Below are 57,671 nucleotides of genomic sequence, written 5' to 3'. Positions count from 1 at the left end.
GATTGGTTGTGTGTTAGCGCTAGTTATTTATTTACTTTGGATGATTGGTACTATGGGGAATCTACCCCGTGAACAATTTATTACCATTATTCAAAAAGGCGGTAACTTAGATGCCTTTATTGATTCGTTATATACCGTCTTGAATAGTAAATATATTGAAGGTTTTTTATTATGGTTCTCAATTAGTGCCGTATTCTGTTCATTCTTAGGGGTAGCGATTGGTTTGTTTGACTATATTTTAGCATCACTGAAATTTAAAGATAACAAAACAGGGCGCTTAAAATCAGGTGTTTTATGTTTCACACCACCTTTATTGCTCTGCTTGCTTTTCCCTAATGGTTTCTTAATTGCAATTGCGTATGCAGGTACGGCGGCTTGTATCTGGGCAATTATTTGTCCTGCAGTTATGGCACTGAAAGCACGAGAAAAATTTCCTAACTCAGGTTTTAAAGTATGGGGTGGTAAAGGGTTAATTTATTCTGTTATTGCTTTTGGTGCTGTAGGTATTATTTGCCAAACATTAGCACAGTTTGGTTTCTTGCCTATTTATCGTTAATTAATCGATATAATCAGGGAAAGAAAACCAGAGTAGCGCCATTGGATATACGTTATAATAACGTTAAGTTGTTATAATAACTGGACTATTCAATAGGTTGCCTATAATGGATAAAAAAAAGCTACATATTGCTGCGGGTATTATTTGTGATCAAAACAATAATGTCTTTATCACCCAACGCCCTCTAAAATCGCATATGGGGGGATTTTGGGAATTTCCGGGGGGAAAGTTAGAAGATAAAGAAACTCCTGAGCAGGCGTTATTGCGTGAGTTACAAGAGGAAATTGGTATTGATGTAACACAGTGCTCGCTTTTTGAAACGGTAGAGCATGATTTTCCAGATAGGCACATCACATTATCTTTTTTCTTAGTGACTCAATGGGATAATGAGCCATACGGTAAAGAAGGGCAAGATTCAAAATGGACTTCTATCGCATCATTAAATGCTGATGATTTTCCACCGGCTAACCGCACAATTGTGGCGTTGTTACAAAAATAAAAATATATAAATGATGTAGTAATAAATAAAATAGCCACTCCAATGAGTGGCTATTTTTTATATTCTTAATCGGATCATTAAAAATCTTTAGGCTCAGATTGTGGCACTTCACTCCAGTCGTCACTGTCATTGATATCGCTTTGGCTTGGAATGCGTTTTGATTCGTCAGCCCATTCACCTAAATCAATAAGTTGGCAACGTTTACTACAAAAAGGACGATAAGGGCTACTTTCATTCCAAATAACTTCTGTTTGACAGGTTGGACATTTCACAATTAATTCTTCGCTCATCATCTCTCCTAGATTTCATTGGCGCGATAGGTGTTCATGGTAATCAACACAATGTTAGCAACAAGCAATCTCAAAGGGTAGTTCTAGCGGTATTGTTCCATTTTCACTATTAAGTGGTAAGAAGCGGATTGCATAACGATTTTTATGACCAGATACTTGAGGGTAGATCTGGTGGTCAATGGCAATTTTAAGACGTAGCAATTCACCTTCTTCAGCACTATCTTGGTAAAAACCACGATGGCTTAACGCTGGTTTAAAAGTATCTGATTGGCGAATAAGCGTTAGTAAGCTATTTAATGCATTTTGTAATGGTAACAAGCCTGTCATCCAGTTTTGTAATCTTTCATCACGGATGGTTTGAGGTAAACTTAACCACAAATGCAATGCTGGCACATCAAAGTTACAGCATCCACCAGGAATGCTTAGGCGCTGTTTGACTAAACTAATCACTTTATCTTGTTTTAAGTGCTGACCAATTCGCGGAGCTTGACTTAATACCGCTGCATTTTCGGCCAGTTCATTAATAATTTGAGTGACAATTTCTTTATCAACATTAGGAAATGAAAGCCATTGTTGTAATTTTTTTTGTCTTTTTTCTAATTCTTTAAGTAGTTCAGCACGAATTTCACCACGATCAAGCACTTCAATAAATTCTGATATCGCGCGGAAAAAAGAGAGTGCGGTAGGTAATGAATCAATTGTCCGAAAACTGTTAATTTGAATTAATGAGTTTTCAATTCTAAGCCATGAACGCATTTTTTCATTTAAGGGATGTTCGAAGATGATAGTTGTGATGTCATCACTCATGGCTGTTGTCCTGTAACGCTTGTTGAGCTAATTCTAAGTAATGCTGATGGAGTTGCTTAACTTTGCCAATTATATTTTGGCTATTATCGTGATTTTCAATAATATCATCAGCAGCGGCTAATCGTTCTTGTCTTTGAGCTTGTGCCTTTAAAATATTGAGCACTTGCTCTCGGCTTACGCCATCCCGTTTCATTGTTCTTGCTATTTGTTCTTCTTGGGTGACATCAACGACAAGAACACGAGAGGCTAAGTGAGTTAATTTATTTTCAATTAATAAAGGAACAACCCAAATAAAATAAGGGGTTTTAATTTGTTGTATTTGTCTTTGAGTCTCTTGCTGTATCAAAGGGTGAAGAAGATTATTGACCCAAGTTTTTTCTTCATCATTTTGAAAAATAATCTGGCGTAGCTGAGCTCGATTTAATGAACCATCAGGCAATAAAATGTTGTCACCAAAATGTTGATGTAGCGCATTTAGCCCAAAGGAGTGAGGTTCTACCACTAATCGAGCAATAACATCAGCATCAACAAGAGGCACACCTAATGAGGCAAAAGCATTAGCAATAGTGGTTTTACCACTACCTATTCCGCCTGTAAGAGCAACCGTATAAGCCATTGTGTTTATCTATTTTTAATGAATTAAAATTTGCTATTAGTATGGATATTCTAAAGCCTAATTTTGTTTTTATCACAAGATAATAACCGCAATATTTAGGTTTTATTCGGTTATTATGATAGATGATTTTCTGCTACCCTGACATCCTACCTCATAATCAGTAATAGAATTATCATCAATCAATCACTTAGCAAGAAAGATCACAATAGCATATTACTCATAAAATTTGTGATTCACTGTATAGTATCACCTAACTGTAATATAGGAAGATACATAGCCATGATTAATGTACCAATAATCAATGCAATTATCGCCATTAACATCGGCTCTAACCATGTACTGATAGTATTTAATTGTTCTTCAAGCTGATGATAAAACCAATCACTTAATTGTTGACAAAAATAGAGTAACTGTCCTGAATTTTCTGCACAAATGATAAATTGATGACAAATGGGAGGAAAATAAGACGCATTTTTCATAAATAAACTTAATGATTTTCCTTGCGTAATGTGTTCACTCATTTGTAATAGCTGACGTTTATAAATGGGATGTGCAAGTTGTTCTATAATAATCGTTAAGCCTTGTAATAATGGTAAACCAGCTTGTTGTGTAATACTTATTATCTGAAAAATAAGATAGAGTTGATGGTGTTTTAATAGCGTACCGAAATAAGGTAGATGAAGAAAAATAGCTTGTTCATAATAATAAAAGAGTGGTGAATAATGCCGGATAAAATGATAAAGCAATATTAGGCCAATAAAGGAAACGAGCATTATAAAAATATAGTTAGAAAACCATTTTGAGAAAGCAATTAATGCTAATGTTAAATCAGGAAGCTCAGTATTAAAGGCACTGTATAAGGATTGATATTCTGGTAAAACATATAACAACATAATACTGGTAATAGAAAATAAAATAACCAATAAAAAAAGTGGATATTTAAAAGATTTTTTGATTTTTTTAACTATTTCTTGTTGTTTTTTTAATTGTGTTATTTGAAGTGTTATGACTTCATTTAACTTTCCGCTTTCTTCGCCAATAAAAATAAAGCGTACTAATGAAAGTGGAAAATAAACGGGATAACGGCTTAACTGTTTTGATAATGTACCGCCTTGCATTAAGTTAAAAATAATATCATCTAATACACATTGCCAATGAACATAACGACACTCATTTTTTAATAGTGTTAAAGCAGGTAAAAGTGCTAAACCTGAGTGAAGTAATAATGCGAGTTGTTCAAGTAATTGAATACGATATTTTTTATCACTTTCTTGGAATATCACGATTTTGTATAAATGTATTTTTATGGGAATTTTTTGTTGCTGTGTTAATTTAATAAAAACATCATTATTTGATGATGCGAGAATGTTTCCTGAACACCATTCGCCTTGATAGCTCAATGCATCGTAATGATAAATTTGCTGTAATCTCATTCAATATCCCCCAGTGTTTGATAAACCTCCTCAAGTGTTGTTATCCCTTGTTTAATTAATAGAAAACCTGAATGGAGTAAATTATAGGGAGATGCATGTGCTTGTTTTGTTGGTTCAAAACAGTCATAGATTGCTGTTCTTCCTTTATAGCCAGAACTGCATTGCTGGCAACCTATTGCTTGCCAATTCGGTAATTCAATGATTTCTTCATTGATATTAATCTGTTTTTTATTGGGTAAGCAGGTTTTACAATGTGAGCATAAACAGCGCACTAATCGCTGTGAAATAATCAAACTAATACAAGAGTGAATAAGATCTTTTGCAATGCCTAAATTATGTAGGCGCATTAAGGTGGCATCTGTGGAGTTAGTGTGTAATGTGGATAAAACAAGATGTCCTGTTTGTGCTGTTTTTATTGCCATTTCAGCAGTGGGGGGATCGCGAATTTCACCCACCATTATAATATCGGGATCTTGACGTAATAATGCGCGTAGTATTGTCGTAAATGTGATCCCCATTTTTTCACAAATCTGAATTTGATTAATACCATCTAGTGGTAATTCGATGGGATCTTCAACACTATTTATATTACGGTTATCTTTGTTTAAATAATGTAAGCAACTATATAAAGTTAGTGTTTTTCCACTACCTGTTGGGCCTGTGACTAAAATCATACCTTGCGGTAAATTTAAATATTTTTTTAATAGTGTTAAATGAGATGGTTGAAATCCTAAATGGTTTAATTCAGGTTGTTGGAGGTTATTAATAAGGCGCAAAACGATTTTTTCACCATAAAGAGTGGGAAGTGTAGCTATTCGTATTGAATAGTTTTTATCATGATAAGACCAAGTAAATTGACCATCCTGAGGTAATCGTTTTTCTGTAATATTTAAGTTAGCCAATATTTTTAAACGCGTTACTATTTCTTCTGAGAATTCATCCGGAGGTGGAGAAAATAAATATAAATGGTTATCTATTCTGGCTCTAATTCTAAAATTGAATTGTTGAGGTTCAATATGTAAATCAGAAACACGCATTAAAATGCTATGGCGTAATAGATGTTCAATAAATTCTGTTGCTGAGTATGTGATATCCATTATTCACCTTTTTATATTTACTTTATTTGCGTTGTTTTAATACAGGAACATTCGATACGAATGTTCCCCAATATCCATAATGTATTAATATGATTTGAATATTTCAGTGCATTGCTTTTGTAACCTAGTATTAGTGGCGGAGCATTGTGTCCTCCATATAGGAAGATAATCTCCCGCATTTTTTTCTAAAGACATAACAATCGTTAGGCCTTCAAGTTGTGCTTTCCCGGTTGCATTAATGACACCATTTAATACAGATACTTCAGAAAGATATCGACTGCGAAATTGTGGTGGCATAAATGTTGAGTCAGAATCGCAATGGTGAAGTTCATTTTCATAACGACATAATTCAACGGCTGAGCGATAAGGGGAGAGCGTTTGTAAAATATCGGTTAAAGCCGCTTTTTGGATATAGCCTTGATAAGCGGGAATAGCGACAGAGCTTAGAATAGAAATAATGGCAATGACAATCATGAGTTCCATAAGGGTAAAGCCATTTTCAGATGAGTGATAATTAAGTGCGTTCATCTAGCGTCCTCCTTGATTAATAGACACTAGAAGTATGAAAAAAAAGGACTTTATTGGCGAATAGATAAAATAAAATTTGAGTAAAATATCGAAAAGAAAACAGAGTTATACAAAATTAACCTTTATTATTAAGAGAAAGTTCGCATTTATTGATGAATATGAGTTAATAAAATTATTGATAATAGCTAAAACATAGTAGAAGAGGGTTGATGTGGAAATTAAACAAGGTTGGCTTATTGATGCAAGAAAAGTACCTTCACCAAATCATGATAAAAGGCCTGAAGGCGAAGCCCCCTCTTTACTGATTGTTCACAATATCAGTTTGCCACCAGGTCAATTTGGTGGGCCTTATATTGATAGGTTATTTACCAATACGTTATCAGAGGAAGATCATCCTTTTTTTAGTGAAATAATCGGCTTAAGAGTATCTGCTCATTGTCTTATTCGGCGTGATGGTGAAATTGTGCAATATGTGCCTTTTACAGATAGAGCGTGGCATGCGGGCGTTTCTTTATATAAAGGTAGAGAAAAGTGCAATGATTTCTCTATTGGTATAGAGCTTGAAGGCACTGATAATTGTGATTTTACACCAAACCAATATCAGCAATTAGCCAAGATAACTCAATCACTTATTACGCTTTATCCTGCCATTAAAGAGAACATTACAGGGCATAGTGATGTTGCACCAAATAGAAAAACAGATCCAGGGCCTCACTTTGATTGGGACTATTTTCATAGTTTGTTAACGAAATAACAGAGATGGATGAATTAAAAACTGATTATAATGATTGTTTATTCAGTTAATTATTGCTGTCACGCTTCAGTTTGACTGTTTATGTGTTTAAAAAACGTTAAAAAATTTATTTTTAACGTTTCAGTATAATGCGATCTAGTTATCACTTTTGATGAATTTTTAAAATAATTTGTTAAAATTTGCAGGTTTTTATGATTTCGCTCAACAACTGTATGGACAGTTAGTGAATACTTTGTTACTTTATTATCCGTTATATTAAATTGGTATTACCAATTGACAACTCAATCACAAAGGTAATAGTTATCCAATAATGGCTTCCAGCAATATGGCTTATACAAAAATCCGTCAACCTAAGCTTTCTGATGTCATTGAGCAACAGCTTGAGCATCTGATTTTAGAAGGCACTCTGCGTCCAGGAGAAAAACTCTTACCTGAGCGTGAGCTGGCGAAGCAATTTGATGTATCCCGCCCTTCATTGCGTGAAGCTATCCAAAAATTAGAAGCTAAAGGTTTTTTACTTCGTCGCCAAGGCGGTGGAACATTTGTTCAGCATAATCTCTGGCAAAGTTTTAGTGATCCTTTAGCTCAACTGCTTAGCGGACATCCCGAATCTCAATTTGATCTCTTAGAAACGCGCCATGCCCTTGAAGGCATTGCTGCTTATTATGCAGCGTTACGCGGTACTGATGAAGATCTTGCTCGTATCAAAGCAAGCCATGATTGTATTTTGAAGGCCCACGAAAAGGGTGATTTGGTCGCTGAGTCTGAAGCTGTATTGCAATATCAATTAATTGTCACGGAAGCTGCTCATAATGTTGTTCTATTACATTTATTAAGATGCATGGTACCTATGCTTGAGCAGAATATCCGCCAGAATTTTGAGTTTCTTTACACTCGTAAAGAGATGTTAACTGCCGTAAGTGAGCATCGTAGTCAGATTTATCAGGCTATTATTAATAGAGAGCCAGAGGTAGCGCGTGAAGCTTCACATCGCCATTTAGCCTTTATTGAAGATGTTTTGTTGGATATGAGTCGTGAACATACTCGCCGTGAGCGCTCTTTGCGCCGGCTCCAACAACACCCTGATTTATTTTAGTAGCACAGATCCTGACCGCTGAGTCTGTACTACCTATCTCCCTGTGATTTTCAGGGATAGCGGTAATAACAGCAGGGTCTATCTTCCCGTCATATCAAATGGGTATAACGGGAAGATAGACTCCCATAACCATTAAAAACAGATAACAGATAAGGAATACACCATGTCAGATATGCTGAAAAATGACGTGGATCCGATCGAAACTCGCGACTGGTTACAAGCGATCGACTCGGTCATCCGTGAAGAAGGTGTTGAGCGTGCACAGTTCCTGATTGATCAGGTATTAAAACAAGCCCGTAATGGCGGTCTTAATATTGCTTTAGGCGGCTCTGTACACAGTGATTATATCAATACCATTCCTGCTGAAGATGAACCCGCTTACCCTGGCAATCTGGAATTAGAGCGTCGTATTCGTTCTGCTATTCGCTGGAACGCAGTAATGATGGTTCTGCGTGCATCCAAAAAAGATTTGGAACTCGGCGGACACATGGCGTCATTCCAATCTTCTGCAACGTTATATGAAGTGTGTTTTAACCACTTCTTCCGTGCTCAAAATGAAACTGATGGCGGCGACTTAGTTTACTTCCAAGGACATATCTCCCCAGGTATCTATGCACGCGCATTCTTAGAAGGTCGTTTAACAGAAGAACAATTAAACAACTTCCGTCAAGAAATTGGTGGTAAAGGTTTATCTTCTTATCCACACCCTAAATTAATGCCTGAATTCTGGCAGTTCCCAACTGTTTCTATGGGTCTGGGGCCTCTATCTGCAATTTATCAAGCTAAATTCCTGAAATATTTAAATCACCGTGGCTTAAAAGATACGACTAAACAAACTGTTTATGCGTTCTTAGGCGATGGCGAAATGGACGAACCAGAATCTAAAGGTGCAATCACCATCGCAGTTCGCGAAAAATTAGATAACCTGTGCTTCGTTGTTAACTGTAACTTACAACGTCTTGATGGCCCAGTTACAGGTAACGGCAAAATTGTTAACGAATTAGAAGGTATCTTTGCTGGTGCTGGCTGGAACGTTATCAAAGTAATGTGGGGCGATCGTTGGGATGAGCTTCTGCGTAAAGACACCTCTGGTAAACTCATTCAATTAATGAATGAAACGCTGGATGGTGATTACCAGACATTTAAATCTCGTGATGGCGCTTATGTTCGTGAGCATTTCTTCAATCGTTACCCAGAAACTGCTGCATTAGTTAAAGATATGACTGATGATGAAATCTGGGCATTAAACCGTGGTGGTCACGATCCGAAGAAAGTTTTTGCTGCATTCCAAAAAGCAAAAGACACTCAAAACAAACCAACTGTTATTTTAGCTCAAACCATTAAAGGTTATGGTATGGGTGAAACAGCAGAAGGTAAAAACATTGCTCACCAAGTTAAAAAAATGAACATGGATGGCGTTCACCATTTCCGTGATCGTTTCAATATTCCAGTTGCTGATGAGCAAATCAAAGACCTGCCTTATATTACTTTTGACAAAGAGTCAGAAGAATACAAATACCTACACGCACGTCGTCAGGATTTAGGCGGTTACTTGCCAGCACGTCGTCCTCGTTTTGAAGAAAAACTGGATATTCCGACACTGGAAGATTTCAGCCAATTACTGGAAGAACAATCTAAAGAGATTTCTACAACTATCGCATTCGTTCGTGCACTGAACGTAATGTTGAAAAATAAATCTATCAAAGATCGTTTAGTTCCAATTATTGCTGACGAAGCACGTACTTTCGGTATGGAAGGCCTGTTCCGTCAAATCGGTATTTATAGCCCGAATGGCCAGCAATATACGCCTCAAGATCGTGAGCAAGTTGCTTACTATAAAGAAGACGTTAAAGGTCAAATTCTGCAAGAAGGTATCAACGAACTGGGTGCTGGCGCATCTTGGTTAGCAGCTGCAACATCTTACAGCACTAACAACCTGCCAATGATCCCATTCTATATCTACTACTCAATGTTTGGTTTCCAACGTATTGGCGACCTATGCTGGGCAGCAGGTGACCAACAAGCTCGTGGCTTCTTAGTGGGTGGTACTTCAGGCCGTACAACACTTAACGGTGAAGGTTTACAACACGAAGATGGTCATAGTCATATTCAATCGCTGACTATCCCTAACTGTATCTCTTATGATCCAGCATTTGCTTATGAAGTTGCTGTTATCATGCAAGATGGTTTAGAGCGTATGTATGGTGATAAACAAGAAAACGTTTATTACTACATCACTACACTCAATGAAAACTACCATATGCCAGCAATGCCAGCCGGTGTTGAAGAAGGTATCCGTAAAGGTATCTACAAACTGGAATCACTGGAAGGCGCGAAAGGTAAAGTTCAGTTACTGGGTTCAGGTTCTATTCTGCGTCACGTTCGTGAAGCAGCACAAATCCTGTCTACTGAATACGGTATTGGTTCTGATGTTTATAGCGTAACTTCATTCACTGAACTGGCTCGTGATGGTCAAGACTGTGAGCGTTGGAACATGCTACACCCATCTGAAGCACCGCGTGTACCTTACATCGCTCAAATTATGAATGATGCACCAGCTGTAGCCTCTACTGACTATATGAAACTGTTCGCTGAACAAGTTCGTACTTATGTACCAGCAGATGATTACCGCGTATTAGGTACAGATGGTTTCGGTCGTTCTGATAGCCGTGAAAACCTGCGTCACCACTTCGAAGTTGATACTTCTTATGTGATTGTTGCTGCATTAGGTGAATTAGCTAAACGTGGTGAGATTGATGTGAAGGTTGTTGAAGAAGCAATCAATAAATACAACATCAACCCTGAAAAAGTAAACCCACGTCTGGCGTAAGAGGTAAAGTGAATGTCTATTGAAATTAAAGTCCCAGATATCGGTGCTGATGAAGTTGAAGTCACCGAAGTGATGGTGAAAGTGGGCGACCGTATTGAGGAAGAACAATCCTTAATTACTGTAGAAGGCGACAAAGCTTCTATGGAAGTCCCATCACCACAAGCGGGTGTAGTGAAAGAGATCAAAATTGCTGTGGGCGATAAAGTCCAAACTGGTTCTCTTATCATGATTTTTGAAGCAGAAGGTGCCGCGCAAGCTGCACCAGCTCAAGCAGCTGCTCCTGCGCCAGCAGCAGCGCCTGCAACGGCAGAATTAAAAGAAGTTCATGTACCAGATATCGGCGGTGACGAAGTTGAAGTTACCGAAGTGATGGTAAAAGTGGGCGATAGCGTTGCTGAAGAACAATCGCTGATCACTGTAGAAGGTGATAAAGCTTCTATGGAAGTTCCAGCTCCATTTGCTGGCGTTGTGAAAGAAATTAAAATCGCAACTGGTGATAAAGTGAGCACAGGCTCTCTTATCATGGTATTTGAAGTTGCAGGTAGCGCACCTGTTGCTCAAGTAGCACCAGCTCCAGCAGCATCTGCACCAGCAACATCTGCTGTGAAAGAAGTGAATGTACCAGATATCGGTGGTGACGAAGTTGAAGTTACTGAAGTGATGGTTAAAGTAGGTGATTCCATCTCTGAAGAACAATCACTGATCACCGTTGAAGGTGATAAAGCTTCTATGGAAGTTCCAGCACCATTTGCAGGTGTGGTTAAAGAGATCAAAATTGCAGTGGGCGACAAAGTGAAAACTGGCTCACTGATCATGACGTTTGAAGTTGCCGGTGCAGCACCTGTTGCTCAAGCAGCACCAGCGGCAGCCGCACCAGCACCAGCAAGTTCTGCACCAGCAGCACCTGCTAAAGCACAAGCAACTGCACCAGCAGCAAAAGAAGAATTCGTTGAAAATGATGCTTACGTTCATGCAACACCTGTTATTCGTCGCTTAGCGCGTGAATTTGGTGTGAATTTAGCGAAAGTGAAAGGTACTGGTCGTAAAGGCCGTATCTTACGTGAAGACGTTCAGTCTTACGTGAAAGAGTTAATTAAACGTGCTGAATCAGCGCCAGAAAATGCAGGTGGCGGATTACCAGGCATGTTACCTTGGCCGAAAGTTGACTTCAGCAAGTTTGGTGAAATTGAAGAAGTTGAATTAAGCCGTATCCAGAAAATCTCTGGTGCTAACTTAAGCCGTAACTGGGTGATGATCCCTCACGTAAATCTGTTCGATGAAGCAGATATCACTGAGGTTGAAGAATTCCGTAAACAGCAAAATAAAGAAGCAGAGAAGAAAAAACTGGATGTTAAGATCACTCCGTTAGTCTTCGTGATGAAAGCAGCAGCAAAAGCACTGGCAGATATGCCACGCTTTAACAGCTCTATCTCTGAAGATGGACAGAAACTGATCCTGAAAAAATACATCAATATCGGTATTGCTGTAGATACACCTAACGGTTTAGTTGTTCCTGTTTTCAAAGATGTTAACAAAAAAGGCATTATCGAACTGTCTTATGAGTTAGCTGAAGTTTCTAAGAAAGCACGTGCAGGTAAACTGACAGCTGCGGATATGCAAGGCGGATGTTTCACAATTTCTAGCCTTGGTGGTATCGGTACTACCGGTTTTGCACCAATCGTTAACGCACCAGAAGTTGCGATTATGGGACTTTCCCGTTCTTCTATGAAACCTGTATGGAATGGTAAAGAGTTCGTACCACGCTTGATTCTACCAATGTCATTATCTTTCGATCACCGTGTGATCGATGGTGCTGATGGTGCTCGATTTATCACTCTGATTAATCAGTACATGAGCGATTTACGTCGTTTGGTAATGTAATTATTTAAACCGGTGCTTAGCGCCGGTTTCTCTGATTACGATGATGGATTTTACAGTCATACATCTTAGGTTGTGAGATCCGTCATGTTAGAGCGCTTTTCAGTTTATTAACATTTCTGTAAACTGCATGCGGTATGTAAGTCTCGGTGTTAAATATGGATTTTCGTCTGACTCGCCGGACAAATAAATAATGAGGTCACGATGAGTACTGAAATTAAAGCACAGGTAGTGGTTCTCGGTGCAGGCCCTGCGGGTTATTCCGCGGCGTTCCGTTGCGCTGACTTAGGTTTAGAAACAGTTTTAGTTGAACGTCACTCTACTTTAGGTGGTGTTTGTCTGAACGTGGGTTGTATCCCTTCTAAAGCGTTACTCCACGTTGCTAAAGTTATCGAAGAAGCGAAAGCATTATCTGAACACGGTGTTGTTTTTGATGCACCAAAAACAGATATCGACAAAATTCGCATCTGGAAAGACAAAGTTATTTCTCAATTAACCGGTGGCTTAGCGGGCATGGCTAAAGGCCGTAAAGTGACTGTTGTTAATGGCGAAGCACGATTCACTGGTTCTCACACATTGTCTGTTGAAGGTGGTGAGGGTACAACTACCATCACTTTTGAAAATGCAATCGTTGCTGCCGGCTCACGTCCAATCGAATTACCATTTATTCCACATGAAGACCCACGAGTATGGGATTCAACAGATGCGCTGCAACTGAAAACCGTACCAGAGCGTTTACTGGTTATGGGTGGCGGTATCATCGGTCTGGAAATGGGAACTGTTTATCACTCTCTGGGTTCTCAGATTGACGTGGTTGAAATGTTTGATCAGGTTATTCCTGCTGCTGATAAAGACGTGGTTAAAGTATTTACCAAACGTATCAGCAAGAAATTTAACCTGATGCTAGAAACCAAAGTAACTGCGGTTGAAGCAAAAGAAGATGGCATCTACGTAACGATGGAAGGCAAAAAAGCCCCAGCAGAACCACAACGTTACGATGCAGTATTGGTTGCTATCGGTCGTGTACCTAACGGTAAATTATTAGACGCAGGTAAAGCAGGCATCGAAGTTGATGATCGTGGCTTTATCCATGTTGACAAACAAATGCGTACTAATGTACCTCACATCTTTGCTATCGGAGACATTGTTGGTCAACCAATGCTGGCTCACAAAGGTGTTCATGAAGGTCACGTTGCAGCAGAAGTTATTTCTGGTAAAAAACATTACTTCGATCCTAAAGTTATTCCATCAATCGCTTATACTGAACCAGAAGTTGCATGGGTTGGTATGACAGAAAAAGAAGCGAAAGAGAAAGGCGTTAGCTATGAAGTGGCTTCTTTCCCATGGGCTGCATCAGGCCGTGCAATCGCATCAGATTGTGCTGATGGTATGACTAAACTGATTTTCGACAAAGAAACTAACCGTGTTATCGGTGGTGCAATTGTTGGTTCTAACGGTGGTGAACTGTTAGGTGAAATTGGTCTGGCAATCGAAATGGGTTGTGATGCTGAAGATATCGCATTAACTATCCACGCTCACCCAACGTTATACGAATCAATTGGTATGGCTGCGGAAGTATTTGAAGGTAGCATCACTGACCTGCCAAATCCAAAAGCGAAAAAGAAAAAATAAGCGACTTTTTACTGGAAACAGTTTTGCTGAAAATAGCTTTACTGAAAACAGTTTACTAAAGTAGTTTAAATGATAAGGGCTAAGTTCTTTATGGAACTTGGCTCTTTTTTTATATTTTTTATTGAAATGCTGATCGCCTTCTACTGTGTGATGCTGGTTATTTTGTGTGATTGATGTTTATTTGGCCGTAAATTTTACTTTAGTGCTAATTTGGGTATGAAAAAAACTATAAAAAGTGTGGTTATTAACCAAAATCTTGGTTAAAAGTCTCTGTTATATATTTTGTTTAAGTGTTTTAATCTGAATAAGTGGATATTTGAATCTGATTAATGTTACTTTTATGTGAACGAATTAACATCGTGTTGAAGATTTGCTATGCTGATAGCCCTTAGCTGGGCATAATTTCACAACCTCTTATGTTTTATGCGAGCAAAAGATCCTCTGACCTGGCACCTTATTAACAAGGTGCAGACAGCCGGGTTATACAAAATGACAAAGAAGCGAGGAGACAGTCGTGCTAGAAGAATACCGTAAGCACGTAGCAGAGCGTGCAGCTGAAGGTGTCGTTCCAAAACCTCTCGATGCCACACAAACAGCCGCACTTGTTGAGCTATTAAAAAATCCCCCTAAAGGTGAAGAAGAATTTCTTCTTGATTTAATTGTTAACCGTGTTCCACCCGGAGTTGATGAAGCTGCCTATGTTAAGGCGGGTTTTTTAACTGCCCTCGCGAAAGGCGAAACCACATCACCTCTTATCTCGCCAGAAAAAGCCGTTGAATTATTAGGTACCATGCAAGGTGGCTATAATATTCATGCTTTAATTGAATCTCTGGATAACGACAAATTAGCCCCAATTGCAGCCAAAGCGCTTTCTCACACATTACTAATGTTCGATAACTTCTATGATGTTGAAGAAAAAGCCAAAGCAGGCAATGTGTATGCTAAACAGATTATGCAATCTTGGGCTGATGCAACGTGGTTTACTGAACGTCCAGAATTAGCAGAAAAAATTACTGTTACCGTATTTAAAGTCACTGGTGAAACCAATACCGATGACTTATCTCCAGCTCCAGATGCTTGGTCTCGCCCAGATATCCCATTACATGCTTTAGCCATGTTAAAAAATGCGCGTGAAGGGATTGAACCTGACCAACCGGGTAGTGTTGGTCCTATCAAACAAATCGAAGCATTAAATAAAAAAGGCTTCCCTCTAGCTTATGTTGGTGACGTTGTAGGGACTGGTTCTTCTCGTAAATCAGCGACAAACTCCGTGCTTTGGTTTATGGGGGATGATATTCCATTCGTTCCTAATAAACGCGGTGGTGGGGTTGTTCTCGGTGGTAAAATTGCACCTATCTTCTTTAACACAATGGAAGACGCAGGTGCATTGCCTATCGAAGTTGATGTTTCTAAATTAAATATGGGTGATGTTATTGATATTTACCCATATAAAGGTGAAATTCGTAACCATGAAACGAATGAGTTACTAGAAACCTTTGAACTGAAAACAGAAGTATTAATTGATGAAGTTCGTGCTGGTGGTCGTATTCCATTGATCATTGGTCGTGGATTAACTTCAAAAGCACGTGAATCACTAGGCTTACCCGTTAGCACACTATTCCGACATGCTAAACCTGTTGAAGAAAGCAACCGTGGTTTCTCATTAGCTCAGAAAATGGTAGGTCGTGCTTGTGGTCGTACAGGTATTCGTCCTGGCGAATATTGTGAGCCAAAAATGACTTCAGTAGGTTCACAAGACACAACGGGTCCAATGACTCGTGATGAGCTAAAAGACTTAGCTTGCCTTGGTTTCTCTGCTGATTTAGTAATGCAATCATTCTGTCATACTGCTGCTTATCCAAAACCGGTAGACGTTACAACGCATCACACTTTGCCTGACTTTATTATGAACCGTGGTGGTGTTTCACTGCGTCCGGGCGATGGTATTATCCACTCATGGTTAAACCGTATGTTATTACCTGATACTGTTGGTACGGGTGGTGACTCGCATACTCGTTTCCCTATTGGTATCTCATTCCCTGCAGGCTCTGGCCTAGTCGCTTTTGCTGCAGCAACAGGGGTTATGCCATTAGATATGCCAGAATCTGTTCTGGTACGTTTTAAAGGCGAAATGCAACCAGGTGTGACACTGCGTGATTTAGTTCATGCTATTCCTTATTACGCGATCCAAGATGGTTTACTGACAGTTGAGAAAAAAGGTAAGAAAAATATTTTCTCTGGTCGTATTCTTGAGATTGAAGGCTTACCAGAGCTGAAAGTAGAACAAGCATTTGAGCTTGCTGATGCATCAGCAGAACGTTCAGCTGCGGGTTGTACCATTAAACTGGATAAAGCGCCTATCATTGAGTACCTCCAGTCTAACATTATCTTATTGAAATGGATGATATCTGAAGGTTATGGCGATCGTCGTACTATTGAACGTCGTATTACTTCAATGGAAAACTGGTTGAAAGATCCGCAATTACTTGAAGCGGATGCTGATGCAGAATATGCCGCAGTGATCGAAATTGATTTAAATGAGATCAAAGAGCCAATTCTATGTGCGCCTAACGATCCAGATGATGCTCGCTTACTATCTGAAGTGGCAAACAGCAAAATTGATGAAGTGTTTATTGGTTCTTGTATGACTAACATTGGTCACTTCCGTGCTGCGGGTAAACTGCTTGATCAACACAAAGGTCAATTACCAACACGTTTATGGGTTGCTCCACCAACAAAAATGGATGCGGCACAATTAACGGAAGAGGGCTATTATAGCGTCTTTGGTAAGAGTGGAGCACGTATCGAAGTACCTGGTTGTTCACTGTGTATGGGGAACCAAGCGCGTGTTGCTGATGGTGCAACTGTTGTTTCAACCTCGACACGAAACTTCCCTAACCGCTTAGGTACAGGTGCAAATGTGTATCTTGCTTCAGCAGAACTTGCGGCAGTTGCGTCATTATTAGGTCGTTTGCCTGAGCCACAAGAGTATCTCGACTTTATGAATAAAGTTGATGAAACCGCAGAAGATACTTATCGCTATCTGAACTTTGATCAACTTGCTCAATATACAGATAAAGCAGACCAAGTTATTTTCCAAACAACGGTATAACGATTAATTTATTGCTTTAAACGTATTTAATATGAACAAACGGGAGGCTAATACCTCCCGTTTTTTGTTATTTTTGTCATAATAAGAATAAGGTATTTTTTTATTAAAAAAGCGGTAGCTTAATAAGGGGCGTACACCATGGACTATGAATTTCAGCGAGACCTCACTGGCGGTATACTAGCCCGTTTTTCGATGGATCATGAAGCGATAGGCTATTGGCTGAATGATGAAATTCAGGGCGATATTAGTCTGATAGATCAAATTCTTGAAGAGATGGATGGTATTAAAGGCAGTGAAAGACAGTGGGAGCTAATTGGTAAAGAATATAGCCTTTCGATTGATGATGAAGAAGTAATGATAAGAGCCAATACTTTGCATTTTGAAACAGATGAAATGGAAGAGGGCATGAGCTATTACGATAACGAAAGTATCTCTTTTTGTGGTTTAGATGATTTTGCTACCATGCTACAGAAATATCGGTTATTTATTCTGGAAAATAAAGAAAATTAACAAATACTATATATTTTTTGAATAAATCTGCCACAATATATTACTGAATTGCTATTCTTCTATTATATTTTTAAGATTTAAAAGGTGGTCTAATGAATGAATTACCTGTTAGTTTAGATGAAGCATCAGGTTGGTTTGCCGCAAATCAGGATCTCTTTATTCAATATGCTGTGAATATTGTAGCCGCATTTTTGATCTTATTTATTGGTCTTTTTGTCGCAAAAATGATCGGTAAAGGTGTCGCAAGAGTTCTTACATTGCGTCATATTGATGCTACTGTTGTGACATTTTTATCTGTTTTAGTTCGTTATACTGTTGTTGCTTTTACCTTAATTGCCGTACTAGGACGATTAGGTGTTCAAACTGCGTCGGTTATCGCGGTATTAGGTGCTGCTGGTTTGGCGGTTGGTTTAGCCTTACAAGGATCACTATCTAACTTTGCAGCGGGCGTATTAATTGTTATCTTCCGTCCGATCCGCACAGATGAATATGTCATGATTGGCTCTGTAGAAGGTACGGTAAGAGATGTACAAATTTTCTCTACCACATTACGCTCAGCCGATGACAGAATTATCGTTATTCCAAATAGCAAAATTATCAGTAGTGAAGTGATTAACTTAAGCCGTGAGCCTAATCGTCGTACACAAATTATTGTTGGTGTGGCTTATGATGCTGATATTGATAAAGTAAAACAAGTATTGGGTGATGTCGTTGCGAAAGACAAACGTATTCAACACGATAAAGGCGTAACTATCCGTTTGCATGAAATGGCACCGTCTTCATTAAACTTTGTGGTACGTGTTTGGACAACCAATGGAGATGCATGGCCTGTTTATTGGGATCTAATGGAAGATTTTAAACGAGCATTAGATGCAAACAATATTGGAATTCCATTCCCACAAATGGATGTTTATATGCATCAAACACAAAGTGCGACAGCGAAAGCAGAATAGTCTCACAGGAATAGATGACACAGAGCCACGTTAATAACGTGGCTTTTTTGTATGATAAGAAATAAGAAAGGAAGAATAATGAGATAACACAGACTATAAAAGGGATTAAGTATTAAAAATGGAGATAATCTTAAGGAGTTTCTTTTTTGTTTTTCATTATGCTGATGGCTATCTTGTTTTTTCTTTGGCGCTATTATTATTGTGGTATTCACATAAAGTAGCTAAAAAGCGAACACGTATTATCTTATTTATTACTGCATTAATTGTGGTAACACCTCATATTACTATCTGGTCTAATTTTATTTTTATTCTATTAATGAATATGGTTATTTCATCTTATTAACCTTACTGAGATTATTATTTTTATCTATTTTATGGTCATTAGTTTTTCTTATTATCAATAAGAATGATTCATTTCCTCTAATATCAAAATCCCTCTATTATTCAGCTAATATCTAACGAATAATTATTAAGGTATTTTGCATGTTTACAACTTTTTTTCAGGGTTTTTTATTGAGTGCGGCCATGATTTTACCTATAGGTGCTCAGAATGCTTTTGTTTTACAGCAAGGGAGTAAAAAACAATTTCATTTAATGAGTGCATTTTTATGCGCTTTAAGTGATGTTGTATTAATAACAGCAGGTGTTTTTGGTGGCAGTGCATTGCTTAGTCAATCAGAAACACTTTTATTATTGATCACATGGGGAGGAGTGGTATTTTTACTTTGGTATGGTTGGAATGCATTTAAAACAGCTCTTTCAAAAGATATCGAATTATCACAAAGTGAAAATCAGGTAAAAAGCCGTTGGCGTGTGATTGTGACATTAATTGCCGTAACTTGGCTTAATCCTCATGTTTATTTAGATACTTTTGTTGTGATAGGCAGTATAGGTGGACAATTAACCACAGAGCTTCGCCCTTGGTTTACAATTGGTGCGGTATTTGCCTCTATAAGTTGGTTTTTCGCATTATCACTACTTGCGGCTTGGTTTTCTCCAATATTAAGCAAAACACGCTCTCAACGCATTATTAATTTGTTTGTAGGATGTGTGATGTGGTTTATTGCTGTTCAATTAGCAGCACAAGGATGGAAAACTCTCTTTTAATCTTAAAGAACTTTACATCATATATGCTAATGTTCTTCTTAGTCCTAAAAACAGGACATTAAAATTAATTTTGTCAGGGGGTTTTTTGTGAAATTAAGAGCGATTGTATTAGCATCCGTGTTTACGCTGGGATTACCTTCCATTGCGCTAGCCGCTTCGGAGCCAGAAGGACCACATATTACAACATCGGGTAATGCGACAATTAAAGCAGCTCCTGATATGGCGACATTAAATATTCAGGTTAATGAAAGAGCAAAAGATGCGGCTCAGGCTAAGAAACAAGTCGATGAGCGTGTTGCAAAATATTTTGCCTTCTTAAAAGAAAATGGTGTTGTGAAGGAAGATATCGACGCTGCTAATATCCGTACTCAACCAAACTATGAGTATGATAAAAAAGCAGAGCGTTCGGTGATTAATGGTTATACAGCAACACGTACTGTGAATGTCAAAATTAAGAAATTAGAACAGCTTAATACGTTACTTGATGGCGCATTAGCGGCTGGTTTAAATGAAATTAATAACGTTGAGTTTGGCGTAAATAATCCAGAACAATACAAAGTAAAAGCACGAGAAGTAGCCATTAAAAATGCCATTGATCAAGCAACCTCTGTTGCAAAAGGTTTTGGTGCTGATTTAGGTGCAGTCTATAGTGTAAGCTATCGTGCGCCAGAAGCGACACCTTATCCAATCGCACAAGTACGTATGGATGCAATGGCATTAAAAGCCCAAGCACCAGCGGCAGTGCAAGAAACTTATGAACAACAAAGTATCGAATTTAAAGATTATGTAGATGTTGTTTTTGAACTAAAACGCACTAAATAATTATGTTACGGTAAAAATAAAATAGGCTTCTTAGAGAAGCCTATTTTTTGTGTTAAAAGATGAAATAACCGTGTTACTCTTCACCTTGTTTTAAAACCTTACGGCCAAAATCAATCAGTGCATCTGTCACTTTTCTCATCGTTCTACTTTCTGGTGCAAAGCGATGCCAATAAAGCATACGCCGCTGGCAAAGTCCCGGAGTTAAATCAACCAGCTCTCCACTCTTTAACTCATTAGCAATTTGTAGATGAGGGATCATGCAACATGTCGAACCTTGTTTTGCTAATTGCACAAATGCTTCAGAAGAATTAACGATATGGCAAGGTACGCTACCCGGAGATAAACCAAAGTTTTGCTGTAAAAATGCTTGATGCATATCATCAAGATGGTCAAATGCGACTGCAGGGGCTTTTAATAACGATGACTTAGTTACGCCATTTGCAAAATAACGCTGAGCAAAATCAGGAGAGGCCACAAATAGATAATCAAGAGCGCCTAATTGATCAACAAGGCAACTTGGTAATGCTTGTGGTTGAATACTGATTGCACCAACTACTTCGCCTCTTCTTAAGCGCTCTTGTGTTCGCGTTTCATCTTCAACTTGTATATTAAGCCGAATAGGCAGTTGTGTTAAAACTGGGTGCAAAGCGGGTAATAACCACGTTGCCAAACTATCAGCATTCACCGCCAAAGAGAGTAAAAGCGGTGTGGAGCCACTATTTTCATCACCCAACCATTGTTCTTCAAGTAATTCTACTTGATGCAATAATGCCAATAGTTTTTGCCCTTGCTCTGTGGGTTGAGGGGGAACAGTTCGCACTAATAATGGTTGGCCGAATAAGTTTTCTAATTGTTTAATACGCTGTGAAACGGCAGATTGTGTAATACATAACTTTTGTGCAGCTCTTTCAAAACCACGTTCGCGAATGACGGCATCAAGGGCTTGTAATGCTCGATAATCAGGGCGTTTCATTAACAGACTCTCTTTGATTTTATATTCTGTTGCTTACTATGCCATATTTTTTGTTGTAATGAGTTAAAATGTTGCTTCTCAGTTTTTGATGTGTCTCGTGCTAGTTTTGAATGCAATATGCTATTCTTAGTCCATTAACGTGATAAATAAGGTTTTTTTAAATGACTCAGGATGAATTGAAAAAAGCAGTGGGTTGGGCGGCGCTTGAATATGTAAAACCCGGTACTATCGTGGGAGTAGGAACAGGCTCCACAGCTTCTCATTTTATTGACGCATTAGCGACAATGAAAGGTCAAATTGAAGGTACGGTTTCAAGTTCAGAAGCATCAACAGCAAAACTAAAAAGTTACGGCATTCCTGTTTTTGACTGTAATGAAGTCGATTCTTTAGATATCTATGTTGATGGTGCTGATGAAATCAACCACCATATGCAAATGATCAAAGGTGGCGGTGCGGCATTAACGAGAGAAAAAATTATTGCAGGTGTAGCAAAAACATTTATCTGTATCGTTGATGAATCTAAACAAGTGGATGTATTAGGTAAATTTCCTCTACCTGTTGAAGTTATTCCAATGGCGCGCTCTTATGTAGCTCGTGAATTGGTTAAATTGGGTGGTTTGCCTGAATATCGTGAAAACGTGGTAACAGATAATGGAAACGTTATTTTAGACGTTCATAACTTAACAATTCTTAACCCTATTGAACTGGAAAATAAAATTAACAGTATTCCAGGCGTGGTTACAGTAGGATTATTTGCTAATCGTGGTGCAAATGTCGTTTTAATGGGAACATCTGAAGGCGTTAAAACTATTAAGTAAGATGACTAAAAAGAGGTGGCGATGGCGACCTCTTTTTAAAATTATTTTAGAAACTGCAAATTCAGTGATATATATCACACCATAGTTATATCTCTCTTTAAAATCCTGCCTTTTTCAAAGTCAAAATCATTTTACTCGGTAGAAAATCGCTTTCTTTATCGCTTATTCTGTCATCACTGCAATCGGTTGTATTGCCACAAACTCTATTTTTGTTATGTTGTTGAGACAGGATTTTGTTTTTCATTAAATGTAACAACGATAGGGCAGGGTAAATGGTCAAAGTATCTTTGGAAAAAGAAAAGATAAAGTTTCTACTCCTTGAAGGTGTGCACCAAAGTGCAGTAGAAAATTTAAGAGCTGCGGGTTATACCAACATTGAATATCACAAAGGTGCGTTATCGGACGAAGAATTAAAAGAAGCTATCCGTGATGCACGTTTTGTTGGTCTTCGTTCCCGCACTCATTTAACAGAAGAAATTTTTGCAGCCGCTGAAAAATTAGTTGCTGTAGGATGCTTCTGTATTGGGACCAATCAAGTTGATTTAGATGCGGCAGCTCGTCGCGGTATCCCTGTTTTCAATGCGCCTTTCTCAAACACTCGTTCCGTGGCTGAGATGGTGCTAGGTGAATTACTGTTATTACTGCGCCGTATTCCGGAAGCCAACGCGAAAGCACATCGTGGTGTTTGGGATAAGCAAGCCAAAGGCTGTTTTGAAGCGCGTGGTAAAAAACTAGGTATTATTGGTTATGGCCATATTGGTACACAGTTAGGTATTTTGGCTGAAAGTGTCGGTTTAGATGTTTATTTTTATGACATTGAAAATAAACTGCCACTGGGTAATGCAACACAAATTCGTCATCTGTCTGAACTATTGAATATGTGTGACATTGTCAGCTTGCATGTACCAGAAACACCATCAACAAAGAATATGATTGGTCATGAAGAAATTCAGCGCATGAAACCAGGTTCAATTCTTATCAATGCTTCTCGTGGTACAGTGGTTGATATTCCTGCATTAGCACAAGCGTTAGAATCAAAACATTTATCTGGTGCTGCCGTTGATGTGTTCCCATCTGAGCCAGGTGCAAATAACGATCCTAACGATCCGTTTGTCTCTGAACTTATTAAATTCGATAACGTGATATTAACGCCACATATCGGTGGTTCAACACAAGAAGCGCAAGAAAATATTGGTTATGAAGTTGCAGGTAAATTAGCTAAATATTCAGATAATGGTTCTACGCTATCTGCGGTTAACTTCCCTGAAGTTTCATTACCAAGCCACGGCGATGATGTAAACCGTTTACTGCATATTCATGAAAACCGCCCAGGTATGATGAATAGCATCAATAATGTGTTTACTGAACAAAACATCAACGTGGCAGCACAATTCCTGCGAACTTCAGGCAATGTCGGTTATGTTGTGATTGATATTACAACGCAAACCAAGGCTCAAGCAGAGTTAGTGTTGCAAAAAATTAAAGCATTACCTGGTACTATTCGTGCTCGTATGCTGTACTAATTATTGATGTAATCATCAGTAAAATATTGAAGGCTCGGTATTTCGAGCCTTTTTTGTTTTTTAAACATTATTATTGAATTTGCTGTTTCCATAATTGGTAATAAAGCGCTCTATTTTCAAGCAAATTCGAATGTGTTCCTTCTTCTAATATCCGTCCTTTATCCATGACATAAATATAATTTGAATGTGCTAAGGTATTGAGGCGATGTGCAATACTAATCACGGTTCTGTTTTTACAAATCTGAGGTAAATTTGCCAAAACTTGCGCTTCAGAGATGTAATCTAATGCTGATGTGGCTTCATCTAAAATAAGAATACGTGGGTTTGTTAATAAAGCTCTTGCCAGTGCAATACGTTGACGTTGCCCTCCTGATAAATTAGCTCCTCGCTCTCCGACTTGAGTGTTAAATCCTAAAGGAAGTTGCTCAATAAACTCTAGAGCGCCTGCAAGTTGGCATGCTTCTATTAATTCTCTTTCATTTGCATTGGGTTTTGATAAACGAATATTTTCGATAATAGATCCACTAAATAAAAAACTTTCTTGTAGAACAATACTAATACTTTGGCGTAATGAGAGAGGATCAGCGATAGCCAAATCCATGCCATCAATATAAATTTGTCCTTGTTGAGGCGTATAGAGACGTTGAATTAAACGTGTAACGGTACTTTTTCCTGAGCCAGAGCGACCTGTAATACCAATAAATTGTCCAGCAGGAATAGAAAACGAGAGAGATTCAATAACATCTGGCGTATGAGCGGTATAACGAAAATAGACATTTGAAAAATCAATACACCCTATGATTTTGGGTACTGTTGCTAATCCATAATATTGATGTTCTGTCGGCGTATTTAAAATTTCACCGATACGACGTAGAGAAATCGTTGCTTGTTGAAAATCCTGCCAGCATTGTGCTAAACGTAAAATAGGTTGTGTGATATGCGCAGTAAAGAGATTAAAGGCAATAAGTTCACCCACGGTCATTTGTGCATTAATAATTAAATTAACACCTTGCCACAAAATAATCGCTATTGTGATTTTATGAATGATAAATATAAGCTGCTGAGCTAATAAAGTTTTTTTAGTAGCTGAAAACCGTTTGTTAATATGGTCGGTGAGTTTATATTGCCATTTGTCGATAAAGAGATTTTCTGTTGCTGTAATTTTGATAGTTTCTATACCGTTCATTGTTTCGGTTAATAGGCTGGTATTATCAGCATTAGCTTGATATTCCTGCTCAACCCAATAACGAATAAGAGGGCCAAGGATCAGCCAAAGTGTAAAATAAACAATTAATGCCCCTAACGTTACCCAAGTTAATGGTGCGGAATAAGTAAACATTACAGAAATAAACACAATAATAAAAATCAGATCGAGCACTAACATTAATGCGGAACCAGTAATAAATTGACGAATATGTGAAAGCTCTTGAATACGAGCAATTATTTGGCCTGACTGTCTCTGATTAAAAAAAGAACTCGGTAAGCGAATAAGATGCTGATAAATTTTTCCTGAAAAATCGGCACTAAATTGGCAAGAAATAAATACATACAATTTGTCTCTTAGAAAAAGATAAACAGGTTCGGTAATTGCTATTAAGAGTAATAAATAACCCAATAGATGTAAGTTTGATAAATTTCTTCCAGTTAATACCTTATCAATTAATGTTTCAAAAATTAAAGGGTTAACTAATGCGAAGAGTTGGCTACAACATGATAAAATAAAAATCAGTAAGAGTGATTTTTTTTGTTTTAAAATAGTAGAAATAAACCAATTAATATTAAATTTATTACGCAATGACGTGTGTTGTTGGTTGCTTATTAATACTATACTTAATTTTTGTTTTTTATCTATTCTATATTCAATAGTACTATTTCTTTCGAGATCGAATATTATCAAAAAATTTTCATTTTTTTCTTTTAAAACATACCATTTGTTATTTATTTCAATAAGGATATCAATAAGATGATGTTTTTTACTCTCATAATCAATAATATCGAATTTACATTTTAAATTAAGTAATTGAGCTGCTTCTAAAATATTCCATTCATTAAATGAAGTGTCATTTCCAAGAAAATGAAAAATGTTCTCCCTTTTTATATTTCTATTATTTTTTTTAGAAAAGTAAATTAATCCATCAATAATAGAGCAAGGGTATTGTTTCATTTTTGCTACATTGGTTATATTTTTCATGATATTAAATACCCAATCCTATTTTTCAGTCAGTGCGTTATATCGATAAACTTCTATTGGGCTTAAAATATAATCAATAACTCGGCGTTTATCCGTAATTATCTCGGCAACTAAAGACATCCCCGGAGTAAGTTGATAATATTGATTATTCTTTTCAATGGTTTGTTTATTTAATTTAATTGTAGCGGGGTAAACTAAACCTAATTGTTCATGTTGAATAGAATCTTTAGCGATATTAATAATTTCCCCTTCAATTGTGCCATAACGAGTATAAGGAAAAGCATCTATTTTTATCATCGCTTTTTGTCCTATGTGAATAAAACCGATATCTCTATTGAGAAGATTAACCTCTGCAAAATTCTCTTGATGATCGGGTACTATCGTCATGACACTTTGTGAAGGTTGTAATACACTGCCAAGTGTATAAATAGAAATTTGTTGCACTGTTCCTGTAATGGGCGAACGTACTATTTTGAGTTGCTGTCGCTTTTGGAAATGATTAAGATTTTGAGTATAAATTAATAACTCGCTCTCATATTTCTTATACTTATCATGCCATTCTAGTTTTTTTTGTTTTTCTAATTGATTTAAATTTTTATTTAATTGTTGTTCTTGGCTTTTAATAATATGTAATTCTGCATTTTTTATTGTTATTGAACGATTTATTTCTAATAATTCTTTTTCGCTTTCAAGATATTCCATCTTGCTAATTATTTTTTTATTGTAAAGATTTTCTCTAATAATAAATCGTTGCTTTATGTTTTTTTGTATTTTTTTTAAAGACAATAGATCATTGTAAGTTAATGTTTGATTTTTATTATTTACTTCAATTTCGGTTTCTAATACATTTATGTTGCTATCAAATTCATCTTTCTCTTTCTGATAACCTAATAAGATTGATTTTTTTATTTTATTATCTAATTTATTAAAATGATAAAGATTTTTAGGTGATACTTCTTGGCTCAAGGCTTGATAGCGAATTTTAAGTAATAGTAGATCATCCCTTTTTTTTCTTATGCCTTTAATTTCCTCATCAATACCCAATATATCAAGTGTTAATAAAGCATCACCTTGATTAACTTTTTGCCCATCTTTTACATGAAGAATAGCCAATCGACTAGACTCATGTATTTGAATTATTTGGGAACGTCCAGTAACGACAAGCTTACCCATTGCAGGGGATTGCACATCTAATTTCCCAAAATAAACCCACAAAATAAAAGCCACAATACTGAGTGAAATGATAGAAGCAATATAACGGCTATAAGGGGTCAATGGTTTTTCTATAAGAGCTATATGATTAGGATAAAAATCATAGTAGAGCGACTTTTTATTAGGTTGAAAGACCGTCGATAATAAGTGTTTTATATTTAGTTTCATGCTCAACATCCTTGTTGAATTTGCCAAAGTTTTTTGTAATCACCATTATTTTTAATTAAAACTTCGTGTCTCCCTTCCTCTACAATTTGTCCTTTATTTAACACAATAATACGATGACAATCTCGTATTGTTGACAGACGATGGGCAATGATAATTACGGTTTTATTTTGTGTAATAAGTGGAAGGTTATTTTGAATAATCGTTTGAGAATCATCATCTAACGCGCTGGTGGCTTCATCAAAGATCAAAATTTTAGGTGATGTTAATAAGGCTCTAGCAATAGCAATACGTTGACGTTGCCCTCCTGATAAGGAAGTTCCTCCCTCGGTGATCAAAGTGTCATATCCTAACGGTAATTTTAAAATAAACTCATGTGCGCCTGCGATTTTTGCAACATCAATCACTTCTTCTAAAGAAGCTTGAGGGTGCATCAGTTTAATATTGTCAAAGATCGTTAAGTGAAATAAAAAATTTTCTTGTAGTACAAAACCAATTTGTTGGCGTACACACTTTAAATGAAGCAGTGATAGCGGAATATTATCAAATTTTATACAACCTGATTGTGGTGTATACAGACCCGAAATCAGACGCGCTAAGGTGCTTTTCCCCGAACCGGAAGTTCCCACAATACCAATAACTTCATGTTTTTTTATCTGTAATGAAATATTGCGTAAAATAAGTGGTGTATTATTTTGATAACAGAAACTTACGTTATCAAACGTAATGTCACCTTGAAGTTTGGTGTTTGAGCCTATGATATTTTGCTCATTAGGTAGATTAAGAATATCTTGTAAATTATAAATGGCTGTTTTTGTTCTGATATATTTTCCCCAAACATCAATAGCGACTGCTAAAGGTTGTAGGCAATATCCTAGTAGCATAATAAAGGCAATTAGCTGACCAATTGTCATTGAGTGTGAAATCACTTCATAAGCACCTAGCCATAGCAGTAATGCTGTTGTTGTTTTATTGATAAATAGCACAATGAAGCGAGAGAGTGAGTCTATACTCTGAAGTGTTAAATTTTTACAGGTAAGCTGATGAATTTGTGTATGCCATTGTTGTGTAAATCTAGGCTCCAGAGAAAGGCTTTTAATGGTTTCGATGCCACTTAAACTTTCGGTAAGAAATGCCGTATTAGTCGCTATTTTTTGATAAAGCTGTTGAACGGCTTGTTCTATCTTTGGGGCAAGCAATTTAGCCAAAATAAAATAAAGTGGAAGGGTTGCCATAAAAAATAATGTTAGCTTTATTGATAAAATTGCCATGACAAAGATAAATATAAAGATAAAAGAAAAATCGACAAATAACATTAATAATGTATTGGTGATAAAATTTCTAATAATATCTAACTCTTTTACTCGAGTTACAATGATCCCTGTTTGTCGAGACTTAAAGTAACTTATGGGTAATTTTAATAAATGGTTAGCCATTTTTAAACTTAAGCTGATATCAATTTTATTTGCGGTATGATGATATATATATTCTCTAATGCCTTTCAAAGTTCCTTCTGAAATAGCAATAAAGATCAATCCAACCACTAATACATCAAGTGTTGATAATGCTTGATGTACAATTACTTTGTCCATAATGATTTGTGTAACTAAAGGACTAGCCAAAGATAACAACTGTAAGATTAATGAATAGAATAAAACACGATAAAAAATAGCTTTGTAGCGTATGAATATAGGGAAAAACCAATTGATATCAAAATAATGTTGTGCTTTAAAATCAAGATAATAAGCATGGGTTATATTTATCTTAATGATTTTATCTTTATTAACTTTCTCTATTTTATGAGTTTGATAATTATAAATAAGAAAATCATTTTTATTTTGTTTTAATAATATGAATAAATTTTTATTTTCGTCATAAAAAATAATTTTATGATTAAGTTGTTTTTTAAATATAAGTGATAATTTTATTCTTTTAAATTTAAATCTATATTCTTTTTCTAAATCCTTTATTGTGTGATTGTTTTTTATTTCTATTTCTTTGTTTTTAGTTAGGTTGATAATAATGTTAATGCATTTTATAAGATGAACATCTTTTTCATTTTTCATTTAAATAAGAATACCTTTAGATTGGTTGGGGTATAAAAAGGTATTTAAAGTTTTTTCTAAAATAAAAAATATAAAAAAACACAGATAATGTTCGGTGTTTTAAAATGAGTTGTTCAGAATATTAAAAATTCCATATTTTTTCTGGAGTGATGATCTCAGGTAATGGAACATCCCAATTTGCAATAGGGAGATGTTCAACTTGTTGGCAAGCATGAGCAAGCCCTATTGGATAAAATGATTTTTGTTGCCAGTTTTCTAACGTTCTATCGTAAAAACCGCCTCCCATACCTAATCGTTGGCCTTGAGCATCAAAAGCCACTAATGGTGTAAAAATAATATCGATATTATCTGGGGGAATAACTGCATTTACATTTAAAGGCGGTTCTGAAATTGCAAAGCGATTTTTCACTAAAACAGTGGTTGGTGTATAACGTAAAAAGAGAAGATGATGGCGATGAAAAGGGTGTAAAACGGGTAAACAAATCTGTTTCTTCATTGCCCATAATTGTGAAATTAAAGGTGATGTATCAATTTCACCATCAAAAGAGAGAAATAAGGCAAGGGTGTGTGCATGTTGGATTTTGGGATGACTGAGAACGCGTTTACATAATTGATGTGCAGCTTGCTGTTGCTGTTGTGATGTGAGTAAACGTCGTTTTTGGCGAATTGCTTTACGTATCTCATCTCTTTGTTGAAACAGTGACGTCTGAGTCATTCATCAATCCATCAATAAGTAGTGGTCATTAAGTGGGAATTATCATTTTAGTCAATTTATCACACTTTAGAGGTAAGAAAGCGGAGAAGTTGAAAAATTAAGGAATTAGAAGCATAAAAAAAGTTCTAAATATTAAGTATTTATAAAATACTCAGTATTCAGAACTTTAGTAGAGGTCTCCAAGATGCCGCCGTAGGCTGTAACCCTTGAACCCATGGTCCAAGGTGAACATAGTGTTGTTACCATTAGGCTGCCTGAACGAATCAGGTATGCTCACAAGTAACAGATCACCACATTCTATGTGTTTCGAATATCGGCTCAGGGGACTGGCCCACTGGCAAACATCTCAGAGAAATTTGGTGGATGCTGTTAAGCACCTTATCTATGAACTATTGTATTATTTTAATTGTAGAAAGCAACCTATTATCTGTGAATTTCGTGGCGTACGCATGCTTTCTGAACAAATCTACTTCGCAGTTGAAAAAGTGCGATCGTGGTGCTTGCCTTGATCGTGTAAAGCTTGTTCAATAGATTGTTGTAGCATTTTTATCTTCTCTTCCATGTTGTAGGCATAGTCTCTAGTTTTTAACTTTTCTTCTGCCAACTCATGACTCATATTTAATGCCACGATAAAAATTAAGTGCTCTGTATTGGAAACACCACTGCGCTCTTTGAGATCTTGTAATCGTTGTTCAAGTTCAGCAGCAGAAGCCAGTAAAGCATCTTTTTGTTCTGGTGGGCAATTGACACGTAATGATCGCCCAAAAATTTGAAGTTCAACGGGTTGTGCGGACATGATTCCTTCCTGACATAAAATCTGTGCTACGTGTTGAGTAGTGTATACGGTTATAACGCTGTATTAAACGCTATTACTACAAAAATTCCAATGATTAACATGGCTTAACTGGTACAGCGACTTCTATTGATGGTAGCATATCTTGAACTATTCCCCTAAATGCGACGTTTATTCTTATGTCAAAACAAAACACATTACCAAATTATCAATCTATTGATGCTTTATTACAGCAACATACTGTGCCTTTAACGGCAGCTGAAATGCACGGATTGATTACAGGATTTATTTGTGGCGCTGTGCGCGACAGCAGTTGGAAAACCTTATTGCATGATTTAACCAATGAAGGTTTAGCTTTCCCTAAAACGTTATCAGACCCACTCGAAGCGCTTTATCACATTACTTATGAACAACTTGATGACAGTGTATTTAACTTCTCAATGTTAGTTCCCGATGAATCCGAATCCGTTTTTCTAAGAGCAGATGCTCTTGCAGGGTGGGTTAATCATTTTCTTTTAGGCTTGGGTGTTGCACAACCTAAATTATCTGAGCATAAAGAGTTGACTGAAGTTATCACCGATTTACGTAATATTGGTGCGCTAGGTTATGAAGAAGATGAAAACCAAGAAGAACTTGAAGATGCGCTAGAAGAAGTTAGCGAATATGTGAAAGTATCTGTTCAACTTTGTTATATCACATTTGTCGCACCAAAAGACAAAGAAAATAATGAACAAAATGAGCAACGTATACTACATTAATGGCATCATTCATTAGATAATCATAAAGATAAACGAAAGACAGGAGTGGGTATGAATAAGCAAGAATTTTTATCCCGTCGTCAGGCATTATTAGCTCAAATGAAGCCTGCGAGTGCCGCCATCTTTTTTGCCGCACCACCAGCGCAACGTAATGCGGATAGTGAGTATCCTTATCGCCAGCATAGTGATTTCCTTTATCTAACTGGTTTCAGCGAACCTGAGGCTATTCTTGTACTGATTAAGAGTGATGAAACACATAACCATAGTGTGCTCTTTAATCGTGTAAGAGATTTAACGGCTGAGATCTGGTTTGGTCGTCGTCTTGGACAAGAAGCTGCGCCTGAAAAATTAGGTGTTGATAAGGCACTTCCTTATGAAGATGTTGGTGAGCAACTTTACCAATTATTAAACGGATTAGATGTTGTTTATCACGCTCAGGGCGAATATGCATTTGCTGATGAAATCGTTTTTAATGCATTAGAAACCTTAAGAAAAGGCTCTCGTCGGAATTTAAAAGCGCCTCAAACTATTATTGATTGGCGTCCTCTCGTTCATGAGCAACGTCTCTTTAAATCTGACTTTGAACTTGAATTACTGCGTAAGGCAGGAAAAATTACAGCGTTAGCACATACTCGAGCGATGCAAAAATGTCAGCCGGGTATGTATGAATATCAGCTGCAAGGTGAAATAGAACATGAGTTCGTTTCTCACGGCGCTCGTTTCCCTTCATATAACAGTATTGTAGGGAGTGGTGAAAATGGGTGTATTCTTCACTACACCGAAAATGAAACCAAAATGCGTGATGGGGATTTAGTACTCATTGACGCAGGCTGTGAATATGAAGGTTATGCAGGTGATATCACTCGTACTTTCCCTGTCAATGGTAAATTTAGCCGTCAACAACGTGAAATTTATGACATTGTATTAAAATCCATCAATGTATCTTTGGAATTGTACAAACCTGGTACAAGCATCAAAGAAGTCACTGAGCATGTCGTGTATATCATGGTCGAAGGATTGGTTAAACTGGGCATTATGCACGGTGAAATTGAGCATCTTATTGAAACCAAAGCTTATCAGCGTTTCTTTATGCATAGCCTAAGCCATTGGTTAGGCCTTGATGTTCATGATGTTGGACATTATGGCACAGATCGTGACCGTATTTTAGAACCAGGCATGGTGCTGACTATCGAACCGGGATTATATATCGCGCCAGATGCCGATGTTCCACAAGAGTATCGCGGTATTGGTATTCGTATTGAAGATGACATTGTTATCACTGAAACGGGTAATGAGAACTTAACGGCATCTGTCGTTAAAGATCCTGATGAAATTGAAGCTCTGATGGCAGGAAAAATTTAAGGCTAAAATCAGTATGAATGTGATTATTGTGGGTGGTGGAATGGCGGGTGCAACATTAGCACTGGCTCTTTCTGCATTAAACAAAGGCAATATTTCAATTTCGTTAATTGAAGCAAGAGAGCCTGATAATGGGCACCCTGGATTTGATGCAAGAGCGATTGCATTGGCCCATGGAACCGCAAAGCGGTTATCACAAATTGGGCTTTGGTCGACATTAAAACCTTTTGTTACCCCCATTAATCACGTTCATGTCTCAGATAGAGGTCATTGTGGTTTTGTTAATATTCATGCACAAGACTATGATATATCCGCTCTGGGTTATGTGATTGAGCTGCATGACGCAGGACGGCAACTCTTTGCCAAGCTAAAAAAGCAATCTAATATCACGCTTTATTGCCCTGCTAAAGTTGAACAAGTTCAGCGTAATATAGACTGCGTTGAGGTAACGCTTGATAATGGTACGCAATTAACAGGTGATTTACTGATTGCAGCAGATGGTACAAATTCGCCTATAGGCCACCAATGCCATATTCAATGGCAACGTGAGCCTTATCATCAAGTCGCCGTAATTGCTAATGTCAAAACAGAAATAGACCCAGAGGGAAAAGCCTTCGAGCGTTTTACTGAATTTGGCCCATTAGCAATGCTACCGATGAGTGAAGGACGTAGCTCATTAGTGTGGTGTCATCCGATTGAAAAATGGGATGAAATTTCACGGTGGGATGATGAAACAACCATCGCACATTTACAACGTGACTTTGGCTGGCGTTTAGGAAAAATAGAGCATATCGGTAAACGAAATTGCTATCCTTTAGCGCTACAAAAAGCCAATCAAATTATCAGTCACCGTTTAGCCTTAGTAGGCAATGCATCACAAACACTCCATCCTATTGCTGGACAAGGCTTTAACCTTGGTTTACGTGATGTTATGACACTCGCCAATACGCTCACTCAAGCGATTAATACTAAGACTGATATTGGTAGTTATCGAGTGCTCTATCAATATCAACAACTTCGCCAACAAGATAGAGAAAAAACAATCTCTATTACTGATGGGTTGGTGAAAGTGTTTGCAAATCGTTGTGTGCCACTGATTGTTTCTCGCAACTTAGGATTAATGACGATGGAGTTGCTCCCAATGATGAGAGATAAATTGGCGCATCAAACACTGGGCTGGACAGACTAGAGCGTGTTGATCTTTGATGGTCAATTTTCATCGAACCTATAAGGCTGTTTTTTAACGTCTATTTTTATTTTAAGTGGTCATTGTTAATATCAATCAATACTTAAAATAATAGATAGGTTGCTTTATAAACTTTTTTTGTTTTAAAAATAAGCAGAAAAGAACAGCGCGCTCTAAAATAATCGCTTTTTAGGATATTTTATTATGAAATCATTTGATGTTGTTATTGCTGGTGGTGGAATGGTTGGGCTTGCATTAGCCAGCGGATTACACGGGTGTGGATTACGTATAGCGATAATAGAAAATCACCCAGTAACAAAACATTTTCACCCGCAAGATGATTTTTCATTACGGGTATCCGCTATTAATACTGCCAGTGAGATGTTGCTGAAAAAATTAGGTGTTTGGGAAAACTTAAATGCTTTACGAGCAACGCCTTACCAAGGTATGGAAGTTTGGGATCAAGATAGTTTTGGTCGTATTGAATTTTCGGCACAAAAAGAAGGGTTCAGCCATTTAGGCTCTATTATCGAAAATAACCTTATTCGAGAAGTGCTTTGGCAAAAATGTGAAAGTCACAGTGATATAACCTTCTATTCATCGACACAAATTGAACGTGTTGTTTGGGGGGAAAATGATGCATTTATTACCCTTAATGATGGTGAAATGTTGACGGCAAGATTAGTTGTCGGGGCCGATGGTGCTAATTCATGGTTACGTAAACATGCAGATATTCCTCTGACTTTTTGGGATTATGAACACCATGCATTAGTCGCGACTATCCGTACTGAACAACCTCACGACAATGTTGCTCGCCAAGTCTTCCATGGTGAAGGTATTTTAGCATTTCTACCTCTTTCTGATCCTCATACTTGTTCTATTGTTTGGTCTTTACCAAGCCATCTAGCTGAACGCTACAAAAATGCAGATAAAACCTTATTTGAGCGCACATTAGGTGTGACATTTGATATGCGTTTGGGTCAATGTGAATTAATCAGTGATCGCATGACAATACCACTAACTGGTCGTTATGCACGCCAATTTGCAGCGCCTCGTTTAGCGTTATTAGGTGATGCGGCACATACTATTCATCCTTTAGCAGGGCAAGGCGTTAACCTAGGTTTTATGGATGTTGCAGAGTTAATTGGTGAGATCCGTCGCTTAAAAGCAGAAGGTAAAGATTTTGGTGAATATCTCTATTTAAGACGATTTGAGCGTCGTCGCAAACATGCGGCTGCTGTGATGTTAGCCAGTATGCAGGGATTTCGTGAACTTTTTGCTGGCAACAATCCAGTCAAAAAGCTGGTTCGAGATATCGGTCTTTCGTTAGCAGATAGTTTACCGGGCGTAAAACCAAAGTTACTTGAACAAGCAATGGGGCTTTCTGATTTACCTGAATGGTTAAGTGATAAAAATTTCACTTCAGTTGAAAAAATCTAATTCCTCTCTTATTTCACATTACTTTTATTTATATCTGACTGAAGAAATAGAACTAAAAAAATCTATTTTTTCAGTCTATTCTTTGCACTAATTCCTTTTTTACAGGAATTCCTCGCTAAAAATGAGCGCTGATACGCATAATTGCAATCATTAGTTCTGCATACTCATATCTCTCTATTATGATTGAGAGACACAATACCCTATTTTAACTTATGGTTTATTTTTTCTGACAATGCTAAGTTCAAGAAGATGGTATCGTTTGCGTTGTACGTTAATTGCTCGTATTTGTTAAATTCCTGTTTAAAAATAAACTTAAACTCGTGATTAATACGCTGATTTCTAATCAAGTTTAATTTTATATTTAACAAATTGCGTTCTCTGAATAATCTAAAGTAAAAGTAGAAAGAGGGAAGAATGGCAAAACAGACTCCGTTGTATGATGAGCACGTAGCCTGCGGTGCTCGTATGGTCGATTTTCATGGTTGGATGATGCCACTGCATTATGGCTCTCAAATAGATGAACATCACAATGTACGCCGTGATGCAGGTATGTTTGATGTTTCTCATATGACCATTGTTGACTTACATGGCTCGCAAGTTAAAGATTTCCTACGTTATTTATTAGCGAATGATGTCGCTAAACTCACCGAAAAAGGTAAGGCGCTTTATACCGGTATGCTTAATGCTTCAGGCGGTGTAATTGATGATCTTATCGTCTATTACTTTGATGATTCTTTCTATCGCCTTGTGGTGAACTCCGCTACTCGTGAAAAAGATTTGGCATGGATTGAGCAACATGCTTCAAATTACGTGGTTGATATTACTGTTCGTGATGATTTGGCATTAATCGCGGTTCAAGGTCCTCACGCACAAGAAAAGGTTCAACGTTTATTAACTGAACAGCAACGCCAAGTTGTTTCCGCTATGAAGCCTTTTTATGGTGTAGAGCTTGATGATTTGTTTATCGCAACAACAGGCTATACCGGTGAAGCGGGTTATGAAATTGCGATGCCAAAAGAGCAAGCCGTCAATTTCTGGAAAAAATTATTAGCGGTAGGTGTTAAACCTGCCGGATTAGGTGCAAGAGATACATTACGCTTAGAGGCTGGAATGAATCTTTATAGCCAAGAGATGGATGAAACTATTAATCCGCTTGAAGCTAATATGGGCTGGACGATTGCGTGGGCACCTGAAGATCGTCAATTTATTGGTCGAGAAGCATTAGAAAAATTACGCGCAACAGGCACAGATAAACTTGTTGGACTTGTTATGCGAGAGAAAGGTGTGCTACGCGCAAGTACTGCCGTACACTTTACTGATGATTTGGGTGAATTAAGAGAAGGTGTGATTACAAGTGGTACTTTCTCGCCCACATTAGGCTTTAGTATTGCATTAGCAAGAGTTCCCGCAGGTATTAAAGATAGCGCAATTGTATTAATGCGTAATCGTGAAATGCCAGTAGAAGTTGTTAAACCTGGTTTTGTTCGTTCAGGTAAAGCATTGGTATAACACGCACAATTATTTTAAATGGAGAGTAAGGTCAATGAGTCAAATACCTAGTGAATTAAAATACGCGCAGTCTCATGAGTGGGTCCGTTCAGAAGGCAATGGTGAATACACTATCGGTATTACTGAACATGCACAGGAATTATTAGGTGACATGGTGTTTGTTGATCTACCTGAAATGGGTAGAGAAGTGGCAGCGGGTGATGATTGTGCAGTAGCAGAATCAGTAAAAGCTGCTTCAGATATCTATTCACCATTATCGGGTGAAATTATCGCAGTAAATGAAGAGTTAGATGGTTCTCCAGAGCTGGTAAACAGCGCACCTTACGGAGAAGGTTGGCTATTTCGCATTAAAGCAAATAATGAAAGCGAATTAGATGACCTACTTGATGCTGCTGGTTATCAAGAGCTGGTAGATAGCGAAGAATAAAACTAAACGCCCCGTCAAACCATGCCGGGGCGTTTTTATTTATTAGCTTGTTATTTATAGCTATCACTACGTTCTTTAAGCCATGGCTATTACCTATCCATTCATCGTGAATTCAGGAAATTACTTGCAATGACACAGACTTTAAATCAGTTAGAGTATCGTGATGAATTTATTCGTCGCCATATTGGTTCATCACCAGAACAGATTAAAGAGATGCTCAGTGCTGTTGGCGTCTCCTCATTAAATGAATTAACCCAAAAAATTGTTCCAGATAATATCCAACTAGATACTCCACCAAATGTGGGAGCAGGAGCAACAGAGCAAGAAGCCTTGGCTGAACTTAAAGCCATCGCCAGCCAAAATAAGCGATTTACTTCTTATATTGGTATGGGTTATGCGCCTTCTGTATTGCCTCCAGTGATTTTGCGTAATTTATTAGAAAATCCGGGCTGGTATACCGCATATACACCGTATCAGCCAGAAGTGTCTCAAGGTCGCCTTGAGTCGCTGCTGAATTTCCAACAAGTCACTATTGATTATACGGGAATGGATCTTGCTTCTGCGTCGTTACTTGATGAAGCAACGGCTGCCGCTGAAGCAATGGCGATGGCAAAACGTGTAAGCAAACTAAAAAATGCAGATCGTTTCTTTGTCGCTGATGATATTCATCCTCAAACCCTAGATGTGGTAAAAACACGAGCAGATACCTTTGGTTTTGAGGTTGTTGTTGATAAAGCGGAAAAGGTATTAGAGCTTGAGGGTGTTTTTGGTGTGCTATTACAACAAGTTGGCACAACGGGTGAAGTTCATGATTACAGTAAGTTATTGACTGAACTGAAAGAACGTAAAATCATTACTAGTGTTGCTGCTGATTTAATGGCGCTGGTGGTATTAACAGCACCGGGTCATCAAGGCGCTGATATCGTATTAGGTTCAGCACAACGTTTTGGTGTACCTATGGGATATGGTGGCCCTCATGCGGCATTCTTTGCTTGTCGTGATGAATATAAGCGAGCAATGCCAGGTCGTATCATTGGTGTGTCTCGTGATGCCGCGGGTAATCGTGCATTACGCATGGCAATGCAAACTAGAGAACAGCATATTCGTCGTGAAAAAGCCAACTCCAATATCTGTACGTCTCAAGTTTTACTTGCCAACATTGCGGCTATGTATGCGGTTTATCATGGGCCAGAAGGGTTAAGAACCATCGCTCAACGTATTCATCGTTTAACGGATATTTTGGCTGCTGGTTTACAGCAAAATGGTATGGCCTTACGCCACCAAACTTGGTTTGATACCTTAACAGTTGAAACAACAGACAAAGCCGCTGTATTACAACGTGCAAAAGACGCTGAAATTAATTTGCGTACTGATATTGTGGGTGCCGTTGGTGTCACATTAAGTGAGATTACAACTCGTGAAGATGTATCAAAGCTTATTGAGATCATAAGTGGTAAAGCATTGGTGGGTGATATTGATGCACTTGATAAACAAGTCGCTTCATCTTCAGCATCTATTCCCGTGTCTATGCAACGTAAAGACACTGTGTTAACACATGAAAATTTTCATCATTATCACAGTGAAACTGAAATGATGCGTTATATGCATCGTTTAGAAAATAAAGACTTAGCTTTAAATCAAGCCATGATCCCATTAGGTTCATGTACGATGAAACTAAATGCAGCTGCTGAAATGATCCCAATTACATGGCCTGAATTTACAGAGCTACATCCATTCTGCCCAGCCTATCAAGCGAAAGGCTATCAGGTGATGATTGGGCAATTGGCTAATTGGCTTGCTGCATTAACCGGTTATGATGCAATGTGTATGCAACCAAACTCTGGGGCACAAGGGGAATATGCGGGTCTATTAGCAATCCGCCGTTATCACCAAAGTCGTGGTGAAAATGCACGTCATATTTGTTTAATTCCAAGCTCTGCACACGGTACTAACCCTGCGTCTGCCCATATGGCAGGCATGACTGTGGTGGTTGTTGGTTGTGATGACAATGGCAACATTGATATTGCAGACTTAAAAGCCAAAGCAGAAAAACATCAAGCTGAACTCTCTTGTGTGATGGTGACATATCCATCAACACATGGTGTTTACGAAGAAGGCATTCGTGAAGTTTGCGAGATCATTCATCAGTATGGCGGACAAGTTTATCTTGATGGCGCCAATATGAATGCGCAAGTAGGGATAACTACACCCGGCTTTATTGGCTCTGATGTTTCTCATTTAAACTTACATAAAACCTTCTGTATCCCTCATGGCGGCGGCGGTCCAGGTATGGGGCCTATTGGTGTGAAATCACACTTAGCGCCATTTGTACCGGGACATTCTGTTGTTGAAATGGAGAATGTCACTACACAAGGTGCCGTTTCTGCTGCTCAGTTCGGTAGCGCTTCAATATTACCAATTAGTTGGATGTATATTCGTATGATGGGGTCACAAGGGCTTAAACAAGCAAGCCAAGTGGCAATCTTAAATGCGAACTATATTGCGCAACGACTGAAAAATGACTATGACATTCTTTATGCTGGTGCTGATGGTTATGTCGCACATGAATGTATTATCGATATTCGTCCATTAAAAGCGAATTACGGTATCAGTGAAATGGATGTGGCTAAGCGTTTAATTGACTATGGATTCCACGCTCCAACCATGTCATTCCCTGTTGCGGGTACATTGATGATTGAGCCGACAGAATCAGAAAGTAAAGTAGAAATTGACCGCTTTATTGAAGCATTGCTTTCTATTCGTGCTGAAATTGCACTGGTAGATAAAGGTGTATGGCCAATTGATGACAATCCATTAGTTAATGCACCTCATACACAATATGAATTAGTGCAAGAGTGGTCACACAGTTATAGCCGAGAATGTGCTGTATTCCCAAGTGAAGCAACGAAACAAAGCAAATATTGGCCTGCGGTTAAACGTCTTGATGATGTGTATGGCGACCGCCATTTACATTGTTCATGTGCGCCAATTAGTGATTACGAATAAGCTTTAATCTAACAATATTCCTAAATAAAATACCGATGGTTAAGTTAGCTATCGGTATTTTTTGTTATGGATTATTATATTTCTTTTTTTCTATATGTAACTAAAAGAGAGTAGTAGCTAGCAAGTGAGTTATTATAAACAAACTCTATTTTTTCTTTAGGGTTTAGTCCGTTATAATCAACAGAGGTATTCTGTTCTGCTGATAATTCATCAAGTGATGAGAGACTTATTTCTTTCTGGAAGAAAATAGAATTCCCTTCTTCTCTAGCTGCGATTATGTTATTCCATTCTGGTTCATTATTTATCCAAATATATTTACTTCGATCTAACTTTCCACTGAATTTTTTACCTTCTAATTCATAAATTATTGTTTCTTTTACTTTGCTATCTGTTGTACTTTCTGTATGAATATCAGCCGAGCCATATTGTAGCCCAAATTCAAAACATGACGATATTTTTTTTGAATTACTGTTTATTTTGTTTAATTCTATTTTAGTTGCACCTAATTGAATTAATATATCTATTAACTCTGTTTCTTTTAACTTATTTAATATGGTTGAGTAAGTTGCAATGTCAATCATTAAATTAGGGTATGAATTATTATCTGGATGTTTTTTATATACAAATTTATCTATAGGATGATTCACTTGAAACTCTGTATTTGGTGATAACTCATTCTTTGTCAAGATAAAATCATCATATAATTCTTGTAATTCTTCTTTACTTTTATCAATCTTCCCCAGACTGAGTTTACTACCAGTTATTAAGGATACTAATCCACCTTTTTGTCTTTTATAGAGACTACGAGTAGTATCAAATTCACTTAAAATATCTGGGAGATACCAAGAATCACGTATTTCTTTATTTATATCTTCATCTTTATAAAGTTGCTCTATATCTTGAAAGTTTGGTTCGATATAAGTTGCATAAAAAGATGACTCTTCGAGTTTTATAATTATATCATTTTTTGATTCATTATTTTTAGCATAAATAAACATAAAATTTCCTTTTTCTATTTCTTGAAAAATGACATGAAAGTAATCTTAAGAGTAGAAATTAAAATATTTAATTTTTTCGAAATGGCTTTAATTTAAATTTGTGGTCTATTTTAAATTGTTTGAATAGACCACGGGAATAGATTTACTTTAACCAGCCTTTTTTCTGTGCCTCTAATAATTGAGGGTAGAGATATTGCCAAAACTCTGGCCACTGTTTTTCAATAAACAGATTGCGCGCTAATACTTGTTCTAAGCGGATATTATTTTCTACCCAACTTTGACCTTCATTATGTAAGTTCATCAGCATTGGCATGGCACGATCAAGAATATTAGCAAACTGAGATTCAGGTGTTTCAGCTGCATCATATTCCAGCCATAAATTGAGGAAATATTCACTTTGTGGAGATGGTAATAAAGCAAAAATGCGTCTTGCAGCTTTTTGCTCGTGTTCTTTGATGGCTTCACGAGCTGCAACGTCATACACCATAACGTCACCAGCGTCGATTTCAACGATATCGTGGACTAAAGCTAATTGAATAGCACGGCCCATATCAATATCGCCCGCATAAGGTTGGAAACTCATTGCAGCAACCGCAAAATGCCAGCTATGTTCTGCCGTATTTTCAGAACGGCTATTGTCTAATACATTATTTTTACGATAAACACGTTTAAGTTTATCTAATTCCATAATGAAATTAATAGTTTCTGAAAAGGGGCCAAAAGCCCCATTAGTTTGTTGTGTCATAAAAATCCATTCTGATTTAAATAAGCGTTACTCTTCTTCTAAAGAGTAAGGAAGCGGTTTAATGGATAAGCGACTGATGTTATCGCCTTGGACACGAAATACGCTGTCAGCTTCCATGTCGTTGTTCATAATAACTTCTGCAAGAATAGTATTATCAGCCATACGTACAGCACTTAATACAGTGCCCGTTTTACGCCATTTATCCTCACCCAATTGCCACTCAATACTACCGCCAATTTCTGGTAACTCAGTACTACCACCAGATAATAGATACATAGCACGTTTATTGGCACCTCTGAATTTCGCACGAGAGACCATTTCTTGCCCTGTATAACAACCTTTTTTAAAGCAGATACTCAGTGGCAATGCTTGTAGGTTTGTTGCTTGAGGTAAAAACTGTTCGATATTTGGGGTATCAATAATAGGGTATCCAGCTTCAATATCTAAAGCTAACCATTGCTCACTATCACTTGTTTGCGCTTTTAATGTCGTGGCTAGATTTTTTGCTGTTTCTTCGTCAGTGACAATTAAGAAACGTTCAGTAGGTAAAGGCAGTTGAAGAATATAAGTATTGTCGTGATTAACGACTTCGTTCGCTTTGCGAGGAATATTAGGAAAATAGTCAGCTAAAGCCTGAGCCGCGCCTTGTCCTGCTAATCCTAATAATACGGCTTGTGTATTTTCTGCTAAGGTTATTTTTGAAAATACTGCGTATTTCTTTAATTCAGTCAGTTGTTTTTGTGCGACATTTTTACGCAAAATATAAGCAAAACCGTCTTGCATATGGAAAAAGCGTAATGTACTCCACATTTTTCCTTTTGCTTCACAGTGTGCTGATAGTGTATGCGTGGTTGCAGGAAGTGCTGTAATATCGGTAGTTAATTGGCCTTGTAGATATTTTTCACTGTCAGCACCGGTTGCTGTTATCAGTGACCATTCATCTAAAGAAATCAGTGTTAACGGTAAATTGATTGCCGCATGAGGGCGTTTAGCCTGAGTCGAATTTTGAGTCATGATGTCACCAGCGATTAAATTAATCAGATACATCAGTTATGGTAAAAGAGTCACAAGACAATGCAAGTCATTATTATTTATAACGCACAGAAAATGAACCTGACAAATAATCAATAAATGTGTGTTCAATATGGTGTCTATGAGACGAACCCTGCAAACTGTGATCATTTTGATGTTAAAAATTTCGTGATAAGACTATCATCGGAAGCAGGAAGAAATCGTAGTATTTCTTGATTTGAACAATGTAAAGAGCAGAGTATGACTATCGATATAGAGAATAAAGCACGAATTAACTGGGCATGTCGCCGTGGAATGCGCGAGCTGGATATTTCTATCATGCCTTTTTTCGAAAATGAGTACGATACGTTATCTGATAACGATAAAGCGCTTTTTGTTCGTTTACTCGAATGTGCAGATCCTGATTTATTTAACTGGTTAATGAACCATGGTCGTCCTGACGATGAATCGCTCTATTATATGGTGAAGTTAATCCAAGAGCGTAATCGGGCGAGAATGGCAGAGATCGTTGATAAATATTAATAAAAAAAACGTATAAAATCAGCGATAGGCTAAATAATAATTTTTTGTTGATTATAAATGGCGCTTTTATTATCCAATAAAGGCGTTTTTTTATTTCTATATAAAAAATAATATTAGTCATGTTCTAAAATATGATGAAATAAAGAACAAGTTTGCGATAAAAATGCGTGTTATCTCTATAAATTACCGTTTAAATGATTTTTTTTCACGATTATCTTCTGAATATTTAGTCAATCAGGTATGCTCATTTTATTAAAACAGTAATTAAAAAAGAATAAAAATTACGTACTTATTATTAAATTGTGTTTTTTTTGATTAAGTATAAAAAGTCAAAAATAATAAAAAATTACATCTAAAATATAAGGTAAACTATTTACAAGGTTAAAAAAGAAGTTACATTATAAATAGGTTATTCTTTAACGCTATTTATATCGGTATAGAACTAAAGCAGGAGTTAATATAACTCGTGATCTTATGGAAATCGCATCTTACAGTGTCATGGTTTACACAACTCTTTTCAACGGCAATTTATGTTGCTTTTGAAATAGGCTTATTGCTATATCCATGGCCTCCCGATTTTATTTATATTTGGGTGCCTTTATTACTATTTTTGATTGGAAGCTGGTATTTTACGCAAAAAAACATTAGTCGAATCAAAGGCGATTTTGCTTTACTGAATGGCAATAGAGTGCAATGGAAACTTCATGAGTGGCAAATAACAAAGCGCCCTTGGATTAGTCGATTTGGTACTCGAATAACACTGACCTCTATTTTGAATAAAAAACAAATCACGTTATGGGTCGCTTTTGATAGTATGACTGAAAATGAATGGCGTAATTTTTCGCAATTATTAATGCAATACCCAGATATTTAATCTCTGGGCATTATATTTATAGATTTTCTTCTATTTCACGTAAAATTTGCATACACCATTGTGATAAACGTTCATCAGTTTCTTCAAATTGATTAACGTCATCTAATGCAAGACCAACAAAATACTTACCATCATCTGACAACGGTTTTGGGCTGACAAACTCATATCCATCAACAGGCCAGAACCCAATAAATTTAACGCCACTTGGCAATAAATGATGGTAAAGCATACCTAGTGCATCAAGAAACCATTCACTGTAATCGATTTGGTCGCCCATTCCATACATTGCAATAAGTTTGTTTTTTAAATTTAATGTTGGCAATGTTTCCCAAATATTGAGCCAATCTTCTTGGATCTCGCCAAAATCCCAAGTGGGAATACCTAAAATAAGAATGTCATATTGCTCCATAAGCGTGATATCACACTCTTGAACATTATGAAGATCAACGAACTCTTCACCGAGAATATCACGAATTTTTTCTGCTGCCATTTCGGTGTAACAGGTGCTAGAACCGTAAAATAGACCAATTTTCATAAAGATTTTTAGGATATTTTTGCCAATAAAGGTCACTATTGTATCAGAAAAAAAGTTTTATAAGGCATAATGTAAAGGCAATAAACTAAAGAGCAGGAGAGTAAGACTGTGCCACAAACCAAATTATCGACAAAAAAAACAACGCAAGCTCATGAAGATACAGATATTATCATTGAGCAATTTCTCGACAATATTTGGTTAGAGCAAGGATTATCAGCCAATACACTCAGTTCTTATCGTTTAGATTTACAAGCATTAGGTCAATGGCTTATACATCATCAATTGGATTGGTTATCTGTGACCACCTTGGATTTACAATCCTTTCTCGCAACGCGTCTTGATGAAGGTTATAAAGCCAGTAGTGCTGCTCGTTTGCTCAGTACAATGCGTCGATTATTTCAATATCTTTATCGTGAAAAATTACGTTTAGATGATCCTAGTGCATTGCTCTCAACCCCAAAATTGCCGAAACGCTTACCTAAAGATTTAAGTGAACGGCAAATAGATGATTTACTCAATGCGCCTTGTATTGATGAGCCATTAGAATTACGTGATAAAGCAATGCTTGAAGTGCTTTATGCCTGTGGGCTTCGTGTGTCTGAGTTAGTGGGATTATCTCTTTCTGATATCAGCTTACGGCAAGGTGTATTAAGAGTGATCGGTAAGGGCGATAAAGAAAGATTAGTCCCTTTAGGGGAAGAGGCTATTTACTGGTTAGAACAATATCTGCAATATGGAAGACCCACTTTAATGCAAGGAAAAACAGACGATATTGTTTTTCCTAGCCTAAGAGGGCAGAAAATGACACGACAAACTTTCTGGCATCGGATAAAACATTATGCTGTGATTGCTGGAATTGATACTGAAAAGTTATCACCCCATGTGTTGCGCCATGCATTTGCAACACATCTTTTAAATCATGGAGCAGACTTGCGTGTTGTACAGATGTTATTGGGGCACAGTGACCTCTCTACAACACAGATTTATACCCATGTTGCAACAGAGCGCTTGAAAGTGCTTCATCAGCAACATCATCCAAGGGGATAGCCATCAACACGCTGGCATTAAATAGGAATTTAAATGAAAAAGAAATTACTCTGGTTGCCAATACTATTAAGCATGGTGTCAATGCCTGTGCTTGCTGACAATGCTTCTATTGAAGCGCAACTGGCTAAAATGCAAATTAAAGCAGAAAGCATTCAACCAACTCCGATTGTTGGATTAAATGCAGTGTTATCCGATAAAGGTATTTTTTACATTACTGACGATGGTAAATACCTAACAGCAGGCCCTATTTATAATATCAGCAGCGGTGAGCCTGTTAGTATTGCCAATCAAGTTATTATGAAAAAAGTAGATTCACTTAAAAATGAAATGATCGTTTATAAAGCGCGTAATGAACGCCATGTGATCACCATTTTTACTGATATTAGTTGTCCTTACTGTCAAAAACTTCACCAAGAAGTACCTGAACTGAATAAACAGGGAATAACGGTACGCTATTTAGCATTTCCTCGTAATGGTGTTGGCAATAATATTGTGAGTAAAGAAATGAATGCTGTGTGGTGTAGCGGTTTCCCTAATAAATCGTTAGACAGTGCATTTAAAGGTGACAAAATTATTCCCATAGATGAATGTAAAAAAATCAATATTAATGAACATTTTAAATTAGGCACCATGATGGGAATTCAAGGTACGCCTGCTATTGTGTTACCTAATGCGAGTATTTATGGTGGATATATTTCTGCTCAAAACCTTATTGAATTATTAGATAAAAAAGAGAAGTAATCACGTTTTATGGTCACTATTGAACCGACACTACGTCGTCGAATTGCGCAGGCAACTCAATTGCCAGATAATTTAGATCCTTTATTACGACAGATTTATGCTAATCGTGGAATAACATCCGAAGTTCAACTAGAACGATCGTTAAAAGGCTTACTTCATTATCAAGCATTAACCGGAATTGAAGCGGCACTTTCATTGCTCATTGAGGCTTTAAAACAGCAATCTCGTATCGTGATTGTTGGTGATTTTGATGCCGATGGTGCAACCAGTACAGCATTGGCTATCAAAGCATTACGCCAAATGGGATTTAAGCAAGTAAGCTATCATATTCCTAATCGCTTTGATGATGGTTATGGCTTAAGCCCTCAAGTTGTTCATGATGTTGTAAAAAAAGGTGTTGATCTCATTATCACGGTTGATAATGGTATTTCATCTTTTGAAGGCGTGGAGACTGCCCATGAATACGGTATTCGAGTTCTAGTAACAGACCACCATTTGCCCGGACAAACATTGCCTGCTGCTGATGCGATTATTAACCCTAATTTGGCTGATTGCGATTTCTTATCTAAATCATTAGCTGGCGTTGGGGTTACTTTCTATTTAATGACGGCATTGCGAGCTGAATTAGAAAAATTAGGCTGGTTTGAGCAACACAATTTAGCTCGTCCTAATATGGCTGATTTTCTCGATTTAGTTGCATTAGGAACCGTGGCGGATGTTGTTCCTCTTGATGAAAATAACCGTATTTTTGTTTATGAGGGGTTACGTCGTATTCGAGCTGGTCGCTGTTGTGTAGGGATAAAAGCACTTACTGAGGTGTCTCGTAAAGAGCTATCTCAGCTGGTAAGCAGTGACTTAGGTTTTTCTTTAGGGCCACGCTTAAATGCGGCGGGGCGTCTTGATGACATGTCTGTCGGTGTTGCTCTACTTTTAACGGATAATATTGGTTCTGCCCGTGAAATTGCTAATGAACTTGATGGTTTAAATCAAACTCGCCGTGAAATTGAAGCGGGTATGCAAGAAGAAGCCTCCACTATTTTCCGTCAATTTATGGGCACTCAACATGACTTGCCGAATGGTTTAGCAATTTATCATCCAGAATGGCATCAAGGTGTTGTGGGTATTTTAGCGTCTCGCATTAAAGAAAAACTACATCGTCCTGTTATTGCTTTTGCACCTAGCGGTGACGGTCTATTAAAAGGTTCTGGTCGTTCAATCAGTGGTGTACATCTCAGGGATGCGTTAGAACGATTAAATACTTTAAACCCAGGTTTGATGCTGAAGTTTGGTGGACATGCAATGGCTGCTGGGCTTTCACTTGAAGAAGATAAATTCCCACTATTTCAGCGTCATTTTTCGTCTTTAATGTCTGAATTGGTTTCTGACGAGCAGTTGCAAGGTGTTATTTTATCTGATGGTGAACTAACGGAAAATCAATTATCGCTACCTATCGCTGAAATGCTAAGAGAAGCAGGCCCATGGGGGCAAGCTTTCCCTGAGCCATTATTTGACGGCAAATTTACGTTGTTGCAACAACGTATTGTCGGTAGTAAGCATTTAAAAATGATGCTTCAGCCTGTAAACAGTCATCTGATGATTGATGCTATTGCATTTAATGTTGATATCAATATTTGGCCTGATAACAGTATTAAAACCGTTGAATTAGCTTATCGATTAGATGTGAATGAATTTAGAGGGCAAAGAAATGCGCAACTGCTTGTTGAGCACATTTGGCCTTGTTAATACGAATAATTTAAGCAATTTATTGTGATATAAAGTAAAACGTTGTTATGGCAACAACTATTGAGTAGACAATTGTATATAAATGCTATAAACCCGTGGATATATCCGTTACAATATGCGGTTCAAAATTTATTCCAATTGTTTTTGAAAACAACATAAAGACGAAAAAGCATGTTTGAAATCAACCCAGTAAAACACCAAATTGAAGAAGTCTCTGAAAGAACAAATGTTCTCAGGGGGTATCTTTGACTATGATGCCAAGAAAGAGCGTTTAGAAGAAGTTAACGCTGAATTAGAACAACCCGATGTGTGGAATGAGCCAGAAAGGGCGCAAGCATTGGGAAAAGAGCGTTCATCTCTTGAGGCTATCGTAGAAACTATCGACCAATTAGACCAAGGACTAGAAGACGTTTCTGGTTTACTTGAATTAGCGGTTGAAGCTGATGATGAAGAGACATTTAACGAGGCCATTGCTGAATTAGATGTGTTAAATAAAAAGCTTGAGCAATTAGAATTCCGTCGCATGTTCTCTGGTGAATATGACAGTGCGGATTGCTACCTTGATTTACAAGCCGGCTCTGGTGGTACAGAAGCGCAGGATTGGGCAAGTATGCTGATGCGTATGTATTTACGCTGGGCTGAATCAAGAGGCTTTAAAACTGAAATTATTGAAGAATCTGACGGTGATGTCGCAGGATTAAAATCAGCGACTATCAAAATTATTGGTGAGTACGCTTATGGTTGGTTACGTACAGAAACAGGTGTTCACCGCTTAGTTCGTAAAAGCCCATTTGATTCAGGTGGTCGCCGCCATACCTCATTTAGCTCTGCCTTTATTTACCCTGAAGTTGATGACAATATTGATATTGAAATCAATCCAGCTGATTTACGTATTGACGTTTATCGTGCTTCAGGTGCAGGTGGACAGCACGTTAACAAAACAGAATCTGCGGTACGTATAACCCACGTTCCTACAGGTCTTGTCACTCAATGCCAAAACGATCGCTCTCAGCATAAGAACAAAGATCAGGCAATGAAGCAGATGAAAGCGAAGTTGTACGAGCTAGAAATGCAGAAGAAAAATGCAGACAAGCAAGTAATGGAAGATAACAAGTCCGATATTGGCTGGGGTAGTCAAATTCGTTCTTATGTTCTTGATGATTCACGCATTAAAGATTTACGCACTGGTGTGGAAACACGTAATACACAAGCAGTGTTAGACGGTGATCTTGATAAATTTATTGAAGCTAGCTTAAAAGCGGGCCTGTGAGGAAAAACATGTCGCAACAGCAACAAGGTGCGGAGCAGGCACCTGATTTAAATAACGAACTGCAAACACGCCGCGAAAAATTATCCGCTTTACGTGATAATGGTAACGCATTCCCAAATGATTTCCGCAGAGATGCACTGTCTGACGAATTACATCAAAAGTATGATGCAATGAGCGCAGAAGAGTTAGAAGCAGCGAATGTGGAAGTTGCTATTGCAGGTCGTATGATGACTCGCCGTATTATGGGCAAGGCATCTTTCGCTACATTGCAAGACATGGGTGGTCGCATTCAGCTTTATGTTTCTCGTGATGATTTGCCAGAAGGCATCTACAACGAGCAATTTAAAAAATGGGATCTTGGCGATATCTTAGGTGCTCGTGGTCGTGTTTTTAAAACGAAAACAGGTGAATTAAGTGTTCACTGTACAGAAGTGCGTTTATTAACTAAAGCACTGCGCCCGTTACCAGATAAATTCCACGGTTTAGCTGACCAAGAAATGCGTTATCGTCAGCGTTATTTAGATCTGATCTCTAACGAAGAATCACGTAAAACTTTCCAAATTCGTTCACAAGTTATGGCGGGTATTCGTCAATTTATGGTGAACAAAGGCTTTATGGAAGTTGAAACGCCGATGATGCAAACCATTCCTGGTGGAGCAAGTGCGCGTCCGTTTATTACTCACCATAATGCGTTAGATATTGATATGTATCTGCGTATTGCACCTGAACTATATTTAAAACGTTTAGTTGTAGGTGGTTTTGATCGCGTATTCGAAATCAACCGTAACTTCCGTAATGAAGGTGTATCACCGCGTCATAATCCAGAGTTCACTATGATGGAACTCTATATGGCGTATGCAGATTACCGTGACTTAATTGAATTAACGGAAGAATTATTCCGTACATTAACTGAAAATGTACTGGGTTCTTCGTTAGTGAAATACGGCGACCAAGAGTTTGATTTTGGCAAACCATTTGCCAAATTAACCATGAAAGAAGCTATCTGCAAATATCGTCCAGAAACTGTAATGGCTGATCTTGATGATATGGATAAAGCAGTCGCTATTGCTCAATCTATTGGTATTAAGATTGAGAAAAGCTGGGGCTTAGGCCGTGTTCAGTGTGAGATTTTTGAAGAAGTTGCAGAAAGCCACTTAATTCAACCAACTTTTATCATTGAATACCCGGCAGAAGTTTCACCATTAGCTCGTCGTAACGACGATAATCCATTTATCACTGACCGCTTCGAATTCTTTATTGGTGGTCGTGAAATTGGTAATGGTTTCTCAGAACTTAATGATGCACAAGACCAAGCTGAACGTTTTGAAGATCAAGTTCGTCAAAAAGAAGCCGGTGATGCAGAAGCTATGTTCTTTGACCATGACTATATTACGGCATTAGAACATGGATTACCGCCAACAGCAGGTTTAGGTATTGGTATTGACCGTATGGTAATGTTATTTACTGATAGTCATACTATCCGTGATGTCATTTTATTCCCGGCAATGCGTCCTAATAAATAATTGTTACTTCTTAATTAGAATAATAATTAATTTAAAGCCACCGATAGGTGGCTTTTTTATGTTTATTATTAATAGTTTATATTTTTCATGATGATTAAATAATCACTTAAATAAGAAGGGGATTGCTGTTCGATTAGGTGAGCGTATAATCGGAAAAACCAACTGCGGGCGTAGTTCAATGGTAGAACGAGAGCTTCCCAAGCTCTATACGAGGGTTCGATTCCCTTCGCCCGCTCCAACTTATCTTTCCTCAATATCATCTCAATACTCACTATTCAAATCCTATTTTCATTTGTTTTATCAAACCAATAAGCTAAATGTACAGAATAAAAATCTAAATGTTAATTAGATGATAATAATAGTTATTATTATATTGATAATTATTATCATTGGAGTATATTTCTATTCCCCAAATAAGCCATTAAAGGAATATAACCCTATAAATAATATAGTTATTTTGTTTTCATTCATTGTTCAAAAAGCTAATAGTTATTCAAATTTATTAGATAAATGACAGATGGGTTTTTAACATTCATCAAATTACTTGATGATTTAAAACGATTGATAGTTGATAAGTGAAAGGCATTACTTAAATGATATTTCAAGCAAAGAAAAATATAATAACCTTGGTTATTTTATGCACATCAACGTCATCTTTAGCCAGCCAAAATACGCCAGCAAATCAAGAAGACAAACTTGTTGTTACCGCAAATAAAACTAAAACAGATATTAAGCATATTAATACAAAAGATATTAGTACGATAAGAGGAACGACTAATTCAGATATCTTTGCTAATGAAACATCGCTTCAAAGCAATAACTCTAGAAATGAAGCTGGGGCACTTGATATTGGTATTCGCGGATTACAAGGAAATGGCCGTGTTCCTATCATTATTGATGGAAGTCTACAATCAACCAATACTTGGCGAGGTTATCAAGGAAGTGCAGACCGAACATATATTGATTCAGACTTAATTGATTCTATTGAAATAGAAAAAGGCGCTTCCATGAGTAAATTCTCTGGGGGAGCGATAGGCGGAACCGTTAAGTTAAAAACGATTTCAGCAAATAGCATTATCCCTCAAGGGGATCAAGTCGGCTTTCTGTTTAAAGGCAGTCTCTATAATAATAATGTGCGACCAACAGTGAGTTCGAGTGAAGAAAATGAAGGTAGTTATCAGCCATCAACAGATTTAAAAAGTACACATTTTAATAATGGTTCTTATACTGCTGGTGTGGCATATAGAAATGATAAATTTGACTTTTTAATCGCTTATAGTGACCGTACGCAAGGTAACTTTATTGCGGGTAAACATGGGTATGACAAATATAAACAGACGGATGCGCCGATTAAACCTGGTCAGGAAGTCGTTAATACCAGTTATGAAAGCCAGTCAACTTTATTGAAATCCAATATCTATTTTAATGCTGATTCCAGCCTAGAAATTAATTATCGTCACCATGAACAAAAGGCAGGTGAAGTTCTTGCCGCTTATTGGTATCAATATGATGGAAAAATGTCTCAATGGACACTCGGTAGCGCCAAAATAGATACAACATCTGTAAATTACTCTTATAAACCAGAATCGATTTTAGTGGATATGAATGTCGGTGTTTGGTGGACAAAAGGGAGATTTAATCAAAGAAATGGCTTAACGGATGATGTTACTGCTCATAATGGAAATCAATATAAACATAAATACAATGATGAACGTATTGGTTTTAATATAGAAAATACATCTCAGTTTGCGAATCAGCCAATAGATATCACTTATGGTATTGAGTATATGACTCAAACGACAAAACCATTAACCAAAAGATACGAATCTAATTGGAGCCCTGAGGGTACAACGCCAGGTAAAGAGCTTCCTCCTGCAAATCGGAATGCAAAAGGGATAACGAGCTCATTGTTTAGCAATATTGCTTATAAAGGTGAATGGATTGATACATTGGGTGGTTGGCGTATTCATTCATTTAAAGTAGAAGATCATATTGCTGGAAAAACAACAACATATGGGCCTAAAAATGATTTCTTTGGTGAGATCCGTTTCCATGTGACACCAGACTTAGATCTTTATAGTAAATATTCAGATACTTATAGAGAACCAAGTTTATTTGAAAGCTCTGTATCAGATCAAACATATTCTTATAACCCTAAGTATCCGATTAAACCTGAAAATGCACGATCTTTCGAAGTTGGTATCCATTTAGATAAAGATAATCTTATTTTTGATGAAGATAATACGTCATTACGTATTGCTTATTTCAACAATGATATTAAGAATTACCTTTCTCAAGGGGTAAATCCAAATGGTGGATATTATCCTGAGTCTTATGTTATTACTAAGAATTACGATAAATTTAAATTATCAGGTTATGAAGTTGAATTAAAATATGATTCAAATTATCTTTTCGGTTCCGTTGATGCGACTTTCTATAATAAAGCTAATTTATGTTCAAAAGCTGAAATGGAATTAGGTCGTCTTGAATCAGCCTGTAATTCTGTTGGCTTTGCATGGGGATTATCGCCATCAAGAATACCACCAGAGAAAATTTTCTCCGGAATAGCGGGTATCAAAATGTTTGATCAAAAATTACAAACAGGTGTTAGGGTTCGTTATAATTCAGGAAAAGATTATCCTCAAAAATGGTTAGTTGGGACGGCAGCTGCACCTGTTCAGAAATTATACTCATCAACAACTGTCGATCTTTTTGGTAAGTACGCATTAAGAAAAAACATCAACTTCACATTTAATATTGATAACTTAACGGATCGTTATACATTTGATCCTGGTACGGTTATTTATATGCCAATTCCAGGACGTACTGTTAGATTTGGGATAGAAACCACTTTCTAACTATTAAATACGAACACCTCAAGTCACGTATAACTTGAGGTGTTTTTTATTAATTGATTAAATTAAGAATATTCCAAAATTTATTTCCTCCCCAAATTATCTTTTTATTTCTTTAACACTTCTTATTTGTTATTTAAGTCACTAAATTTATAATTTATTGATTTTATGGTGTTTTTTGTTTTTTATATTAAATTATAAAAAATGATACATAAGTAACATTTTTGCTTCTCTTAACTAACTCTTTTTATGTATAGAAAATAAAAAACCAATTTATAAAAAACTTTAGTAAAAAATTAAAATAAATTGAAAAAGTGTCGATAAGAGTACATTACGCCCTATTGGGCTTACTTTATCTTGTTAGTTGAGAAATTCGATGCAGAAACTTCGTAACATTACTATTCGTCTGATGATGATAATCATACTGGGGACTTTATGTGTGTTATTTGGCAGTGTGAGTCTTTATAGCGCATGGTCACTATCACAAATATCTGAAGGCAATCGGGCTGATAATCAAATAATAAAGCAAATGGCCGCACTCAGTCAGGGAAATGACCAATACTTTCGTTTTACTTCGCGACTTAATCGTTTGGTAGAACAAAAAGCAGAGGGTAAAGAAGTTGACTTTGCACAAGCACAAATCGCAATGGAGAACATGGAGAAACAGATTGCATATATGAAATCTGTTTCTCCGGGGCCGATGGATGCAAAAGTATCAAAAGAGCTAATGGATGTATGGCAAACGCTTTTTGAGCAAGGAGTAAAAAAGCAAATGGAGTTAGCGCTCAATGGTACTATTGAGCAATATGAACACCATGCAAAAAATGTAACGCCTACGTTGAGCCGTGAATTGGGTAATGTGAGTGAAAACTTTAATAATGCCGCAAATATAAAAATTGATAGAACTATTGCAGAGGTGGATGAGCTTATCGAAGTGACACAAATCGTTATTATCATTAGTGCTATTTTAGGAGGAATTATTCTGATCCTCACTGATCGTTATTTAGTGTCAATGTTACAAAAACCACTCGAAAGTATTCGCCAACATTTTGTGAAAATTACAGAAGGTGATTTGAGTCAGCCACTTGAGCCTTTTGGTAATAACTGTGCTGGGCGATTAATACCATTATTGAATGGAATGCAAAATAGTTTACATGAGGCAGTAAGCACTATCCGTCAGGGAAGTGACAGTATTTATCGAGGTGCATCTGAAATTGCCAAAGGAAATAATGATTTGGCGTCTCGTACTGAAGAACAAGCGACGGCACTAGAGCAAACAGCAGCAAGTATGGAAGAAATCACAGCTGCCGTTAACCAAAATATGGAACATGCTTATCAGGCGAGAGAATTGGCTGAAGTCGCATCAGTGACTGTTGAAAAAGGTAATGAATTAGCTGAATTAGTTGTAACAACAATGGATGGGATCTCTGATAGTTCAAGTAAAATAGCAGATATCATCACTGTCATTAATAACATTGCATTTCAAACGAATATACTGGCTTTAAATGCGTCAGTCGAAGCTGCAAGAGCAGGAGCTCATGGGCGAGGATTTATGGTTGTCGCTAATGAAGTGCGCAATTTAGCTGGAGATAGCGCAAAAGCCGCTAAAGAGATTGAAGTCCTGATTGCTGATTCCACAACGCGTGTAAGAAAAGGTGCCAGTTTAGTGAGTGATATGGAAAAAACAATGGAAGATATTTTGACTGGAGTAAAGCAGGTCACTTCAATAATGAAAGAAATCACTATTGCATCAGAGGAACAAAGTAAAGGAATTGGTCAAGTGAGTGTAGCAATTACTCAAATGGATGGCGTAACACAACAGAATGCCTCTTTGGTTGAACAGGTCTCAGCAGCTGCTATTTCGTTAGAAAGACAGACCGAAGAACTACAATTATCAGTACAAAAATTCAATCTAGTGCATCATTAATATCAAGATACGTCCATAAATCATGTGTCTAAGGTGGTAAGTTTTTACTCGTTAGGCGCATAGATGAAATAAACAAAGGTACATATATTATTCTATATTTATTCAATATTGATAAGATATTTGCTCAATCAGCTAGCCAATCAGTCATTGATTAAGTATCAATATGATGATAATTTTTCTCAATCCGTCTGAAAGTTAAAAAAATTTTATAAAATAGGCTATTTATAAGGAATTAATTCATTTATTTTATTTTTAATAAATTACGGAATGTTTTCTATTTTGTTTTTTATAATCAATCAATCATTGATTATGTTTTCTTTAAGATGATTTTAATTTCTTAAAGGCGCTAATATAATTTACCTCAAAATTAAATAATAATAAAAAGAGGTGTATGGATGATATAGCGCCAACTTTTTAGATCATTTTTTTTATATATTGTTCTGTCTTGGTTATAACATCTTTGTATTGAGGATGATTGATATAGGCATCATTGACGGTTTTGTTTATATCTTGAATTGCGATTTCTTTTTGTTTGTCTGTTAAAGTCAATAACAATGCCTTTAATACTACTTTTAATGCTGCAATTTCATACTCTATATTGACAACTTTTTTTTCCATATGACCCTCAAAAACAATGCTATATTACTGTATGATTAATTATTTTTTATATTAATTAATTGTTTAAGTAAAACCAAGGAAAAAATAAATCAGTCAAAAAGAATAAGGATTTTGTGATATTTTTGTTGAAAAATAAAATTATGAATATTTGAGCTAGGAAACAATAACTTAATAAATTTCACTTAATGCTATATTAACAGGAAGAAATTAAAGCATATTCTATTTAACAAAATAAGTAGGATGCAATATGCACCCTATAATATTTTGTGAAACATAAATTTTAATAACTCTATTTACTAAGCTTGAGTGAGTTTTTTTACATATTGCTCTGTTAAGTTAATAACTTCATTAAGCTGAGGATATCGATTTGATGTATCTTCAATTACAATAGATATATTGCCGAGCATATCTCTTCGTTGTTTATCACTTAGCGTGGAAAGTAAAGACTTGATAACAATTTTCAGTGCCGCAATTTCACACTCAATTTCTTTTAAATTTTTATCCATGGTTTACCTGCCAGTATTTAATGGATGAGTAATATAGGTAATTTTTTTGTTTATCACAATTATGGAAGCATATT

General features: G+C 37.0%; 49 protein-coding genes, 1 tRNA gene and 1 other RNA gene (1 of these 51 only partly in view). 32 read left to right on the top strand and 19 right to left on the bottom strand.

What is annotated here, in order from left to right:
• Positions 1-556, top strand: the final stretch of a protein-coding gene (locus DK866_RS01630; protein ID WP_109407455.1) for an aromatic amino acid transporter. The gene continues 695 nt to the left of window position 1, outside the view; 556 of the gene's 1,251 nt are visible here — the last part of the coding sequence; its start codon lies beyond the left edge, outside the window; it ends in the stop codon at positions 554-556.
• Between the two features lie 106 nt (positions 557-662).
• Positions 663-1,055 carry an 8-oxo-dGTP diphosphatase MutT gene (gene mutT / locus DK866_RS01625; protein ID WP_109407454.1) on the top strand — a complete coding sequence of 131 codons (393 nt, stop codon included), beginning with the start codon at positions 663-665 and terminating at the stop codon, positions 1,053-1,055.
• 77 nt (positions 1,056-1,132) lie between these two features.
• Here mutT and yacG read toward each other — a convergent pair whose 3' ends face one another.
• From yacG to ppdD, 6 genes are all read right to left on the bottom strand, one after another.
• On the bottom strand, positions 1,133-1,345 hold the full coding sequence (gene yacG / locus DK866_RS01620) for a DNA gyrase inhibitor YacG (RefSeq protein ID WP_109407453.1): 213 nt from the start codon (positions 1,343-1,345) through the stop codon (positions 1,133-1,135).
• 54 nt (positions 1,346-1,399) lie between these two features.
• Positions 1,400-2,152 (bottom strand): cell division protein ZapD, encoded by a 753-nt coding sequence (gene zapD / locus DK866_RS01615; RefSeq protein ID WP_109407452.1) that lies wholly within the window; start codon positions 2,150-2,152, stop codon positions 1,400-1,402.
• Positions 2,145-2,768 carry a dephospho-CoA kinase gene (coaE, locus tag DK866_RS01610; protein WP_109407451.1) on the bottom strand — a complete coding sequence of 208 codons (624 nt, stop codon included), beginning with the start codon at positions 2,766-2,768 and terminating at the stop codon, positions 2,145-2,147. Before coaE ends, zapD begins: the two co-directional genes overlap by 8 nt.
• Before the next feature lie 233 nt (positions 2,769-3,001).
• Positions 3,002-4,201 carry a type II secretion system F family protein gene (locus tag DK866_RS01605; protein WP_109407450.1) on the bottom strand — a complete coding sequence of 400 codons (1,200 nt, stop codon included), beginning with the start codon at positions 4,199-4,201 and terminating at the stop codon, positions 3,002-3,004.
• Positions 4,198-5,298 carry an ATPase, T2SS/T4P/T4SS family gene (locus tag DK866_RS01600; RefSeq protein ID WP_208105209.1) on the bottom strand — a complete coding sequence of 367 codons (1,101 nt, stop codon included), beginning with the start codon at positions 5,296-5,298 and terminating at the stop codon, positions 4,198-4,200. Before DK866_RS01600 ends, DK866_RS01605 begins: the two co-directional genes overlap by 4 nt.
• A gap of 84 nt (positions 5,299-5,382) precedes the next feature.
• On the bottom strand, positions 5,383-5,826 hold the full coding sequence (gene ppdD, locus DK866_RS01595; RefSeq protein WP_109407448.1) for a prepilin peptidase-dependent pilin: 444 nt from the start codon (positions 5,824-5,826) through the stop codon (positions 5,383-5,385).
• 211 nt (positions 5,827-6,037) lie between these two features.
• Here ppdD and ampD point away from each other — a divergent pair, with 211 nt between their 5' ends.
• From ampD to DK866_RS01540, 11 genes are all read left to right on the top strand, one after another.
• Positions 6,038-6,580 carry a 1,6-anhydro-N-acetylmuramyl-L-alanine amidase AmpD gene (gene ampD, locus DK866_RS01590; RefSeq protein ID WP_109407447.1) on the top strand — a complete coding sequence of 181 codons (543 nt, stop codon included), beginning with the start codon at positions 6,038-6,040 and terminating at the stop codon, positions 6,578-6,580.
• Between the two features lie 325 nt (positions 6,581-6,905).
• Positions 6,906-7,676 (top strand): pyruvate dehydrogenase complex transcriptional repressor PdhR, encoded by a 771-nt coding sequence (pdhR, locus tag DK866_RS01585; protein ID WP_072069345.1) that lies wholly within the window; start codon positions 6,906-6,908, stop codon positions 7,674-7,676.
• A gap of 163 nt (positions 7,677-7,839) precedes the next feature.
• Positions 7,840-10,506, top strand: coding sequence for a pyruvate dehydrogenase (acetyl-transferring), homodimeric type (gene aceE / locus DK866_RS01580; RefSeq protein WP_109407446.1), 2,667 nt, complete (start codon positions 7,840-7,842; stop codon positions 10,504-10,506).
• Between the two features lie 12 nt (positions 10,507-10,518).
• Positions 10,519-12,387 (top strand): pyruvate dehydrogenase complex dihydrolipoyllysine-residue acetyltransferase, encoded by a 1,869-nt coding sequence (aceF, locus tag DK866_RS01575; protein ID WP_109407445.1) that lies wholly within the window; start codon positions 10,519-10,521, stop codon positions 12,385-12,387.
• Positions 12,388-12,588: 201 nt separating this feature from the next.
• Positions 12,589-14,016: a dihydrolipoyl dehydrogenase gene (lpdA, locus tag DK866_RS01570; protein WP_072063363.1), complete on the top strand. Its 1,428-nt coding sequence runs from the start codon at positions 12,589-12,591 to the stop codon at positions 14,014-14,016.
• A gap of 514 nt (positions 14,017-14,530) precedes the next feature.
• Positions 14,531-17,128 (top strand): bifunctional aconitate hydratase 2/2-methylisocitrate dehydratase, encoded by a 2,598-nt coding sequence (acnB, locus tag DK866_RS01565; RefSeq protein WP_109407444.1) that lies wholly within the window; start codon positions 14,531-14,533, stop codon positions 17,126-17,128.
• 138 nt (positions 17,129-17,266) lie between these two features.
• Complete coding sequence (locus DK866_RS01560) at positions 17,267-17,638, top strand: YacL family protein (protein ID WP_109407443.1); 372 nt, start codon at positions 17,267-17,269, stop codon at positions 17,636-17,638.
• 92 nt (positions 17,639-17,730) lie between these two features.
• Positions 17,731-18,591: a small-conductance mechanosensitive channel MscS gene (gene mscS, locus DK866_RS01555; protein WP_109407442.1), complete on the top strand. Its 861-nt coding sequence runs from the start codon at positions 17,731-17,733 to the stop codon at positions 18,589-18,591.
• Positions 18,592-18,709: 118 nt separating this feature from the next.
• A complete protein-coding gene (locus DK866_RS01550) occupies positions 18,710-18,934 on the top strand; it encodes a hypothetical protein (RefSeq protein WP_109407441.1) in 225 nt (74 codons plus the stop codon).
• Positions 18,935-19,074: 140 nt separating this feature from the next.
• Positions 19,075-19,698 (top strand): arginine exporter ArgO, encoded by a 624-nt coding sequence (gene argO, locus DK866_RS01545; RefSeq protein WP_109407440.1) that lies wholly within the window; start codon positions 19,075-19,077, stop codon positions 19,696-19,698.
• Between the two features lie 87 nt (positions 19,699-19,785).
• Positions 19,786-20,520, top strand: coding sequence for an oxidative stress defense protein (locus DK866_RS01540; RefSeq protein WP_109407439.1), 735 nt, complete (start codon positions 19,786-19,788; stop codon positions 20,518-20,520).
• A gap of 73 nt (positions 20,521-20,593) precedes the next feature.
• On the opposite strand, the gene DK866_RS01535 is transcribed toward DK866_RS01540, so the two are convergent.
• Entirely contained in the window at positions 20,594-21,493 is a 900-nt protein-coding gene (locus tag DK866_RS01535) for a LysR family transcriptional regulator ArgP (RefSeq protein WP_109407438.1), read from the bottom strand.
• Positions 21,494-21,654: 161 nt separating this feature from the next.
• On the opposite strand from DK866_RS01535, the gene rpiA reads away from it, so the two are divergent.
• On the top strand, positions 21,655-22,311 hold the full coding sequence (gene rpiA / locus DK866_RS01530; protein WP_072063358.1) for a ribose-5-phosphate isomerase RpiA: 657 nt from the start codon (positions 21,655-21,657) through the stop codon (positions 22,309-22,311).
• A 272-nt stretch (positions 22,312-22,583) separates the two neighbouring features.
• The gene (serA, locus tag DK866_RS01525; protein ID WP_109407437.1) at positions 22,584-23,834 is read left to right on the top strand and encodes a phosphoglycerate dehydrogenase; all 1,251 of its coding nucleotides are present in this window, start codon (positions 22,584-22,586) and stop codon (positions 23,832-23,834) included.
• A gap of 70 nt (positions 23,835-23,904) precedes the next feature.
• Here serA and DK866_RS01520 read toward each other — a convergent pair whose 3' ends face one another.
• The 6 genes from DK866_RS01520 to zapA all read right to left on the bottom strand — a co-directional run bounded on the left by DK866_RS01520 (position 23,905) and on the right by zapA (position 30,979).
• On the bottom strand, positions 23,905-26,025 hold the full coding sequence (locus DK866_RS01520) for a type I secretion system permease/ATPase (protein ID WP_244179636.1): 2,121 nt from the start codon (positions 26,023-26,025) through the stop codon (positions 23,905-23,907).
• Between the two features lie 18 nt (positions 26,026-26,043).
• Positions 26,044-27,405 carry an HlyD family type I secretion periplasmic adaptor subunit gene (locus DK866_RS01515; RefSeq protein ID WP_109407436.1) on the bottom strand — a complete coding sequence of 454 codons (1,362 nt, stop codon included), beginning with the start codon at positions 27,403-27,405 and terminating at the stop codon, positions 26,044-26,046.
• A 2-nt stretch (positions 27,406-27,407) separates the two neighbouring features.
• Entirely contained in the window at positions 27,408-29,468 is a 2,061-nt protein-coding gene (locus tag DK866_RS01510; RefSeq protein ID WP_109407435.1) for a peptidase domain-containing ABC transporter, read from the bottom strand.
• A gap of 121 nt (positions 29,469-29,589) precedes the next feature.
• A complete protein-coding gene (locus DK866_RS01505; protein ID WP_109407434.1) occupies positions 29,590-30,183 on the bottom strand; it encodes a 5-formyltetrahydrofolate cyclo-ligase in 594 nt (197 codons plus the stop codon).
• Positions 30,184-30,355: 172 nt separating this feature from the next.
• Positions 30,356-30,539, bottom strand: a non-coding RNA gene (gene ssrS, locus DK866_RS01500) — 6S RNA.
• 110 nt (positions 30,540-30,649) lie between these two features.
• Positions 30,650-30,979, bottom strand: coding sequence for a cell division protein ZapA (gene zapA, locus DK866_RS01495; RefSeq protein WP_036934918.1), 330 nt, complete (start codon positions 30,977-30,979; stop codon positions 30,650-30,652).
• A gap of 176 nt (positions 30,980-31,155) precedes the next feature.
• On the opposite strand from zapA, the gene DK866_RS01490 reads away from it, so the two are divergent.
• The 7 genes from DK866_RS01490 (at position 31,156) to gcvP (ending at position 40,661) form a co-directional block, all read left to right on the top strand.
• On the top strand, positions 31,156-31,734 hold the full coding sequence (locus DK866_RS01490) for a YecA family protein (protein WP_109407433.1): 579 nt from the start codon (positions 31,156-31,158) through the stop codon (positions 31,732-31,734).
• A gap of 51 nt (positions 31,735-31,785) precedes the next feature.
• Entirely contained in the window at positions 31,786-33,096 is a 1,311-nt protein-coding gene (gene pepP, locus DK866_RS01485) for a Xaa-Pro aminopeptidase (RefSeq protein ID WP_109407432.1), read from the top strand.
• A 13-nt stretch (positions 33,097-33,109) separates the two neighbouring features.
• Positions 33,110-34,282 carry a 2-octaprenyl-6-methoxyphenyl hydroxylase gene (gene ubiH, locus DK866_RS01480; protein WP_109407431.1) on the top strand — a complete coding sequence of 391 codons (1,173 nt, stop codon included), beginning with the start codon at positions 33,110-33,112 and terminating at the stop codon, positions 34,280-34,282.
• A gap of 201 nt (positions 34,283-34,483) precedes the next feature.
• On the top strand, positions 34,484-35,719 hold the full coding sequence (gene ubiI / locus DK866_RS01475) for an FAD-dependent 2-octaprenylphenol hydroxylase (protein WP_109407430.1): 1,236 nt from the start codon (positions 34,484-34,486) through the stop codon (positions 35,717-35,719).
• A 414-nt stretch (positions 35,720-36,133) separates the two neighbouring features.
• Complete coding sequence (gene gcvT / locus DK866_RS01470; protein WP_109407429.1) at positions 36,134-37,228, top strand: glycine cleavage system aminomethyltransferase GcvT; 1,095 nt, start codon at positions 36,134-36,136, stop codon at positions 37,226-37,228.
• 34 nt (positions 37,229-37,262) lie between these two features.
• Positions 37,263-37,655 (top strand): glycine cleavage system protein GcvH, encoded by a 393-nt coding sequence (gcvH, locus tag DK866_RS01465; protein WP_109407428.1) that lies wholly within the window; start codon positions 37,263-37,265, stop codon positions 37,653-37,655.
• A 129-nt stretch (positions 37,656-37,784) separates the two neighbouring features.
• Positions 37,785-40,661, top strand: coding sequence for an aminomethyl-transferring glycine dehydrogenase (gene gcvP / locus DK866_RS01460; protein ID WP_109407427.1), 2,877 nt, complete (start codon positions 37,785-37,787; stop codon positions 40,659-40,661).
• Between the two features lie 74 nt (positions 40,662-40,735).
• Here the strand turns inward: gcvP and DK866_RS01455 are convergent, their stop codons facing one another.
• The 3 genes from DK866_RS01455 to ygfZ form a co-directional block, all read right to left on the bottom strand.
• Positions 40,736-41,659: a hypothetical protein gene (locus DK866_RS01455; protein WP_109407426.1), complete on the bottom strand. Its 924-nt coding sequence runs from the start codon at positions 41,657-41,659 to the stop codon at positions 40,736-40,738.
• 142 nt (positions 41,660-41,801) lie between these two features.
• Positions 41,802-42,404: an HD domain-containing protein gene (locus DK866_RS01450; protein WP_109407425.1), complete on the bottom strand. Its 603-nt coding sequence runs from the start codon at positions 42,402-42,404 to the stop codon at positions 41,802-41,804.
• A 27-nt stretch (positions 42,405-42,431) separates the two neighbouring features.
• Positions 42,432-43,418: a tRNA-modifying protein YgfZ gene (gene ygfZ, locus DK866_RS01445; protein ID WP_109407424.1), complete on the bottom strand. Its 987-nt coding sequence runs from the start codon at positions 43,416-43,418 to the stop codon at positions 42,432-42,434.
• Between the two features lie 264 nt (positions 43,419-43,682).
• On the opposite strand from ygfZ, the gene sdhE reads away from it, so the two are divergent.
• Both sdhE and DK866_RS01435 read left to right on the top strand, forming a co-directional pair.
• The gene (gene sdhE, locus DK866_RS01440; RefSeq protein ID WP_036938885.1) at positions 43,683-43,958 is read left to right on the top strand and encodes an FAD assembly factor SdhE; all 276 of its coding nucleotides are present in this window, start codon (positions 43,683-43,685) and stop codon (positions 43,956-43,958) included.
• Between the two features lie 466 nt (positions 43,959-44,424).
• On the top strand, positions 44,425-44,832 hold the full coding sequence (locus DK866_RS01435) for a protein YgfX (protein ID WP_109407423.1): 408 nt from the start codon (positions 44,425-44,427) through the stop codon (positions 44,830-44,832).
• Positions 44,833-44,848: 16 nt separating this feature from the next.
• On the opposite strand, the gene fldB is transcribed toward DK866_RS01435, so the two are convergent.
• Positions 44,849-45,367, bottom strand: a complete 519-nt coding sequence (gene fldB, locus DK866_RS01430; protein ID WP_109407553.1) for a flavodoxin FldB — start codon at positions 45,365-45,367, stop codon at positions 44,849-44,851.
• A gap of 108 nt (positions 45,368-45,475) precedes the next feature.
• On the opposite strand from fldB, the gene xerD reads away from it, so the two are divergent.
• The 8 genes from xerD (at position 45,476) to DK866_RS01390 (ending at position 56,473) form a co-directional block, all read left to right on the top strand.
• Positions 45,476-46,414, top strand: coding sequence for a site-specific tyrosine recombinase XerD (gene xerD, locus DK866_RS01425; protein ID WP_109407422.1), 939 nt, complete (start codon positions 45,476-45,478; stop codon positions 46,412-46,414).
• Positions 46,415-46,447: 33 nt separating this feature from the next.
• Positions 46,448-47,155 (top strand): bifunctional protein-disulfide isomerase/oxidoreductase DsbC, encoded by a 708-nt coding sequence (dsbC, locus tag DK866_RS01420; RefSeq protein ID WP_072069225.1) that lies wholly within the window; start codon positions 46,448-46,450, stop codon positions 47,153-47,155.
• 9 nt (positions 47,156-47,164) lie between these two features.
• The gene (recJ, locus tag DK866_RS01415; protein ID WP_109407421.1) at positions 47,165-48,898 is read left to right on the top strand and encodes a single-stranded-DNA-specific exonuclease RecJ; all 1,734 of its coding nucleotides are present in this window, start codon (positions 47,165-47,167) and stop codon (positions 48,896-48,898) included.
• A 171-nt stretch (positions 48,899-49,069) separates the two neighbouring features.
• Positions 49,070-50,168, top strand: a protein-coding gene (gene prfB / locus DK866_RS01410) for a peptide chain release factor 2 (RefSeq protein ID WP_099074846.1) whose coding sequence is annotated in 2 segments (ribosomal slippage) — positions 49,070-49,144 and positions 49,146-50,168 — 1,098 coding nt in all. Because the reading frame shifts where the segments join, the coding sequence is not laid out codon by codon here.
• Positions 50,169-50,176: 8 nt separating this feature from the next.
• Positions 50,177-51,691, top strand: coding sequence for a lysine--tRNA ligase (gene lysS / locus DK866_RS01405; RefSeq protein WP_072069223.1), 1,515 nt, complete (start codon positions 50,177-50,179; stop codon positions 51,689-51,691).
• Positions 51,692-51,855: 164 nt separating this feature from the next.
• Positions 51,856-51,929, top strand: a tRNA-Gly gene (locus DK866_RS01400).
• A 355-nt stretch (positions 51,930-52,284) separates the two neighbouring features.
• Positions 52,285-54,549, top strand: coding sequence for a TonB-dependent receptor domain-containing protein (locus DK866_RS01395; protein WP_109407420.1), 2,265 nt, complete (start codon positions 52,285-52,287; stop codon positions 54,547-54,549).
• Between the two features lie 373 nt (positions 54,550-54,922).
• Positions 54,923-56,473: a methyl-accepting chemotaxis protein gene (locus DK866_RS01390; RefSeq protein ID WP_109407419.1), complete on the top strand. Its 1,551-nt coding sequence runs from the start codon at positions 54,923-54,925 to the stop codon at positions 56,471-56,473.
• A 414-nt stretch (positions 56,474-56,887) separates the two neighbouring features.
• On the opposite strand, the gene DK866_RS01385 is transcribed toward DK866_RS01390, so the two are convergent.
• A complete protein-coding gene (locus DK866_RS01385; protein ID WP_109407418.1) occupies positions 56,888-57,091 on the bottom strand; it encodes a hypothetical protein in 204 nt (67 codons plus the stop codon).
• Positions 57,092-57,387: 296 nt separating this feature from the next.
• A complete protein-coding gene (locus DK866_RS01380; protein ID WP_072069219.1) occupies positions 57,388-57,597 on the bottom strand; it encodes a sigma-S stabilization anti-adapter protein IraP in 210 nt (69 codons plus the stop codon).
• Positions 57,598-57,671: the final 74 nt, after the last annotated feature.

The organism is Proteus genomosp. 4 str. ATCC 51469 (genome assembly GCF_003144375.1).
Taxonomy (GTDB): Bacteria; Pseudomonadota; Gammaproteobacteria; order Enterobacterales; family Enterobacteriaceae; genus Proteus.
The sequence above is the reverse complement of the archived record's forward strand: the minus strand, read 5'-3'. Positions and strand labels throughout refer to the sequence as shown.

What these genes read in the sequence shown, in the direction of transcription:
- mutT (WP_109407454.1), top strand. Translation starts at nt 663, where the DNA reads ATGGATAAAAAAAAGCTACATATTGCTGCGGGTATTATTTGTGATCAA.
- yacG (WP_109407453.1), bottom strand. Translation starts at nt 1,345, where the DNA reads ATGAGCGAAGAATTAATTGTGAAATGTCCAACCTGTCAAACAGAAGTT.
- zapD (WP_109407452.1), bottom strand. Translation starts at nt 2,152, where the DNA reads ATGAGTGATGACATCACAACTATCATCTTCGAACATCCCTTAAATGAA.
- coaE (WP_109407451.1), bottom strand. Translation starts at nt 2,768, where the DNA reads ATGGCTTATACGGTTGCTCTTACAGGCGGAATAGGTAGTGGTAAAACC.
- DK866_RS01605 (WP_109407450.1), bottom strand. Translation starts at nt 4,201, where the DNA reads ATGAGATTACAGCAAATTTATCATTACGATGCATTGAGCTATCAAGGC.
- DK866_RS01600 (WP_208105209.1), bottom strand. Translation starts at nt 5,298, where the DNA reads ATGGATATCACATACTCAGCAACAGAATTTATTGAACATCTATTACGC.
- ppdD (WP_109407448.1), bottom strand. Translation starts at nt 5,826, where the DNA reads ATGAACGCACTTAATTATCACTCATCTGAAAATGGCTTTACCCTTATG.
- pdhR (WP_072069345.1), top strand. Translation starts at nt 6,906, where the DNA reads ATGGCTTATACAAAAATCCGTCAACCTAAGCTTTCTGATGTCATTGAG.
- aceE (WP_109407446.1), top strand. Translation starts at nt 7,840, where the DNA reads ATGTCAGATATGCTGAAAAATGACGTGGATCCGATCGAAACTCGCGAC.
- aceF (WP_109407445.1), top strand. Translation starts at nt 10,519, where the DNA reads ATGTCTATTGAAATTAAAGTCCCAGATATCGGTGCTGATGAAGTTGAA.
- lpdA (WP_072063363.1), top strand. Translation starts at nt 12,589, where the DNA reads ATGAGTACTGAAATTAAAGCACAGGTAGTGGTTCTCGGTGCAGGCCCT.
- DK866_RS01560 (WP_109407443.1), top strand. Translation starts at nt 17,267, where the DNA reads ATGGACTATGAATTTCAGCGAGACCTCACTGGCGGTATACTAGCCCGT.
- mscS (WP_109407442.1), top strand. Translation starts at nt 17,731, where the DNA reads ATGAATGAATTACCTGTTAGTTTAGATGAAGCATCAGGTTGGTTTGCC.
- DK866_RS01550 (WP_109407441.1), top strand. Translation starts at nt 18,710, where the DNA reads ATGGAGATAATCTTAAGGAGTTTCTTTTTTGTTTTTCATTATGCTGAT.
- argO (WP_109407440.1), top strand. Translation starts at nt 19,075, where the DNA reads ATGTTTACAACTTTTTTTCAGGGTTTTTTATTGAGTGCGGCCATGATT.
- DK866_RS01535 (WP_109407438.1), bottom strand. Translation starts at nt 21,493, where the DNA reads ATGAAACGCCCTGATTATCGAGCATTACAAGCCCTTGATGCCGTCATT.
- rpiA (WP_072063358.1), top strand. Translation starts at nt 21,655, where the DNA reads ATGACTCAGGATGAATTGAAAAAAGCAGTGGGTTGGGCGGCGCTTGAA.
- serA (WP_109407437.1), top strand. Translation starts at nt 22,584, where the DNA reads ATGGTCAAAGTATCTTTGGAAAAAGAAAAGATAAAGTTTCTACTCCTT.
- DK866_RS01520 (WP_244179636.1), bottom strand. Translation starts at nt 26,025, where the DNA reads ATGAAAAATATAACCAATGTAGCAAAAATGAAACAATACCCTTGCTCT.
- DK866_RS01515 (WP_109407436.1), bottom strand. Translation starts at nt 27,405, where the DNA reads ATGAAACTAAATATAAAACACTTATTATCGACGGTCTTTCAACCTAAT.
- DK866_RS01510 (WP_109407435.1), bottom strand. Translation starts at nt 29,468, where the DNA reads ATGAAAAATGAAAAAGATGTTCATCTTATAAAATGCATTAACATTATT.
- DK866_RS01505 (WP_109407434.1), bottom strand. Translation starts at nt 30,183, where the DNA reads ATGACTCAGACGTCACTGTTTCAACAAAGAGATGAGATACGTAAAGCA.
- zapA (WP_036934918.1), bottom strand. Translation starts at nt 30,979, where the DNA reads ATGTCCGCACAACCCGTTGAACTTCAAATTTTTGGGCGATCATTACGT.
- DK866_RS01490 (WP_109407433.1), top strand. Translation starts at nt 31,156, where the DNA reads ATGTCAAAACAAAACACATTACCAAATTATCAATCTATTGATGCTTTA.
- pepP (WP_109407432.1), top strand. Translation starts at nt 31,786, where the DNA reads ATGAATAAGCAAGAATTTTTATCCCGTCGTCAGGCATTATTAGCTCAA.
- ubiH (WP_109407431.1), top strand. Translation starts at nt 33,110, where the DNA reads ATGAATGTGATTATTGTGGGTGGTGGAATGGCGGGTGCAACATTAGCA.
- ubiI (WP_109407430.1), top strand. Translation starts at nt 34,484, where the DNA reads ATGAAATCATTTGATGTTGTTATTGCTGGTGGTGGAATGGTTGGGCTT.
- gcvT (WP_109407429.1), top strand. Translation starts at nt 36,134, where the DNA reads ATGGCAAAACAGACTCCGTTGTATGATGAGCACGTAGCCTGCGGTGCT.
- gcvH (WP_109407428.1), top strand. Translation starts at nt 37,263, where the DNA reads ATGAGTCAAATACCTAGTGAATTAAAATACGCGCAGTCTCATGAGTGG.
- gcvP (WP_109407427.1), top strand. Translation starts at nt 37,785, where the DNA reads ATGACACAGACTTTAAATCAGTTAGAGTATCGTGATGAATTTATTCGT.
- DK866_RS01455 (WP_109407426.1), bottom strand. Translation starts at nt 41,659, where the DNA reads ATGTTTATTTATGCTAAAAATAATGAATCAAAAAATGATATAATTATA.
- DK866_RS01450 (WP_109407425.1), bottom strand. Translation starts at nt 42,404, where the DNA reads ATGACACAACAAACTAATGGGGCTTTTGGCCCCTTTTCAGAAACTATT.
- ygfZ (WP_109407424.1), bottom strand. Translation starts at nt 43,418, where the DNA reads ATGACTCAAAATTCGACTCAGGCTAAACGCCCTCATGCGGCAATCAAT.
- fldB (WP_109407553.1), bottom strand. Translation starts at nt 45,367, where the DNA reads ATGAAAATTGGTCTATTTTACGGTTCTAGCACCTGTTACACCGAAATG.
- dsbC (WP_072069225.1), top strand. Translation starts at nt 46,448, where the DNA reads ATGAAAAAGAAATTACTCTGGTTGCCAATACTATTAAGCATGGTGTCA.
- recJ (WP_109407421.1), top strand. Translation starts at nt 47,165, where the DNA reads ATGGTCACTATTGAACCGACACTACGTCGTCGAATTGCGCAGGCAACT.
- lysS (WP_072069223.1), top strand. Translation starts at nt 50,177, where the DNA reads ATGTCGCAACAGCAACAAGGTGCGGAGCAGGCACCTGATTTAAATAAC.
- DK866_RS01395 (WP_109407420.1), top strand. Translation starts at nt 52,285, where the DNA reads ATGATATTTCAAGCAAAGAAAAATATAATAACCTTGGTTATTTTATGC.
- DK866_RS01390 (WP_109407419.1), top strand. Translation starts at nt 54,923, where the DNA reads ATGCAGAAACTTCGTAACATTACTATTCGTCTGATGATGATAATCATA.
- DK866_RS01385 (WP_109407418.1), bottom strand. Translation starts at nt 57,091, where the DNA reads ATGGAAAAAAAAGTTGTCAATATAGAGTATGAAATTGCAGCATTAAAA.
- DK866_RS01380 (WP_072069219.1), bottom strand. Translation starts at nt 57,597, where the DNA reads ATGGATAAAAATTTAAAAGAAATTGAGTGTGAAATTGCGGCACTGAAA.